Raw genomic sequence first — 57,671 nt, forward strand, 5'->3', positions numbered from 1 at the left:
ACTACATCGCCAGATCGCTCCTGGAGACCGGCGGGTTCAGGCCGCGACTACACCCTGGATCCTGAAGAGCCACATATCCCCCACAATTTTGCGTCAGGCGGCCCGGAGATTGACCTTGCCGAGCCGAAAACACCGGAACTGGTGTGAGCATCGCGATCTCTTTCTTGCCGGCGATCTCCATCAGGACCCGTTTGTCGTGGTCCCGCACGTCCTGAGCTTGGGCTCGCAGCACGTCAGCGAGCGGGGTGCCCCGTTCGATGGCGACGACGATGCCGTCCACGAACCTGCCCAGCGCCACGACGTCGGTGCGCGCCGAGAAGTCCTGCAGCGCCGTCGTCAATCCGGACCCGGCGCGCGTCTGGGCGAGCACCGCTCGGAATTCCCCGACCAACTCGCCCTCCGCGACCCGGCACACCCGTTCGAGCGCGCCCACGGTGCTTTCCCCGGCGCCTACCGCGAGCGCCATGAGCTCTGCCACGGCGGGGAACTCGGCGAGCATGCGCTTCTCCCGGCGCTGGATACTGCGGCTCAAGAGGTAGTTACACAGCTATACTCGGGTGCACACCGGGGTCGCGCGCCGAACTGGGCGGGCACGGCGTGGCCGCCGACCCGGTGGGCGACGTCCTCGCCCAGCTTCAGCACAGGGCCGACGGGTTGAACGGGCGCGACTGATCGGCCCGTCGCAGGTCGACTTACCCAAATTTTTCCATTGCGTTCGCTATCCTCGGCACATGCCCGACCATGTGACACGCCAAGCCGAGAACGCGCCGGATGATTCGAGTGCACCAAGCGCACCGAAGCAAATATGGTTCGCCGCCGCATCAGGCGTCTGTGCCGCCGTAATCATTTCTCTCATCGGGGCACTGTCAGCATTCCAGCCGGGTGACTTTTGGGGAATCAAGGCTGAGCATTGGGTGGCCTTCTGGGGCTCGGTTCTCGGGGCGGTACTTTCGGCCGCCGTGGCGGTCATTATCTTGTGGCGTCAAACTCGTGCTCAAGCTCTACAGGCGGCCGACGACCGCAGGGAGCAAGCCGAAATAGCACGCTTGGACCGAGAGCATCAGGCGGAGGTCGCTCGGCAGTCCCGCGAAATTGATGCCGTATCGCAGCTTCACGGAGCCATTCAGAACTTCCTGGATGCCCAGAACGATTTCTTTGAGAATGGCACGTGGTGGGACGGCAAGACCCACGAGACGCGACCTACTGCGCTAATGACGCAAGTGGAAATCAGTGCTCATAAGTGGAGTTTGAGCACAGGAGTGGACGCGAAGATTTCTAGTTCAGTGGCTAACGCTCTTGTGCAGTGCTGCCTTGGCTATGTCTACAGGGATGATTATGGCAATAAGATGTGCTTTCATGACTACCAATTACATCTTATTGGGTCTATCGGCGAAGTAATGAGGGCATCAAATTCCGCCGTGGACGAGAAATTGAATGTTTTCAACAGGATTCACACGTATTATCGGCGGGAGCTGGAACCTCGTCATCAGGAAAGGATTCGCACTTTTCAGTCGGTGCGCGATGGTGCCGGGCCGGACCAAAAACCTCGGGATCAGGCAATGTACGTCAAGTTCTGGCCCCACCGGTCAGAACAGCGCTCTAGTCAGTGATAGCTCCGTCCCTGCCCCACCTGTTGGGGGCGGCGAGGGCGCCTACCCGGCCATGCCCCACAACGCCATGATCCCGGCGACGAGACTGTCCACGGTGACGCCCTGGGCGACGCTGACCGCACCGCTCTTGAACTTTTCGAGCCAACCCATCGTCTGCTCGCCGACCTGGCCGCCGTCGGCCTCGACGACCTCGACGAGCTCGGCGGCATCATCATGGGAGAGCCCGAAGCGCTCCTGAAGCTGGCCCAGCCGCGTGCTGGCGTTCTGGGCATGGTTGGCGACCTGCTGGTGCACGCCCTGGCCCTGCCCAATGGTGTTCTGATTGCCGTAGATGTTCGTCGTGAACTCCATGGCGACCCTCCTGACGTCCTCGTTGTCCACGGTGATGCCTGCGACCTCTCCTGCTTCGGGGGCGACGTCCTGCAATTCCGCCGCAAGGGTGAGCGCCGAGCTCTTCACGGCGTCGAGCGCACCGCGGATCATCGTGGCATCGATCGTCGCTTTCGCAGAGAAGAGCGTGTGGTAGACCACGTGGCCGACCTTACCTTCCTCGGCAAGTCGGTTGTAGCGCTCGACAGCTAAGGGAGGCCAGGGGAACCCGATTTGCTGGCCTGAGCTTAGCCCGCTTTCCAGGCTCGCGATGGGATGCCTGAACGTCTTCCAGTAGAGATACCTGTTGATCTCGTCGCTGAACACGTCACGGTCAAGCTGGTGGTTGTTGACTTGCGAACCATAGGGACCGGTGAAGTTTCCAGTCACGTGCGCCATGAAGGGCCCCCGGTAGGAGGGCACCAAGGCGTCGTCCGCATAGCCGTGCAGTTCCGCGTTCGCCCACTGCATCGTCGGCTCGTGATGGATGCGACGCCCGAGGTACCAGACCTTGCGCAGCAGGTCGCCGACAGCGACCCCCGAGCTGGTCGAGTCGGCGATGATCTGTTCGAGAAGGGTTCCAGGCACTTACTCAGCCTATCGACGGGCGGGGACACGCTAGCCCACCGACATTGCCCTTAGCGTGTGACGCCTTACGACGTATTCGGAGAGCCCGGCATTCAGCGCGATAAGCATGTCCAGGCTCTCGGCCTCGCGCACCTCCCCCACGACCAACCGGTCCGGGCGCATGCGCAGCGCCTCCTTCACGAGCCGGCGCAGCGGGATCTCGCCCGTGCCCTCGAGGTTCGCTTGGCGGCACTGCATGCCGACGACGTCGCGCAGCGCCACCTTCAGCTCGAAGACCTCCTCGACCGTGATCACCCTCTCCCGCGGGCCGATCGCCGCGCACAAGCAGTTGAGCAGGGTGGTCTTCCCGGCCTGGGTGGCCCCCGACACCAGGATGTTCAACCCGGCATCCACCGCCGCATGCAGGAACTGCGCGGCCTGGGTGGTAAGCGAGCCCAACCCCACCAGATCCTCCAGACGGCGGGCCCGTGCCACGAACTTGCGGATGTTCACCGCCCAATGCGCCCGGGTGACGTCCGGGATCACCACGTGCAACCGGGAACCGTCCGGCAGGGAGGCGTCCACGAACGGGGAACTCAGATCCAGGCGGCGCCCCGAGAACTTGAGCATGCGCTCCACGAGGGTGCGCACGTGTGACTCGCTCAGCACGAGACTCGTCAGCTCGGATTCGCCGTCGCGGGCGATGTAGATCTCGGTCGGGCCGTTGATCCAGATCTCCTCGACCTCGGGATCATCCAGGAACGGCTGCAACGGACCGTACCCGGCCACCAGGTCCAGCACCGTCTTACGGGCAGCCTCAAGGTCCTGCACCCGCGGCAACCCCGCACGCGCCGAACGCACGTCGTACTCCGCCACCACAGCGGCCACGATCTGACGGGTGGGCTCCACCTCATGCAACGGATCCAACCCGCTGCGCCGGATCTGCTCACGCACATCCGCCTCGATCAACCCGATCGCGTCCTCGGCGACCCCTACGGCCATGACTCCCCCTGGGATTCCCCCGAACCCGTTACCGGCTGGTCAACTCTGCAGGGAACGCTAGGGGAAATCGCAGCTGATCGACACGACACGGCACTCGGTCTGTGGATAATCCCGCTGACGTGCACCGATGAACTCGGCCATGGGCGTCATGTTTCGACCCACTATGCAACTGCATCGAGTGTGATCGGCATCACGACCAATGGGGCAGGACTCGCTAGTCCGGCCGAGCTGGTCGCCGCGACGTGACTGAGAGACTTGGTCCTTTGCAGCACGAGCTCCGTGCGGGGCCAACGGCGCAAGTTGAGAATGAGCGTGCGATCCGCCCGCCTTAAGGTGACGCCACCGATGGAAGGAGGGAGGAGTGGCCAAGCACCTGTTTCTGCCTAAGACCCACCCCCTCTCTCGCTTTTCTCGACGAAACAGGCTCGATCTCCCGGGACAGATTCTTCGCTGTCGGCCTTCTCCTTCACCCCGAGCCTCCCCGGGTTCTGCGCAGCATGCAGAAGTACCGAGACCGAACCCATGACTACGGCAAGTTCCACCTCACGGATCTCACCCAGGGCGCCCTCAATACTTACAAGGGCTTCGTGGACACCGTCTTGGCCAACAGAGACTTCCGTTTCTTCTGTTGCGTCACTGCTCGAGATCCTGCCGACCCGGTGGCACGGTTCGCAGATCCGTGGACGGCCTACCTGAAGTTGTTCGAACGGTTACTCATAGGGGCGATCCGATCGGGATAAATAACGTCTCACAGCGGGACTCGCCGGTTCCCGGTCGCCCAAGGCCCTACTCGCAGACCCTGTCGCCAAACGATGTGGTGTGCCCGATTTCCTGACCGAGAGGAAGACTGCGTGCCTCGGCTTGAGGATGTATGACCATGCCTCTCAGCCCGGCGTCGCTGGGCCCGATTCCGGAAAGTAAAACGACTATGTACCGGGTGTGGGCCTCTGGCCTATAGCCCGGTATTTTCTTGCTGTGCGGAACCCGGCCCAGCGGCGTTGTGCCCGGACGAGTACCCCGACGATGGCGCCTCCACCGGCCGACCCAGCGGCGAGGTGCGGCGGAAGGCGCGCACCGAGCGGCGCTCGCCGTGGGCGGCGTCGGGCTCCCAGGGCTTCTCGGTCTCCGAGATGGCGATGTGCCGGGCGATGCGGGTGAGCTTGACCTCCTCCGCACGGCGGTGCTGCGCTGTGGTGTACTGCGTGACCATGAACAGCACCACGAGCGCGTAGAGCACCAGGTCCGTACCACGGCCGATGCCCAGGAACCGCGCGACGCTCGTGACGAGGTCCGGGACCAGGATCGAGATGGCCGCGAAGACGAAGAACGCGACGGCCGCGAGCCGGCGGATCGCCTGGTGCTTGGCGTTGGCCCCGCCGCGCACGAGCGTGAGCGCACCGTACGCCACGGCGAGGATGAGGACGATCTGGACCACGATGGTCATGTGGGGGCTCCCGCTACTTCACGAACAGTTCGGTCAGGATGTTCACACCGTTGAGCAGAGACTGGCCCTTGCCCTTGGAATACTCCGTGTAGATGATCTCCACCGGGTGCTCGACCCACCGGGGCTGGATCTGCGCGAACTGGTTGACGATCTCGGAGGCGTGGGCCATGCGGTTCTGCTTGAGGTGGATCTTGCCCAGGGTCCCCCGGTCGATGGCCCGCAATCCGTTGTGGGCGTCGGAGAGGTCCATCCCGCTCGTGAACTTGGACACGAACGCCGCGGTGCGCAATACGAGGCGTTTTAGCGGTGAGACCTGCGTGCGGTCGTCCAGGAACCGGGAGCCCAGGACCACCTCGGCCTCACCGGAGCGGATGCGCTGAACCATGTCGTACGCGTCGATCACCCGGTGCTGGCCGTCCGAGTCGAACGTGACCACGCAGTCCATCTCGGGGTCCTGCAGCGCGTACTCGAAACCCGTCTGCAGGGCGGCACCCTGACCGAGGTTGATGGGGTGCTGGACCACCACGGCGCCGGCCTCGCGGCAGATCCGTGCGGAGTCGTCACGGGAGCCGTCGTCCACGCACACCACGTGCGGGAACGTCCGGCGGAGGTTCTCCAGGACCTCCCCCACCACCTGGGCCTCGTTGTACACGGGCATCACAATCCACGCTCGACTCACCCGACCATTGTTCCATAGCGCGACCGAGCCACCGGCGTGCCGGCGCCGTCCCAGCAGGGCGTCTGCGGGGAGCGTCGCTGGCGTCTCCGACTTCCCCGGCGGGCGGGCACCGCCCGATTGCACCCTGTGGGGTGTGCACGAGCCCCCGCCAGCCCCGTCCACTAAACTTCCCACGTACCCCGCCCCGTTGACATCTGGAGTCATGGATCCCTTGAGCTGGCCAGAAGCACTTCCCCCGTACGCTCTCGTAGCACTCCTCGTGATCTTCCCCGGCACGCTGCTCAGCGTGGCCCTGGGGTTGCGGGGGCTCGCCCGATGGGCGTCGGTGGTGCCGCTGTCCGTGGCCGGCTTCTCCGTCTCCGCCGTCATCTTCGGTTTCGCGGGCGTGCCGTGGAACCCACTCACGGCGTCCGCGGCGTTCGTGGTCGCGGCCGTTATCCTGTGGCTCGTGCTGTGGCCCTCACGACGCCGCCGCACCGGTCCGTGGGCCGGGACCGTCCCGCTGCGGGAACGGATCACTAGCCCCGCCGTGGCCGTGATGTGCGGTGCGGTGCTGGGGATCGGGATTGTGGTGCAGCGACTGCACCTGATCATGCAGCGCCCCGATGCCATCTCTCAGACCTACGACGCGAACTTCCACTACAACGCGGTGCGCTACATCGAGGACACCGGATCCGCGTCCTCCCTGACCCTGGGTGGGTTGGGCGTCGTGGAACCGAGCTTCTACCCGGCGGCGTGGCACAACACAGTGGCGTTCGTGGCCCAGGTCGCCGACCTGCCCGTGGCGCTCACGGCGAATGCCATGACCATGATCGTGTGCGGCATGGTGTGGGTGCTGGGGAGCCTGTACTTCACCACCCGGCTGCTGGGTTCGCGTCCCGCCGTGGCGGTGGCCACGGGGCTGATGGCATCCAGTTTCCCCGCGTTCCCGTACCTGCTGAGCTTCTACGGCAACCTGTACCCCAACACGCTCTCCATCGCCATGCTGCCCCTGTGGCTGGGTCTGCTCGCGGATGCCCTGGGGTTGTCCCGGGAGCCCTACCTGCGCTCGAAACTCGCCCTGTGGCTGACCCTGCTCGCGGTCACCGGCGCCATGGGTCTCGCCCACCCCTCCACCGTGGTGGTGGGTCTCGCGCTGCTGTGGATCATGCTCGTGACCGCGTGGTGGCGCACGGTGCGCCGGACCCGCCCGTGGTGGATCAAGGTCCTCGGGGCCGTGGGTCTCCTGGCGATGCCCGCGGTTCTGCAGCAGATCTGGTTCGCCGCGCGCGCCTCCCAGACCGCGTCCTCGTGGCGGCCCCACGTCACCGAGGCGCAGGCCCTGGGTGAGGCCCTCGCGACCGTGCACCCGGACGCCCCCCACCTGCCGTGGGTCCTGGTCCTGCTGGTCCTCGTGGGCGCGGGGAGCCTGCTGCGCCACACCTCCCGCTGGGTGGTGGGAGCATGGTTGTTCCTCGTGTGGCTGTACGTCCTGGTGGCCGCCTCGCGGGACTACTCCTTCCGCTACGACTGGACCGGTGTCTGGTACAACGACTCCCACCGGATCCTGGCGTTGATCCCCGTGGTCGCGGTGCCGCTCGCCACCGCGGGTGCCGTGGCGATCCTGCGCTGGATCGTCTCCCACGTGCGCCAGGCCCTCGGTCGGGCCGCGCGCAGCCGCCGGGCCTCCTCCGCTGTGCGGGACACCGCCGCCCGGATCAGGCCCGTGGTGCGTTCCCGCTGCGCGGCCGTGGTGGGCGGGGTGCTCGCCGTGGTCGTCGGGTGGATGCTGATCCAGACGCAACCCATGACCGACATCGTGGAGTACGGCAAGACGGAGTACGCGAGCGGGGTCGACTACCAGTTGCTGACCCCGGAGGAGCTGCAGCTACTGAACGAGCTGCCCGAGTACGTTCCCCCGGGAGCCACGGTGTACGGCAATCCCCTGACCGGGACCTCCCAGGCCTACTCGGTCGCGGACGTGGACGTGCTGATCCCGCACAACGGCCTGATCGCGGACAAGGACGTCTCCACGATCGTCCACCACCTGGACGAGCTCACGACCGATCCCGCGGTGTGCCCCGCGCTGCGCCGCCACCACGTCCAGTTCGTCCTGGACTTCGGCACGCAACAGGTCAACCCGTTCGCGTACTTCGACACGAGCGGCTACTCCGAGCTCACACCCGAGAACGGGTTCGAGTTGATCGCCCAGACCGGTCCCGAGGCCAAGCTGTACGAGATCACCGGTTGCGGCTGAGCGGCCCTCCGGCACACGACGACGCCGCCGCGAGACAGGAAATCTCGCGGCGGCGGCGTCGTCCGAAGGTCGGGAAGCGGGGGCGGGCTCAGCCGGTCAGGGGCCCGTCCAGGTCCGGGTCGTACTGGGGCACGAACTCTTCGCCACGCTCGGCGGCCTCGCGTGCCTGCCACTCGCGTTTGCGGCGCTTGTCCTCGAGGGCGCGCGCGAGGCCTTCCGCGTGCTCGCGGCGCACCTCCTCCTCGGGCTGGTTGCGCATGTGGGCGACGGCGCCGTAGACGTTGCCGTCGAAGACCTTGTTGCCGTGGTCCATCACGATGCCGCGCTCGCAGATGTCCATCACGAGGTTGAGGTCGTGGCTGACCACCACGAGGGTCTTGCCCCGTCGCACGAGGTCCTTGATCCGGCCGATGCATTTCTTCTGGAACGGCTCGTCCCCCACGGAGAGGATCTCGTCCACCAGGAAGACCTCGGGGTCCGTGTGGATGGCCACGGAGAACGCGAGGCGCAAGTACATGCCGGAGCTGTAGAACTTGACCTCGGTGTCGATGAACTCGGCGATCTCGGAAAAGGCCACGATGTCGTCGAACTTGGCGTCGATCTCCGCCTTGTCCATCCCCAGGATGGCGCCGTTGAGGTAGACGTTGTCGCGGCCCGTGAGATCCGGGTGGAACCCCGCGCCCACCTCGATGAGCCCCGCCACGCGCTCCCGCGTGAGCACCTCCCCCGAGTCCGGGTTCATGACCCCGGAGATCATCTTCAGGGTCGTGGACTTGCCCGAACCGTTGAAGCCCAGCAGGGCCACGGTCTCACCGTCGTAGACATCGAACGAGACGTCGTTGAGTGCCGTGAACTTGGCCGTGAGGTCCCCCTTGCGGCCCTTCACGAGCCACACGAAGGCCTCCTTCATGGAGCGGGTGTGGCGCAGCACGAACTCCTTGGTCATGTGCCTGACCCGGATGGCGACGTCCGCCTCGGTGCGCCCGGGGGTGTGCGGGGTGACTGAACTAGACATGATTCACAGCTCCTGCGCGAAGTTGCCCTCTTGGGACCGGAAGAGCCGGTCCGCGATCACGAAGAGGATCAGGCTGGTGACGATGGCCAACGGGGTCCAGCCCGTCATCAGGTGGGGCGGGACGTGCCAGATCTGCGGGTTATCCGTGGTGGGGAACCAGAACCCGTAGTGGAACAGTTCCACGGCCACCGTGAGGGGGTTGACCATGTAGACGTAATACACCCAGTCCCACAGCTTCTCCCGCACCATGGTCCACATGTAGAGCACGGGCGAGGCCCACGTGGAGACCATGACGATCAGGTCCACGATGTTCTCCGCATCCCGGAAGAACACGTTGAACGTGGTGAACAACATGCCCAGGGCCAGGGAGAACAGGGCGATGATCAGCGTCCCCACGACCACGGCCAGCAATTGTTTGAGGTCCGGGCGCCACCCGGTCACGAGACACGCGAGCAGCAGGATGGCCAATTGCGGGACGAAGTGGATGAACGCGACCAGCAGGTTGGACACCGGGAACAACTGCCGTGGCAGGTAGATCTTCTTGAGCAGACCGCCGTTGGCCACCACCGAACGCGATGCGTTGCCGAAGACCTCACCGAACAGGTTCATCACCACGATCCCGGAGAACAGGTAGACCGCGAAGTTCTCGATCCCCCGGTTCAGGTCCAGGAACACGCCCATGGCGATGTAGAACACCAGGAACTGCACGCCCGGCTTGAGGTAGGACCATAACAGACCCAGCACCGTGCCGCGGTACCTGATCTGGATCTCCTTGTCCACGATCAGCTTGAGCAGGAACCTGTTGGCGAACACGTCCCGCAGGCCACGGTCCTGCCCCGGAGGCCGCAACTGCGTCGCGGGGGCTTGCATTTCCATCTGCCGTCCTTTCCTCGCACGGGCCGTTGTGCGCCGTGACCGGATACACGCCGACGCCGCACGCGGAAGTCTGCGTGCGGCGTCGTGCAGGGGCCAAATTACTGCGCGGGGCCGTTCTCCGCAAAAGTCCGCGCCCACGCGTCCACCGAGGTGATCTCCGGGAGGGCGGCGCGGTACTGCTCGCTCAGCGCGTCCCAACGGGAGAGCAACTCGGCGTGGAGCTTGACGCTCTCCACCATGAGCTCACGGACCTGAGCGGGATCCCGGCGGTACCAGGACGCCCCGGTGCCGTCCGCGTTGGAGACGATCGCCGAGTCCAGGGACGCCAGGTAGGACCAGTGGCTGTCCATGTGCGCCACGCTGGCCTCCGGGTACTCCTTGGCCATGTCCCGCACGGGGCGCAGCGTCTGCTTGAGCACGGTGCGCACCGCCCACGGGATCAGCTGCGCCTTGGTCGGAGACTTGGGAGCCCCCATGGTGCGCGGGGGCTTCTTGCGCCGGACCGGCGGCAGAGTGGCCGGGTCCTTGACCACGCGCGCGTCCGAGTACTCATCCTTCATGGCGCGGATCTCGGGCATGCGGGTGGGCAGCATGGCGTGCAGCCCGTCCGGGCCGTCCAGGACGTCCTGGATCGCGAGCAACACGGACTTGGCCGGGTAGTACTGCATGGACACCACGTGCTTGGTATCCGTGGTCAGGGACTCGCGCAGCATCCGCCCGCCCTTGGCGAACGGCGAGTGCAGCAGGGCCGCGATCAAGCGGTTGCGCTCGTGGAAGTACGCCTGCCAGTCCACGGCGTCGTCCTTGTCCGCCCACGACACATGCCACACGGCCGCACCCGGCAGGGAGATGGTCGGGTAGCCGGCGGCCTTGGCGCGCAGCGAGTACTCGGAGTCGTCCCACTTGATGAACACGGGTAGGGACAGCCCGATGTCCTCGAGGACCACGCGGGGGATCAAACACATCCACCAGCCGTTGTAGTCGGCGTCCCAGCGCCGGTGCAGCTGGGGGCGCGAACGCAGACCGCGCTCGGCGAAGTCCACGCCACCCAGGCCGTCGATGGGACCCCACAAGAACCGGTAGGGATTCACGACCTCCGCGTACGCGTTGAGTAGGGGCTTGTTGTACATGTCGAACATGTGCCCGCCCACGATGGACGGGGTGTGGCACATGTCCGCGAACGCGGTGGCCCGCAGCACGCCCTCGGACTCGAGCAGGATGTCGTCGTCCAGGATCAGGACGTAGTCGGACTTCTCCACGCCGTTCGGGGTGTCCCGGCCGCGCACGATCTCGTACATGTTCCGGGCGAAACCACCGGAACCGCCCATGTTCCCCTGCCGGATCATCCGCAGCTTCCCGCGCATGGCCTTCTCGGCCTGCGGGAAGTCGGGTTCGTCCTGGACCAGCTTGTTGCCCTGGTCCACGATGATCAGCTCGTCGAGGACCTCGTCCAGACCGTCCGCCTCGGCAATGGTCTTGATCGTGTTGACGCAGTAGTCCGGGCGGTTGAACGTGGTCACGCCCAGGGTCACCCGACCCACCGGGCGGCCCTGGGACGGCACGAGCCAGGACGCCGCGTCCAGGACCATGCCCTCCTCGTCCGCGATCAGGTCGAACCAGTACCAGCCGCCGTCACCGAACGGGGCCAGCGTGAGCTCGAACTCGCACGTGGTGCTCCCGCTGACCCGGCGGTCCTCAACACGCTGCGCGACCCCGCGAGCGTTCGTGCGGTACACGATGAGCGATCCGGCACCCGTAGTGCGCACACGCAGCACCACGGACTCGGCCACGGTCCAGCGGCGCCAGTAGGACGCTGGGAACGCGTTGAAGTAGGAGCCGAACGAGACGCGTCGCCCGGCCCGGATCCGCACCGAACGGCGCGAGAGGATGTCGTCCGGGTGCTGGTTGGCGGTGTCGGCGCCGGCCGAGGACGGGCCGTCCCGGTTGATGGGACCGTCGATGTACAGCGGCAGGGCGTCCAGGTCCTTGTTCGCGGGGAACACGACCCGGGCCACCTCCCGCAGGTCCTCCGCCGTGCTGGGCTCCGTGTTGATCTTGGCCAGGTACTCCTGGTCGTCCGTGGTCTGCGGTTCGGGCTGGTTGGCCTGTTCCACGCGTTCGCTGCTCACTCGTCCACTCCTCCGCTGCTCAGGGGCGCACCGGAGGTGAAATGCGGTGCGATCTTGTTGTCCACCATGGACAGTGCCGAGCCGATGGCCATGTGCATGTCCAGGTACTTGTAGGTGCCTAGGCGGCCGCCGAACAACACCGACGATTCCTCCTTGGCCAGATCCCGGTACGCGAGCAGCTTCTCGCGGTCCGCCTGCGTGTTCACGGGGTAGTAGGGCTCGTCACCCTTCTCGGCGAAGCGCGAGAACTCCCGCATGATCACGGTCGCGTCCTTGGTGTAGTCACGCTCCGGGTGGAAGTGGCGGAACTCGTGGATGCGCGTGAACGGGACGTCCTCGTCCGGGTAGTTCATCACCGAGGTGCCCTGGAAGTCCTCGATGTCCAGGACCTCCTCCTCCAGATCGATCGTGCGCCACGAGAGGTCGCCCTGGGCGTAGTCGAAGTACCGGTCCACCGGGCCCGTGTAGACCACGGGGACCTGGCCCACCACGTTCGACTTGGAGAACTCCTGGGAGTCGTCGAAGAAGTCGGTGTCCAGGCGCACGTCGATGTTCGGATGGTCCGCCATGCGCTCGAGCCACGCGGTGTACCCGTCCACGGGCAGGCCCTCGTGGGTGTCGTTGAAGTAGCGGTTGTCGTACGTGTAGCGCACGGGCAGCCGGGAGATGATGGACGCGGGCAGGTCCTTCGGATCGGTCTGCCACTGCTTGCCGGTGTAGTGCTTGATGAACGCCTCGTACAGCGGGCGCCCGATCAGCTGGATGCCCTTGTCGTTGAGGTTCTGCGGATCCGTGCCCGCCAGTTCACCGGCCTGCTCGCGGATCAGATCGCGTGCTTCCCCCGGGGAGTACGCCGCGCGGAAGAACTGGTTGATCGTGCCCAGGTTGATGGGCATGGGGAATACCTCCCCCTTGTGCCGGGTGTACACCCGGTGCACGTAGTTCGTGAACGCGGTGAAGCGGTTCACGTACTCCCACACGCGCTCGTTCGAGGTGTGGAACAGGTGGGCCCCGTAGCGGTGCACCTCGATCCCGGTCCGCTCCTCGTTCTCGCTGTAGGCGTTGCCGCCCAGGTGGGAACGCCGGTCGATCATGGTGACCTTCAGACCCATTTCTCGCGCCGCTCGTTCCGCCACGGTCAAACCGAACAGACCCGAGCCCACGACCACCAGATCAGTGTTCATGTGTTTCTCCTAGCATCTTCCGCGATTCATGCACGGACATCGTCTGGCCTAAAAATACCGGACACCACCCCGTGCGCCCTGTGTGACCCGCACAGCGCCGCGCCTCGTGAGCGCCGTCACACGGCGGCGTCGTGCGCGGGGTGCGACGCCGCTCGGCCGCTTCGGCGACGGCGCCGCAGCTCGGAGGACGGCGGGGTTCACGCACCGCGGCGCCGGGATGACAGCGAGGCGCGCGCTCCGCGTTCAGCGGGCGTCCCGGGTGAAGCCGCTGAGCACCCACGCGGCGGCGGCTCGCCCCGACGCCGCGAGCGACGCGTTCTCGCGGGCCCACGTCCGACGGCGCTCACGCGCGCCCTCGCGCTCACCCGAGCGGGCGTCGTCGAGCGCGCGTTCCATGGCGTCCGCGACCGCCTCGGGGGTGAACTCCACGGGCGTTCCCAACCGGTTCTCGGACACGAGGCGGGCACCCGCGCCCACCCCGGCGTAGATGGACGGTGTGCCGCACGCGGCGGCCGCGTAGAGCTTGGTGGGCTTGGAGAAGTCGTACCCGGTGTGCGGGATGACGGAGGCGAGGGCGGCCACGGCACCCCGCAGGAACGCCGCGGTGCGCGCCGGGGGCTGCACGCCGTGGAACACGACGTTGTCCGGGGCCAGCCGCGCGGCGACCCCCTGGACGCGGGTGAGGTCCGACCCGCGCCCCAGGACGTGCAGGGTCACCCCGGGGTGGCGCGGCAGGATCCGGGCGAGCGCCTCGATGAAGATGTCCATACCCTGCCATTCGGACACGGACCCCGCGTACACGAAATACGGTCCGTCCCACGGTTCGGCGGGGCCGTCCGCGGTGAAGGTGTCGGTGTCGATCCCGTTCTCGGCGAGGAACATCTTGTCCCGCCCGACCCCGGTCACGCGGCGCAGTTCCTCGCCCATCGACTCGGACACCGTGATCACACCGCCGGCGCGCCGGGCGGACACGGTCTCCGCAACGCGCATCAGCTGCGTCACCACCGAGGGGACGTCCATGTTCAGGGTCGCGGAGGTCCACACGTCCGGGTTGTACCAGATGTACGGACGACGCCGCAGTGCACTCGACAGCCACACCGCGAGTCCCGTGGTGGGGGGTGGTTCGCTCACCACGATGTCCGCGTTCATGGTGAGGAGGCGGGCGAAGGCCTGGACGTCGAAACTCAGGTACTGGGCCACGCCGCGGACGTAGTCCTCGCTGTCCCGCAGAACGGGGACCCGCACGATGCGGTACGGCTCGTCCACGGTGGCCGCAGCCATGGCGCGGGGCGGGTTCGTGGTCAGGACCGTGACGTCGGCCCCCTCTGCGGCGAAGCCCCTGGCCAGGGCGGCCAGACGGAAGGACGCGGCCGCCGGTTCGGGGAGGAAGATTCGGCTGACGATGACAACCTTGCGGGGTCTCATGGCCTTTACTGTCTCATGATTCACGCCCCACTCCGGACCGCGTCCACGGCGCGTGCATGGGCGTTCGGTGGGAAGATCGGCCCGCGGTGAGCCCACTGCACGGGCGAGCCCTTGTACTCCCCCGCGCCGCGCGGATCCACACGGCGGCACGTGTCCTCGCCGCGGGCGGTCACCAGCGGGTGAAGTGCTGTCATGCAGTTGAGTCTCCGGATCACGTGGGCCGGTTCCGGCGTGGTCCACACCGCGCACCTCACCGCCGCATCAGGTGCGCGCGGGGCGGACCTGCACGCCGAACTCGCCCGACTCCTGGGGACGCCGTGCACCGCCATGGTCTCGGGCGTCGATCTCGCGGCCGCGCGCGTGGGCACCCCGCCCCTGACGGATGGTGCCACGGTGGTCCTGACCCCGGAGGCACGGAGTCACGACGACGCGGACGTGCCGGCCGGGCCCGATCGGGCCTCGACGCCGGGTCCCCCATCCCCGGTCGTGCCGCTCGCGGATTCACAGGAGACCGCGTATCTCGTGGCCGTGGAGGGCGTCGGGGTGGGAACGCGCCTCCCGCTGGCCCGCGGAACGCATCAGCTCGCCCTCACGCCCCACGAGCCACGATCACTCCCCGCGTCGCAGCTACGGAAAGACCCCGCCCACCCGACCCTGATCATGGATGACGTGGGCCTGCGGGTGCTCCCGGGAGGCGCAGCACTGCGGCACGGCGACCGGGTCCGCGTGCGGGCGGACGGTCGCGCGTGCACCCTGCGGGTCTCGTTCCCCCCGGCGCACACCGAGGACCTGGCCTGGCCGGATCCGGCGGTGCCCCCGGCAGGATTCACCGCCCAAGAGGCGGATCCGGCCCACCCCTTGCGTGTGGACTCCCCCGCGGTCGGGAAGTCCCGGATCGCCCTGATCGCGGGTCTGCTCCCCCTCCTGGCCGGGATCGGTATCGCGGTGGTCACCCACTGGTGGTTCTTCCTGGTCTTCAGTGCCCTTGGTGCGGTCACGTCCGCGGTGGGTTGGTTCGGCGAGCGCGGCGCTCGGCGCGATCATCGACGTCGCCTGGCCGCGGCACTCCAACGGGACCTGCGCCGCTGTGAGAAGGCGGCGCCGTCGGCCGCGGAGATCGTGGCGCGCGGCCGGGCGGTGCGCAGCCCGTCCCGGAGTGACGGCGGCGGACCCCGCCCGGCCACCGCACTGTCCCATAACGCCACAACGCCCGGACGGATCGGCGCCCCTGCTGAGCGGACACGTCGGTGGGTCCGGCTGGGTCACGCGGCACGGTCCGCGCACATCGTCGGTGACCGCGCGACGGCGCCCCGCGCGGCATTCCACTCCCACGCTCCCGTGTTACTGGATCTGGCGGGGATCGGCAGCCTGACCCTGGTTCTCGACCGGGAACGCGCGGAGGGTGTTCTCCATGCCCTGGCCGTGCAGTTGTTCACAGGGCACGCGGCGCTCGCCGCATTGCGCGTGTCCCCGGGCATCACGTGGCGCCCGCCCGTGGCCCACGATCTGCTCGCAGCACCCCGCGAGAATCCCACGGCCTCTTCACCGGACCGGGACGTCGCGCTGGAGGTCGTGACACCGGCGTGGGCCGCCACCGCGCCGGCCACGCCCGGGACGCTTCGCATCATCGTGACGGCAGACCCGGAGGGTGCCCCCGGGGACACCGTCGTCACCGCGGGACCGGACGGCCTGCGGCTCAGCAGCCGAGTGGTCCATGCCGTTCCGGGGCTTGCGGAGACCGGGCGCGGGACGCACCTCGCGTTCACGCCGGACACCGTGACCTTCGACACCGCAGAGGCGGCGATCCGCGCGTGGCGACGAGCCGCGGGAGGCGCTCACGGTGGGCCACTGCCTCGCCGCGTCGGCTCGCACGAGCTGGTGGCCGCGCACCTCGGTCCGACCTCCACCTCGCTCGTCGGCACGTGCCGTGGCGGGTCCGCCGCTCGTCCCCAGCCCGCGACGTCGAACGCAGCGCTGGCCGCGGTGTTCGGCGTGTCATCCGCGGGGCCGGAGGTCGTCCGGCTCGACGACGAGAACCCGCACCTGCTCGTCGCGGGCACCACCGGATGCGGGAAGTCGGAAGTGCTGCGCACCCTCGTCACGGCGCTCGCACACGCATTCCCACCCGAGCGCCTGGAATTCGTGTTCATCGATTTCAAGGGCGGGGCGGCCCTGGCCCCACTGACGGGGCTACCGCACGTCACGACCCTGCTCACGGACCTGGGACCCGACGAGGTCCGCCGCGCCCTGGCCTTCCTACGCTCCGAGGTGCAGCGCCGCGAGCGGGTCCTGTGCTCCCTCGGGCTCAATGATATGGCGCAGCTGCTGTGCGCCGCGAGCGGTGCACTTCCCCTACGGCAGCTCGTGGTCGTGGTGGACGAGGCCAGGATGCTCACGGATGCCTTCCCGGATGCGGGGCAACAGCTCGCGGTGATTGCCGCGGTGGGCCGTTCCCTCGGTGTGCACCTCGTGCTCGCGACCCAGCGTCCCCAGGGTGCACTGAGCGCGGACGTGCGCGCCAACATCACCCAGGCACTGTGTCTGCGGGTGCGCAGTGATCAGGAGTCGATGGACGTACTTGGAACCGCGGCGGCGGCCCGCATCGCCCCGGGCATCCCGGGCCGCGGGTTCCTGGACCGCGGGGACGGCCCGCCCGTGGAGGTGCAGGCGGCGGTCCTGACCCGCATGATCCCACCGCGGCCCGAGCCCCTGGTGCTTCGTTTCGATCCCGGACCCCTTCCGAGCCCGCCCGCCGCGGGAACCGGGCACGTTCGCCTCACCGCGTCCTCGGAGCGGGAAGCCGGGGTCACCGCCGCGGTGCGCGACGTCTCCCGCGCCTGGCACGGGTATCCGCCGCCCACCTCCGCTGATATGGCACCGTCTCGCGTTCCCGCCGACGCCGCTGTCCCACCGCCCCTGCCCCGCCACGTGCCCGCGGTGCGCACCGACGGCGAGGTGGATCTGGGTGCCGCGGAGAATCCGGCGGCCCACTGGTGCGGGCGGGTGTCGTGGCACCCGTGGCAGGACGGGCCACTGTTGCTGATCGGACGCCCCGAGGCCACGCGCAAGGGATTGCGCGACGTGCTGCGGCGCTGCGCCCACATCCGGATCCCGACCGCCATGGACCAGGCACACACGGGGGTGGCGGTGTACGTCCTCACCGCCTCGGGCCAGGCCGTGGAGGGGCTCACCACGGCGGACGGTCGGCCCCTGCACCCCGCCGTCCGCGGCTGCGCCCGTGCGGACCAGCCCGGGGACGTGGCCCACCTGGTGCGACAACTCCATGGGGGGCTCGAGCACGCGTCCACCGTTCCCAGGGATCCCCCGTCACGCGCCGTCCTCGCCGTGGACGACTGGGATCGCTGTTGCCAGGTCCTGCGTGCGAGCACGTGGGCGTACCTGGAGGACGAGCTGGTGTCCCTCATGGCCACGGGTGCGTCCCGAGGGTTGTCCTGCGTGGTCGCGGGGGATCGCGCACTGGTTGCGGGACGCGCGTCCCACCTCGGCTCCAACCGCTTGTACTTCCCACAAGGACAGAGCAACGACGCCCTCGTGCAGTGGCCCCGCCTGCCCCCGTTCACGCCGCATCCCGAGCGAGCCGCCCTCGCGGGCCCGATGGCCGCCCGCTGCACGCCGTGGGGCGCGGAGGATTCTTCGGGGCACCTCGCGGTCGTCCAGCTCGCCGGGGGGCTCGGACCCGACGCGCCCGCGGTCGCCCACAGTGCCCCGCCCGGGCCCACCGTGCCCACGGACCTCCGGGATGTCCGGCTCGTCCCGCCACGGCCCGATGAACCTGCGGGTGCACTCGCCGCCGCGTCCCAGGATTCCCCGGACGCGTGGCGCACCGACGGCCCGACGCACCAGACGGCGAACCCGTGGCCCACGTCCTTCCCCTTGCCCACCGTGTGGCATGTCCCCGATCGGTCCGTGGCCGGCTTGGTGCTGGGTGTCACGCGGGACGGGCAATGCGCCGTTCACCCGTGGGGTCCCGGTTCGACCCTGATCGTCGCCGGCCCGGCGCGGTCGGGGCGATCCACGTTCCTCGACGCCGCCCGTTCCGGGTTGACCGCACGCGCATCCGGAGACGGCGGGCCTGGACATCTCGTATTCGCCGGCTCACCCAGCACCGCAGCCGAGGCCGAGGAGCTCCTGCACGCCGCCAGGTCAGCTGATCGGTCGGCCACGATCGTGATCGACGACGCCGACCACCTCACCTCCGATGTCCTGCGGGCACTGGCCACCGCGTGGTCCGCGCATGCTGCCCCGGTCGAGTCCCACCAGGCGGCGGGCAGCTCAGCCACCGCCTCGGCCCAGCCCGGGGTACGGATGATCGTGGGCGTGCGCCTCACGGATGCGCTCGCGGGGACCTTTCCCCCGCTACTCGCGTGGCGCCAGCACGCGGACACGCTCCTGGTGCGACCACGGCGGGTGTTCGACGGTGACGTGTTCGGCGTGTCCCTCACGGGCCTTGCGCTGGGCGGGCCGCCCGGCCGCGCGGTCTGGGTGCACCGCGGCCTCGCGGAACCGGTGCAGCTGCCCGCGCCCGCGCAGTCGGTCACAAGGTGAGAGGTACGACGACGCTCGGCCCCGTTCGGCGGGCCACGCCCCGCAACCGTCCGGTCACCCGGAGGCCGTTGCGGTGGACGCCATCACTGCCGGCTCGCGCGAGCATCGGTGCCTGAAGTCCCGGCGTGCTCCGCGCGAGGTCAGCGAGGTCAGCGAGCGACGTCGTGGTGGGTGCGATGCATCCAGGCGACGGTGCGCGGTGCGAACAAGCACAGGACGGTGACCACCGCGATCGCCGCGACCACGATCCCCCAGAAGCCCATGGTGAGCTGCAGGAAGGACAGTCCGACGATCAACAAGAACGCCTGGGACACCAGGACCGCGGCGCGCGGCCAGCGTAAACCTCGCCAGGTCCCGCGGGCCGCCGCGCCGAGCCACAACGCACCCGCGGCGAGCACGACGGTCGCGAAGATGATCCCCGCGATGGGTAGGACATGCACGGAGAACAGGGAGACGACCAGGCCCACGGCAACCGCGAGCAATGCCGCGCCCTCCAACGCCACCAGCACGGTGATCACGGATGCGGTCCAGGGCCGGGAGCTCGCGGCTCCGGGGGCGGTACGACGATCCGGGGCGGCCATGCGGAAAACCTTTCGGCGGGAACGGGAGCACTCCCACTGTAGTGACCGCATCGGCCCGCGGTCGGTGACGGATGCCGGGAACCTGCCCCGTCCGCTGATGCCGGAGACCGATGCCACCTGTCGGTGCCGACGGCTCATTCGGGAGACCGGTCCTAACACTCGGTCCCGGCCACCGATGCCGGCCGTCGGCCGCGCGGGCAGCGGCCCGAGCAACCGGTCCCACGGGTCCGTCTTATCAGTGGGTCCCAGCCGCCGGTACAGGGGCCGGCCTCGCGCACGGACATCCGGCGGCAATCGTTGCGAGGGGCGCCTTGGGATGTGATATAGCGCTCACACCCTTGTTTACTGTGTGTTTACGTGGGAAAATAATGGGCAGAATCCCCAGGGCCCGACATTCACGGGCCTTTTCTGTGTGTCATTCCCCCCGGAAATCCGCGACGCGGCTCGCTGCCGCATTGCTTGGGATGCGCACGGGCCCGCACCCACGAACCCGAAAGGAGCCGTGCCGTCATGGATTGGCGTAGTCGCGCAGCTTGCCTCGAAAAGGATCCCGAACTGTTCTTCCCGGTGGGCAACACCGGCCCCGCCCTGTTGCAGATCGAGGAAGCCAAGGCCGTGTGCCGCACGTGCGAGGTCATGGACACGTGCCTGCAGTGGGCCCTCGAATCCGGTCAGGACGCCGGTGTGTGGGGCGGTATGAGCGAGGACGAACGGCGTGCGTTGAAGCGCCGCGCCGCCCGTGCCCGCCGCGCCTCCTGAGTCCGTTCCCCACGGCGGCCCGTGACCTGCTCCCACAAGCGGGTCACGGGCCGCCGTCGTCCGCGGCCGGCTGGGCGTGTCAGGAGCGCCCGGACGTGGCCCGCGGGAACCGGGCGGTGATGATCACGCTCGTCCCACCCCCGTCAGCGGGTTGCCACCGGATGCCGCCCTGCAGCTCACCGGCCACGAGCGTGCGCACGATCTGCATCCCGAGTCCCTCGCCCTCCGCGGGTGGGCGGTAGGCGTCCACACCGGATTCCTCGATCACGGCGTCCCCCATGCCGCGCCCGTCGTCGTTGATAGCGATCTCGACGACTCGGTACCTCTCTCCCGCGTCCGTGACCTCGTCCTGCCGGTGCGTCACCGCGAGCTCCACGGTGCCGTCCCGGTCCTTGAGCCCATGCTCCACGGCGTTGGCCACGATCTCGTTGACCACGAGGGCCACGGACGTCGCACTCTTGGACGGCAACCGCCCGAACCGGCCGCTGACCCGGGTGCGCACGTGCTGGCCCGCGGAGGCGGTCTCCACCGCGAGTTTGACCTGGTGGCGGATGAGGTCGTCGAAGTCCACGTCCTCCGAGATCTCGTGGGACAGGGACTCGTGCACGCGCGCGATCGCACTCACGCGCCGCATGGCCTGCTGCAGGCCGTTGCGTCCCTCGTCGGAATGCATGCGCCGGGACTGCAGGCGCAGGAGGGCGGAGACCGTCTGCAGGTTGTTCTTGACCCGGTGGTGGATCTCCCGGATCGTCGCGTCCTTGGACACGAGCTGCAGGTCGCGGCGTCGCAGTTCCGTGACGTCCCGGCACAGCAACAGCGCCCCGGTGCGTTCCGGACCCTCCCGCAGCGGAATCGCACGCAGCGTGGCGGAGGCCTTGCCGGTGGCCAGTTCCGCGCGCCACGGCATGGTCCCCGCGAGCACGGGCGCCAGGGTCTCGTCCACGCCCGGGGCGGTCAGGGGCAACTGGCGTGCCACGTGCAACAGGTTCTGCCCCGTGATGTCCCCCGCCAGACCCAGCCGCCGGAACGTGGACAGACCGTTGGGGGAACAGAACTCGACGGTCCCCTCGGCGTTGAGCCGCATCATGCCGTCACCCACGCGCGGGGCGCCCCGGCGGGAATCGGTGCGCACCGCGAAATCCGGCCACGTCCCCTGGTTCGCCATGCGCAGCAGGGCCGAAGCCAGCTCGTGGTACACGAGTTCCATGCGGGACGGCAAGCGGTCGTGCTGGGGGTCCGCGGTGAGACTGAGGACGGCGATCGTGCGGTTGTTGCGCACGAGCGGCACGAGGGTGACCGACCGCGACGCGAGGCTCGACCACTCGGACGGACCGGCCCGTTCGATCCGCCGGTCCACCCACGCCCTGCGCAGTGTGAACGCAGCCTCGCCACCCACGACCTCCCCCACCATGTCTTTCTGGTAAGCGGTGGGTCCCGTGGTGGGCCGGGCGTGCGCCAACACGAGGAACTCGCTGCCCTCACCCGGGATCGGATCCCCCGTGGGGCTCTCGGCGGCGGGGATCACGTCCGCGGGGAAGCACAACAGCAGGTCCCCGAAGCCCAGGTCCGCGACCATCTGCCAGTCCCCCACGAGCAGGTGCAGCCACTCGGCGTCCCCGGCGTCGAAGTCCGGGACAGATCGCAACGGATCCGTGAAGGCCATGGAACGCTCGCTTTCCGATGCTCAACCGCGGCGCAACCACGCGCCCATCCGACGCCCCAGCCTAGTCCCCGCCGGGCCCGCTCCCGCACCCACGGGTTCTGCCGCGCCCTCGTGTGCATCGGGCTCACGCATCCGCCGTACGAGCTCCGCGAGCGCACTCATCTCGTGGCGTAGCGTGCTGCGTGGCGCTGTCTCCGAGAGCACAGCACCGGCGAGCAGGGCGTCGTCGCACGCCTTGGCGTCCCAGGAGAGGGTGTGGGCCACGGAGTGCCCGGGCGAGAAGCGCTCCCAGGCCTCCCGCACGGGCTCGGCCGCGGAGCGACCGGTGGCGGCGGCGCGCAGTTTGTTCATGACGACGACGATCCGCGCGTCCGGTGCCGCGTCCAACAGGTCCGGCAGAGCCTTGACGAGCCGCGGTACGCCGAGGGTGTCCGCTGCGCCGAGTGCTATTACCACGTCCGCGGCCGCGACCGCGGTCAGCGTCCCGGCATTGCGCCGCGGGGCCATGAAGTCGGAACTGATCTCCTCGTCGGACTCGAGGCCGGAGGCGGTGTCCACGACCACGGCGTCGTAGTCCTTCCGGGCACGGTCGAGCACGAGGTCCAGGGCGGAACCCCGGATCTCGGGCCAGCGGTCGTAGCGGGTGATCCCGGTCAGGACGTCCAGCGAGGCGCCCGCGACGGACACCGTGCTCGCGCAGCGTCGCAATCCCTCCCGGTCCAGCCGCGCCTGATCGGCGAGCCGGCACGCCTGCGCCAGCCCCGCGGCTTCGTCCAGCATCCCGAGGCTCGCCGCGACCGAGGCGGCGTAGGTGTCCGCGTCTACGAGCAGCACACGCCGCCCGAGCAGGGCAAGTTCGGCGGCGAGATTGAGCGAGGTGACCGTGCGGCCGGGCGCTCCCATCGGTCCCCACACGGCGATCACCCGGCAGGCTTCGACATGGTCGAGGGCGTCTGAGTCATCGAGGTCGTGCGCCGTCGCGGGATCGCCGGATGACCCACCGGGTACGGCAGCCCCCGAGCCGGGTCCGGCGGCGTCGGGGCCGATGTGCCCTTCCCCATGGGTGCTGTCCGGGGAGGATGCGGACTTCGCGACTGCTCGGCCCGCGGCTCGCCCGGCTGCTCCTTCGCGCGACGTCGGCCCGTCCGCGGGTGCATCAGTCGCCGCCGCGCTGTTCGATACCGCTGCCTTCGATGCCATTCCCTTTGACGACGTTCCTCCCGACGCCGCTTCACGCTCGGGTGCCGGGCATTCGCCCGGCGCCGCAGCGCCGTCCTCCCGCACCGACGACGGCGAGCGTGCGGGACCGAGCATCGCGCGGGTGATGATCCGGGCCAGCTCCTCCCCGGTGGCGTCCGGGGGCACGCTGCCGACACCCAGACGCTGCACGCGGGACTCGTCGTGTCCCTCGACCACCAGGACCCGCAGGTCGTCGGTCTCGAGTTGATCGAGCAGGCTCGCGGTGAGCTCCTCGGCGCCCTCCGCGACGAGCGCCACGTGGGCCATGCGGGTGTGGGCGCATGCGAGCAGCTCGGCGAGGTCCAGACAGCGCCGCACCACCGTGACGTCCCCGTGCAACCGTTCGAGCCGGTCCACGAGCGGCCACGTGCTCGTCCCGAGCGTCACCACCGAGATACTCACGAGCCGGAACCCGCCGTGTTGAGCACCAGGGTCACCTTGGCGTCGTTGCCGAGTGCGTCCACGAGCGGACCCACCTGGGCCTGCGTGACGAGCACGTAGACCGTGGCCGAGGCGTTACCGCCAAGCGCCGTGTCCTTGGTGTCCACGCGCGCGATCTCCGCGCCCGTGACGAGTTTCTCGGGCGCCCCGTACCCGCGCCCCGTGGGTTTGGGCTCGGCCACCCACACGTCCACGCGGGACCCCGCCTCCGCCTGGGCCGGCATGGGGGTGGTCAGGGCGACCCCCACGGGTGTGCGGTCGAGCTCGTCCGCGGTGCCCACCGCCGCAGCCGGCACGAGTTGCCCGCGCGCCACGCGCTGGGTCACCACCGCGTTCTCCCGCAGTTGCCCGTCCGGGACGTACTGCGCGGAGGAATCCTGCAGGTGTGCGTCCACCGTGCCCAGGTCCTCCCGCGTGATCCGTTGCCCCACGGAGAGGTCGTTGGCCGCGACGTAGTACGGCTGGGTACGGTTGGCCGTGGCGACCAGCAGGATTACCCCCAGCACGGAGAGCAGGACCAACAGCAGCCCCACGAGCAGCCGCGGATCCCGCCAGGACGGTTTGCGGAATCGTGCGGCCGTGGACCGTCCCGAGCGCTCGAGCGCCGCGGTGCTCCCCATGCTGACATCCTTTCGTGATGCGCCGGCCCCCGCCGGCTGCACCCGAGTGTGCCGCGTCGCACACCGCCCTGGGAAGTGTGACGAACAACCTGTGGACGGAGGTGGCCACGTGTTCATTCCGCCCAGGACCTGTTGATAACCCGCCGCCTACCCCCTCACGTGGGACAATGACGAGCGAACCCCGATGAAACAGCATGCAACGGCACCTAAGAAAGTGATGGACCGGAATGTCCCAGCAGCGATTCCTCACACTCGCGGACGTCGCCGAGATCCTCTCGATCTCCGTCCCGCAAGCGCGTGCCATGGTGCGTTCGGGGGAGCTTCCCGCGATCCAGGTGGGCGGCCGGGGGCAGTGGCGCGTGGAGACGGTCAAGCTGGAGGAGTACATCCAACAGGGCTACGAGCGCACCGAGCAAGCGGTGCGTGAGGGCACCCTGCACTGACACACCCTTGGGACGCCGGGCGACTCACCCCGCATCGAGGGACGAGACCAGCGCCACGGCATGGAACCCCACCGTGCGCACCGCGGTGACCGAGCTGCGTCGGCGGAACTGGTCCTGCGGGTGCACCGCGACGTCGAAGAAGTCCTGACCCACGGCGTCCACCGTGCCCTCGATCTCCCCGTGACGGGATTCGTCCTGCAGCACGACCCGCACGTGCACGCGCGCGGTGCTGAGGGCGCGCAGGACGTGGCCCATGCCGAGCCTGCGGATGGTCGAACGTTCCGGGAGCACTTCGAAGCGACGCGGTAGTCCCTCCCACCACACCACGCTGTGCAGTGGGACCAGGTGCTGGAGGTGCCGCTCGCGCACCACGACCCAGCCGGAGCCCACGTCCGCGAGCTCTCCCTCCAGGGTGTCACCGCGCGCTGGGCGCAACCGCACGGGACCGCCGCGGTGTGCCGCGAGCCGCTCGAGCAGCGTGAGCCGTGACAGCTCCGCCCGCGCGGTCTCCACGGCCTCCTGCTCCACGAGCCGCACCCTGGCCTGCTCGAGTTGGGCCTCCATGTCCTCGAAGAGGTCGTCCCAGCGCATCCGCCACCGTCCTTGGGTCTCGTGGTCCTGAGGTCACGCTACGGCGTGCAGGGGCCGGCTCCGCGTCGGATGTCATGCCGACATGAATGCAATTGCAACGATGATTGACAGCCGAGTGAGACCGCTGAATGATCTAAAAATGTCAAACGACATCAAACAGCACTATTCGGAGGCAAAGATGTCTGCGATCCATCGATCGGCACCTTCCACCGGCACCCGCTTGGCCGTCGCGTGGCTCGGCGTCCCCGTGCTGGCCGGGGCGCTGGGGGTTCTGGGCCTCGGATATGCGCAGACTCTGCGCGCCACAGGATCCGGTCAAGACCCCGACCTGTTGGTCGCGGTGATCGCGGCGGGTGCGTGCCTCGCCGTGGCCGGGTGGTGGGTCGGTGGACTGGTGATGCTCGCCCTCGCCCGGGCGGCCCGGCGACTGCGCTGGCACGGCCTGGAGCGGTGGGCCACGCGCCTCACGCCCGCCCTGGTTGCGCGCACCGCGGTCGCCCTCGTGGGCGTGCAGCTCGTGGTCGTGGCGCCCGCCCACGCCGACGACGCCGCCCTCGACCCCTTCTGGGCCCCGGCCACCGCCGGTACCGAGCAGCTCGCGGAGCCCTCAGCCCCCGCGCCGGAATCCGTTCAGGAAGCTGTTCCCGACACCGCACCCGGAGCGCAGACGCGCGGCCCGGAAGCGACCCCCGAATCCACGGCCGCTCCTGTACGGGCCCCGAAGGCCCCGACCTCGATGCTCGAGCCGGCCAACCCGCCCGCTGGGCAGCGCGTCTCCAACGGCGTCCTCACCGTGATGGCCGGGGACACCCTGTGGGACCTCACCGAACAATTGCTGGGGCCGGGGGCCACGGACGCCACCGTGTGCCACAACCTCCCGGCGTGGCTCGAGCTGAACGCCGTGGCGCACCAGGGGGATCTGATCCGCCCCGGGGACCAGTTACGCGTTCCGCCCCACCTGCTCGATGCGGCGGGCACACCGCACGAGGAGCGCTGCACCGGATAGGTCTGCCCGAGGCAGGTCCGCCCTGGGATCCATTACTCCAAACACGGCCACTTCAGGACCCGCCCGCGACCCACGCGGGCCCCGGAACACCGTCGGGAACTCGCCTCGCGGCGGGGTCACAACCTCTCTCCATCGTCCCTGGGCCGTCCGGCCCACCCTTCGTCACCGAGGAGCACACCATGAGCATCGCCGTCCCCGAATCAGCACCCCGCACTCCCGCGGGCGGTTACACGTGGCGCCAGGACCGCACGGTGGCGGCCCTCACGGGCAAGAACGAGATGGAGCGGGTCGGCGCGATCGCCCGCAGCATCGGGCAGGCCGCGGTGGAGATCCTCGCGGGCACCCGCCCGGCGAGCCAACTGTCCCGGTGGACGGAGCCTGAGGTCGTGGAACGCTTCACCCAGCGCGCGGCCATGCTCAAGCTCGTGCAGGAACAATGCCCGGACCGGCGCGCCGTGTTCGAGGTGCACCGCGCCGCCCGGATCCGGCGGATCCGGGTGTGCAGCCCAGCCCCCGGGTGCTACGAGGCATCCCTCGTGGTGGAGGAATCCACCCGGGCGCGCGCCGTGGCGTTACGGATCGAGCGGATCGCGCGGCAGTGGCGGGTCACCCATCTGGAGGTCGGGTGATCTCGCCGAGTCCAGTCGGGCCTCAGCGCCGCTTGCCCCGCTTCGCCTTGCCGCCGGCCTTGGCGGACTTCCCCCGACGCTGGGCGTGGTTGGCCCCCTCGCCAGCGGAGGTGGCACCGTTGGCATCCGAGGCCCCGTTCGTCGTCGCCGGCTCGGTGTCCGCCGCAGGCTCGTCGTCGTCGGAGGACACCAGGGGCTCGGGCTCCACGGCCGCGCTCGGCGTGCCGTCCTCGTCCGGGGCGGTGTACTGCAGGAACGCGGGACGCTGGGGCGTCGTGAGCTCCACGGCACCACCGTCCGCGCCGGTGCGCTGCTTGCGGACCTCCAGGTTGAACAGCGTCACCACGGTCTGCTCGCGGATGGCGGCCATCATCTCCTGGAACATGGCGTGGCCCTCGCGCTGGTACTCCACGAGCGGATCGCGCTGGGCCATGGCGCGCAGCCCGATCCCCTCCTTGAGGTAGTCCATCTCGTAGAGGTGCTCGGGCCAGCGCTGACCGATCACCGAGAGCAGGACCCGGCGCTCGAGGTTGCGCATGGCCTCGGAACCGAGTTCGTCCTCGCGTTCCTTGTAGGTGACCGCGGCGTCCGAGAGGATCTGCTCCTGGAGGAAGTCCGAGGTCAACCGCGGGCGGCCGCCCGCTTCCTCGAGGACCTCATCGCGGGTCAGGGAGACGGGGTAGATGGCCCGCAGCGCGGTCCACAGCGCGTCCAGGTCCCAGTCCTCAGGGTGACCCGTCCCGGTGTGCTCCGTGATCACCGATGTGATGACCTCGTCCGTGAACTGCCGGATCTGATCTTCGATGTCGTCGCCCATGAGGATCCGCTTGCGATCCCGGTAGATCACGGCGCGCTGGCGGTTCAGGACGTCGTCGTACTTGAGCACGTTCTTGCGCTGCTCGGCGTTGCGCCCCTCCACCTGGTTCTGCGCGTTGGCGATACCGGAGGTGATCAAACGACCCGTCACGGGGACGTCGTCCGGGGCGATCGCCATGAGGCGCTGCGCCGCACCGGGGTTGAACAGGCGCATGAGGTCGTCCGACAGGGACAGGTAGAACCGAGATTCCCCCGGGTCCCCCTGACGACCGGACCGCCCGCGCAACTGGTTGTCGATCCGGCGGGACTCGTGGCGCTCCGTGCCCAGGACGTAGAGCCCCCCGGATTCGAGGACCTCCTCGTGTTCCGTCTTGGTCGAGGCCTCGCATTCCGCAAGGACGTCGGGCCACCGCGCCTCGTACTTCTCGGCATCGCGTTCGGGGTCCAGGCCGAGTTCGGCCATTTTCTCCACGGCGTTGAACTCGGCGTTGCCACCCAGCATGATGTCGGTGCCTCGACCGGCCATGTTGGTGGCCACGGTGACCGCGCCCTTGCGGCCGGCTTGGGCCACGATCGCGGCCTCACGCGCGTGGTTCTTGGCGTTGAGCACCTCGTGGCGCACACCGCGCTTGGCCAGCAGACGGGAGAGGTACTCCGACTTCTCCACGGACGCAGTGCCCACGAGGACTGGCTGGCCCTTCTCGTGGCGATCCTCGATGTCCCGCACCACGGCGGCGTACTTGGTGGCCTCGTTCTTGTAGACCACGTCCCGCTTGTCCTCGCGGGCGATGCCGCGGTGCGGCGGGATGGCCACGACGCCAATCTCGTACGTGTTCATGAACTCGGCCGCCTCGGTCTGGGCCGTACCCGTCATGCCCGAGAGCTTGTCGTACAGACGGAAGTAGTTCTGCAGTGTGATGGTGGCCATCGTCTGGTTCTCGGGCTTGATCTCCACGCCCTCTTTGGCCTCGATGGCCTGGTGGACGCCCTCGTTGTAGCGCCGCCCGGACAGCACTCGGCCGGTGTGCTCGTCCACGATCTTCACCTCGCCACCCGCGACGATGTAGTCCTTGTTCGCGCGGAACAGTTCCTTGGCCTTGATCGCGTTGTTGAGGAACCCGATCAGCGGGGTGTTCTGGGACTCGTAAAGGTTGTCGATGCCGAGCCAGTCCTCGATCTTCTCGATCCCCGGTTCGAGCACGCCCACGGTGCGTTTCTTCTCGTCGACCTCGTAGTCGGTCTCCGGGTCGAGCTTCTGCACGACGGTCGCGAACTCGCGGTACCACCGGTTGGCCTCCCCGGAGGCCGGTCCGGAGATGATGAGCGGGGTCCGCGCCTCGTCGATGAGAATGGAGTCCACTTCGTCCACGATCGCGAAGTTGTGCCCGCGCTGGACGAGCTCCTCCTTGGACCAGGCCATGTTGTCCCGGAGGTAGTCGAAGCCGAACTCGTTGTTCGTGCCGTAGGTGATGTCCGCGGCGTACTGCTCACGCCGGGTCGCAGGGTCCTGACCGCTCAGGATCACGCCGGTCTCCAACCCCAGGAAACGGTAGACACGGCCCATGAGGTTGGCTTGGTACTCGGCGAGGTAGTCGTTGACCGTGACCACGTGCACGCCCTTGCCCGCGAGCGCGTTGAGGTAGGCCGGCGCCGTGGCCACCAGGGTCTTGCCCTCACCGGTCTTCATCTCCGCGATGTAACCCAGGTGCAGAGCGGCACCGCCCATGATCTGGACGTCGAAGTGGCGCTGACCCAGGGTGCGGGACGCCGCTTCCCGCACGGCCGCGAACGCCTCGGGAAGAAGCCGGTCCAGGGATTCGCCGCCCTCGATGCGCTCCCGGAACGAGTCGGTCTCGGCGCGCAGCTCGGCGTCGGAGAGTTCCTTGTAACTGTCCTCGAGGCTGTTGACGGCGTCGGCGTAAGTCCTCAGCCGCTTCAGGACCCGCTTGTCCCCAGTGCGAAGAACCTTTTCCAGGAATGACGCCACGTGTGTTCGCTCCTCCGAGATCAATGGTGGGCACCGGCAGGACAGTGGGTGCACCGCCGAACAGTGTACGTGAGCCAGGCTGGACGCCGGCCGCGTGCCACCGCGCCGGACACCGGGTGGCCCCCGGACGGGTAGCCGCCGAATCCCCGATGCCCACTCGGCAGGCGCGGGACGGGCAACGACCAGGTTCCCGCTACCCGCTCGCCGGACACGGGACGGGCCCGCGACGTGGTCGCGGGCCCGTCCTCGGTGCGGTGCTGCGAATACTCAGGAGGCCGCGGAGTTCGCGGTGTCTGGCTGGTAGGCCCGCGCCTTCTCCTCCCCGGAGCGTCCGTCATTGCTGAGACTGATCACCCCGTATTCCCACCCCTTACGGCGGTACACGGCGGAGGGTTCCTGGGTCTCCTTGTCCACGAACAGGAAGAAGTCGTGACCCACGAGCTCCATCCGGTCCACGGCCTCGTCCACGGTGATCTCGTGGGCGGGGAAGCGCTTGCGCCGGATCTCCACGGGGGTAGGGGGGTCGCTCAGAGGGTACTCGGTGCTGAAGGCCTCGTCCTCGGCCGCCGCGAGTTCTTCCTGGCTGGCATACGTGGGAGTCGGTCCCGAAGGGTCCACGGGCAGCGATCCCGTGGCCTCGTGCACGGCGATGGGCCTCTGGTGCCCGGTGCGGTGGACCTTACGGCGGTCACGCGCCCGACGCAACCGCTCCACGAGCTTGGCGTAGGCCTCGTCGAACGCCGCGAACTTGTCGTCGTTGCGCGATTCGGCGCGCACCAGGGGCCCGCGCCCTACGACGGTGATCTCCACCCGCATGCCCTGGTGGCCGGAGGCGGCGTGTTCCTTGGTGACCTTGACCTCGATGGATTGGACCTTGTCGCCGAGCTGCTGGAAGCGCTCGCTCTTCTCCTCGACGTATTCCTTGAATCGGTCCGGCAGGATGACGTTGCGGCCTAGGATGTTCAGTTCCATGAGACCCTCCACATCTTGGGGATGACGCGGGATGTGCTGCTCTCCCACACGGGACACCTTCAATGCCTCCCGTGATCTAACGCTAGAGGAAACAACGGGGAAATTCATGGATGACGACGTCCGATGATCCTGCGTTCTCCCCCGGTGAACGCCCTACGCGCACCCCCGCGAGGGTCACGACCGCGGGCACCCTGGCCCCGGCCGCGGTCAGGGCGCGGACGGCCTCAGCGGCCGTGGCGCCCGTGGTGATCACGTCGTCCACGACCACGCACGTGAGTCCCGACATGTCCCGGGCGCGCAGGCTCCCGCGTAGCGCCCGGGCGCGCTGGATCCTCCCGCGGCCCTTCTGGGTGCCGCTCCCGGCCACCGCGCGGTGCGTGAGGGCGGGTGCGATGTGCGACCGCGGGGGCAGGGCCGCGCCGCGCAGCAGGGTGGCGACCGGATCGAACCATCGACGACGCCGCGCGCGGGCGCTCGTGGGCACCGGCACCCAGTACAGGGTGGGCCTGTCGTCGCCGAGCTCGCGCGCCACGGTCGCCAGGGCTGCCGAGAGCACGGCGGAGAGTACGGGAGCGAGATCGGTGCGGCCGCCGTTCTTGAAGGACAGCACGCACGAGGCGAGTTCGTGCTCGTACTCCCCCGCGACGACGACCCGCACACCGGACGCGGCGAGCGCCGCCGGGGGTGTCACCGGGTGCGGCCGGGCCGTGGCGCGGCGCAGCACGATCCGACACGCACGGCACAGTACGGTGCCCGGGGCGGCACACACCGCGCACGACACCGGTAACACCAGGTCCAGGGCCTGCGTGCACCACCCGCTGACGACCGCGGCCCGACGGTCCCACCGCGCGAGAACCGACGGGCGACGCCACGGTGCGCCGACGGTGCCACTGCCCGGAGCGACGTCGTACAGCGCGGAACGAGGCACCGCCGAGGAACGGTACGGAACGACGGGGCGGGAGCGGGTCATGGCACCAGTTCACGGTGCGCGGACGGTGTCCGTCCCCGGTACGGCAGACATGTGCAGCGCGCAGCGCACGGCGCACCCACTCAGGAACGGGTGCTCACCCCGCGAACGCGGTGTCCGTGACCTCTTCGCTCTGCAGCGCCCAGGAACTGCCCGTGAGCATGTAGAGCCGCCCGTCCGAGGCGCCGTACACCGCGGCGGACCCGTTGCCCCCGGCCAGAGAGGTCACCCCGGTCAGGGCAGGCAGCTCGTCCACCTTGCCCGCGATCGTGTACCGGCGGGGCTGCGCATTGGTGTCCTGGTCCAGGGCACTGGACACGAACTCGTCCGGGCCGATCCACTGGGCGGTGTCCACGTCCACGTCCGTGGCCACGGCATTGCCCTTCGCGAGTTCGGTGGGTCTGCCGGAGGCGTCCCGCACCACGCCCGCGATCCACACGGTGGAACGCGTCGCGGCGGCGTCGGTCGTGACCACGAGCGCCCGGCTGCCCTCGCGGGAGATCCGCAGGGACGCCACGTGCTGGTCGTCGAGCCACGAGGCGGACACGGTGTCACCCTGCCCCTCCGAGGACGCCCGCACGACCCGGACGGTCCCGGAGCGGTCCGCGCCCCACACCCACCCCAGGTTGTCGAAACTCGGCCGGGTGGGCTTGTACCCGGACCACCGCTGCCGGGGTTGCTGTCCGGGGGACACGGTGTAGACCGTGGAACCGGCGCTGTCCACAAACCCGAAGGCCCCGGCCTCCACGCCCATTCCCGGTTTGCTGAGCGTGACGCCCTCTGGCAGCGTGAGGTCCGGGATCAGCTCGGTCTGGCCGCCCTGGTAGAACGCGAGCTTGTTGTCGGAGACCCCGATTTGCCTGTTGGGGACGGTCACGGCCTGGATCGGGTCGTTGTCGCTGCCGCCGGAGGTGTCCACCGGGGCGTCGTTGATCCGCAGTTCGACGTCGTCCACGTTCGGGATGGTGCGCAGGGTGGCCCGCAGCTGTTGTTCCATCCGGCGTGCCTGGTTCACCTCCGCGGGGTCGAAGCTCGCGAGCGTGAGGTCCACCGCCGCGGTCCCCCCGGACACCGGCACGGCCGAACGGGACAGCGCGGTACCCTGCGGGATCGCACTGGTCACGGCATTGCCCAGATACGCGGCGGGCCCGCGCATGAGCGCGCGCACCGCCGCCGTGGAGGTCGTGGAGCGGGTCGCGAACCACCGCGGATCCGGAACGAGGTACTTGCTGTCCTGAGCCGAGTAGAAGTAGAGGTTGGTGGGCGAAAAGATCTTCTCGAAGTCCGCTTGCGGGACCACCACGCCGTCGGGCGCCCGGGAGATCCGCCACTGCCCGTCCACCGAGGTGAGCACGAAATCCAGGACGCGCGTGCTGCCCGAGGGCTGCTTGGCGAGCACGCCGCTGGCACTGAGCTCCCCGCTGACCTCCATGCTCGTGCGGAATTCGCCGTCGTTGAGCCGCGGCACCGTGGTGGGCTCCCCCGAGTGGATGAGCACGCGGGTATCCGGCTTCCAGGTCGCGGCGAGCTGCGGTGTGAGGTACTGGCGGGCCACGGAGTAGTCGTCCTGCGCGCCCACCCCGGCGGCCAGGAACCCCTCCACAATCTCCTGGGCCGTGGCCCCCACCCGGGGCCCCTGGGGATTGAAGGGCATCGCGGACTGCTGGGTCTGCTCCGTAGGCTCGATCACCTTGTGCACGGGCCCGGACCGCGGCATGGCACCGCACGCGGAGAGGGTCAGGCCCAGAACCATCGCGCACGCCAGGCCCGTGTACCGCGCCCGACGCCGCGTGGTCCCGAACACGACGTCGCTCACCCGGCGCGTGTCCCCGACGGCCCGGATGGCATCCGCCCGATCACGGGTCCGATCGTGGTCTACGGGATTCATGACTCCTCCGTCCGATCACGGTGTCGCGAGGCGCTCGAGCCCGTGCGCTCTTGTGCCGAGGCGTTCGCATCCGTCGTCGCGGCTGGCTCCCCGGCGGCCACGTCGGCGTCTGGGAAGTCCATGAGCAGCTGGCCCGTGTCCCGGTCCTCGCTCGGGCGCACGGCCGGGGCAGTGAGCTGCAACGAACCGGTGTCGGTGACCCGAGCGGTGGATTCGCTGTGCTGTTCCACGGGTGGCATGGGCAGCGGATTGGGCTGCTCTGGATCCAGCACCTGGTTCCGCAGCAGGGGCAGGGTGAGCCGGAAGCACGCGCCATTGTCGGGTTCGGCCCACACCGTGAGCGCGCCCCCGTGCAACCGCGTGTCCTCCGTGGCGATCGCGAGCCCCAGGCCCGTACCGCCCACCGTGCGAGCGCGCGCGGGATCCCCGCGCCAGAACCGGTTGAAGACCTTGGTCGTCTGCTCCTCGGTCATCCCGATGCCGTGGTCGCGCACCGCCACGGACACACAGTTCTCGTTGGCGCCCACGTAGATGTCCACGGGCTTGCTCTCCCCGTGCTCGAGCGCGTTGGTCACGAGATTGCGCAGGATCCGGTCGATCCGCCGCTGGTCCATCTGCACCACGCAGCGGGTCAGGGTGGACCGCACCGTGAGCTCCGAACCGCTTTCGAGCACGAGCGGCGCGCACGCCTCCACGACGTCGTAGATGACGGTGAAGATGTCCGTGGACGCTATGTCCAGGCGGGCAGCGCCGGCGTCGAACCGTGAGATCTCGAGCAGGTCCGAGAGCAACGAGTCGAAGCGGTCCACCTGGTTGTGCAGCAGCTCGGCGGAGCGCCGGTTGACGGGATCGAAGTCCTCGCGTGCATTGTAGAGCACCTCCGCGGCCATCTTCACAGTGGTCAAGGGCGTGCGCAGCTCGTGGGAGACGTCCGAGACGAATGTCTGCTGCATGGACGAGAGTTGTTCGAGCTGGCTGATCTGCCCCTGGATGGAATCCGCCATGCGGTTGAACGAACGGCTCAACCGGGCGGCCTCGTTGCTGCCGTGGACCTCCATGCGCACGTCCAGATCACCCTCGGACAACCGCTGCGACACGCGCGCCGTACTCGAGACCGGGCGCACCACTTCCCGGGTCACGTACCACACGATGGTTCCCACGAGCAGCAACAGCGCGACCATGGACAGCAACAGCACCGCGTGGATCGAGTCCAGGGTGGCCTGCGGGTCCGAGAAATCGTAGACGAAGTACAACCCGTAGCGAGAGTTCTGGTTGAGCTGGACTACGTCCCCGATCACGATGACCGGTTTCTCCGGCTCGTTCTCCGCCATGCGGACCGAGGCCGGTTGCCAGTACGTGCCGTCCCCATTGGCCACGCGCCGTTGCAGTTGTTGGGGCACGGTGGCGGAGGTCATCCACGCGCTCTCGGTCTGCACGCCCACGAACAACTGCCCCGCGCCCTGGTCCAGGGGGATCAGGATCCAGCGGTGGTCGGTGGTGCTCGTGTCCTGGCTCAGCCCGCCCAGCGTGGAGTTGATCAGCGCCTGGACCTCGGTGCGGTCGGAGGCGTCCGAGGCGTCGAAGCTCGCCTGGGCGGTGCGGATGTCGCTGCGGGCCTCCTCGAGCACCTGGTCCAGGCGGTCGGTGAACAACCGGTCCGCGATCTGGTGTGACAGAAAGCTACCCGTGGCGAGGAACGCCACGGACGTGAGCGTGAGCGCCACGGCGATCGCGCGAAACTGCAGGGACTGCCGCCAGCGGCGGATGAGCGTGCGCCGACCCAGCCGGATCCTGCGGAAGCGTTTGGGTCGACGCCGCTCGGCGGGGCTGTGCGCCACGGGTCGCGCCGGGGCGGACGTCATTTATGCGCGTGTCCCCCGGCTTTGTAGCCGATCCCGCGCACCGTGAGGACCACCTCCGGGTTCTCCGGATCGCGTTCCACCTTGGAGCGCAACCGCTGCACGTGCACGTTGACCAGGCGGTTGTCCGCGGCGTGGGGGTAGCCCCACACGTCACGCAGCAGCTCGTCCCGGCTGAACACCTGGTGCGGCGAGCGCGCCAGGGTCGCAAGCAGGTCGAACTCCAGCGGGGTCAGGAAAATCTCCTGCCCGGCCCGGGTCACGCTGTGCCCGGTCACGTCGATCACGATGTCCCCGAGCGTGATCTCTTGGGTGGCCCCGCGGTCCATAGGGCGCAGACGCGCCTTGACGCGGGCCACGAGCTCGGCGGGTTTGAAGGGCTTGGGGACGTAGTCGTCCGCGCCGGCCTCGAGCCCGCGCACCACGTCCGCGGTGTCGGACTTGGCGGTGAGCATCACGATCGGGATGTCCGACTCGGCGCGGATCTGCTGGCACACCTGGATCCCGTCCATGCCGGGGAGCATGAGGTCCAGGAGGATGAGGTCCGGTTCGGAGGCGCGGAACACGTCCCGGGCGCGGGCGCCGTCGTAGCAGTAGACGGGCTCGAAGTCCTCGGACGCGAGGATGATGCTGATCATTTCGGACAACGCGGCGTCGTCGTCCACCACCAGGATTCTTGCTTTCATGGCCCGCTTTCGCGCTCGTCCCTGACACCCGGAGCGGCCGGGATCGGCGTCCGTGTACGCCCTCGATTCTACGGCCTGGCCGGGCTCAACCCTCGTTGCACGCCTCGGTGAGCGCGCCGCCCAGGTGCGTCACCCGCTGCAGGGCGTCCGGCAGGTCCGGCGGGGTGAGCTCGCTGATCCGCGCCGATGGCGCCAGCACGGTTCCCAGCAACGCCGCCGGATCCATGCCCAGCTCACGCCACGGGCCCAGCACGCGCCGCACGAGCTTGGACACGGGGGTGCGCCCGGTCACAGGGACGGTGTCGAAACACAACCGCACCCCCGCCTCGTGCAGGGCCGCGAGGGGCTCCCACTGCTCGGTGGGCCCGTCCGGCAGACCAAGCACGGCGGCGTCCGCGCCGACCCGCGGGGTCCAGTCGATCCCCACGGCGCCCGCGTCCAGGACCACGGTCTCCGCCCCCGTCGCACGGCACGCGGCCACGGCGTCCGAGAGCGTGGCGCGCAGTTCCTGGCGCGGCAGCGCACGCAGGGTGCGGTAGCCGCTCGCGGTCGGGATGCGCCCGGTCACCACGCGTTCCAGCTCGGGTTCCTCGAGCACCAGCACGACACCGCGCCCGTCCGTGTTGCGCCGCAGCACGGCCACGAGGTCTGCGACGCCCAAGCACCACGACTGCGCGAGATCACGGCGAGCGCCGGGGTCCGACTGCAGCTTCTCCCCGTTGTGCACGTGGACGGTCGCCGCGAGGGAGACCGGGCCGAGCAGCGAGAAGGCGATCGGTCCGGTGTCCGCGCCGGATTCGGCGCCCAGGACGTCCGCGACCATGTTGAGGTCGCTCTCCAGTTGCCGGCGTGCACGGCGGGAGTCGTCGCCGGGGACACCGCTGATCCGCCACCCGTGGGGCTGCCGGTCCGCGTAGAGGGAATCGAGCACGGCGCACGTGCGGGCCGCGAGCTCGGCGTGCGGACCCCGCTCCGGCAGCAGCGGCACGGTGGCCAGGTGCGGTGCGCCCAGCTCGCCGCGCAGCACGGTGAACGTCTCGAGGAGGTCCGTGCCCCGCAGGGAACGGGTGAGGGTCGCGGTGACTGCTTCGCTCATGCGTCGGTGCTGCGCTGGTGGTTTTCGGAAATGGCCTCGTGGTGGCGGATGACCTCGCTGATGATGAAGTTCAGGAACTTCTCCGCGAACTCGGGATCCAGGTGTGCGGCCTCCGCAAGTCGGCGCAACCGTTGGATTTGCGTCTTCTCGCGTTCGGGGTCCGAGGGCGGGAGGTCGTTCTCCGCCTTGAGCTTGCCCACCTGTTGGGTCGCCTTGAAGCGTTCGGCGAGCAGGTGCACGAGTGCGGCGTCGATGTTGTCGATCGTGCCGCGAATGGCTTCCAAGCGCGTCAACGCGCTGTCCGCGGGACGGTCGGTGCCCGGTGAATCGGCTCCCGATGAGTCGACGGGCGCGTGGTCGGCGGGGTCGGTGACTGCACTCATGCGTCCACTGTAATAGTGGCGCGCCCGGCGCCCGGTCGTGTGGCGGTCATGCCGCCCCCACGTGGGGCTCAGGACGCGGCCGCGGCCGCGCGATCGGCGAAGGCGGCGTCGATGGTGGCCTGGCCCAGCACACGGGTGCCCTGGTAGAGCACCATGGTCTGCCCGGGGGCCACACCGCGCTGGGGCTCGTCGAGGCGCACGCACAACCGCTGCTGCCCGTCCTGCCGGGTGAGCCACGCGCGCGCCGGCGCGGGATCGCCGTGGGCGCGCACCTGGACCGTCACAGGGAACTCATCGGAGCGACCGTCCACGTTTTCGGCCATCGCCGCGACCTCGCGGGGCGGGAGCCCGGCCCACGACGGGCGGATGCCCTCCATGACGTCGATCGACAGCAGGGCCTCCGGCCCCACGACCACCTCGTTGGTCTTGGGCCGGATCTCCAGGACGAAGCGGGGCTTGCCGTCCGGGGCGGGTCGGCCGATGTGCAGACCCCGGCGCTGACCCACCGTGTAGGCGTGCGCGCCGCGGTGCTCACCGAGTTCGGTGCCCTGGGTGTCCACGATCCTCCCGGGGGCGAGCTCCATGTGGTCCTCGAGCCACCCGCGGGTGTCCCCGTCCGGGATGAAGCAGATGTCGTGCGAATCGGGCTTCTTGGCCACGGACAGCCCGCGCTCCTCAGCCTCGGCGCGCACCTGCGCCTTGGACGGGGTCTCGGCCAGGGGGAAGATCGCGTGCTCGAGCTGCTCGGCGGTGAGCACGCCCAGCACGTAGGACTGGTCCTTGGCCCAATCGGCCGCGCGGTGCAGTTCCTTGTGCCCGTCCGCATCCGTCACGACCTTGGCGTAGTGACCCGTGCACACGGCGTCGAACCCCAGGGCGAGCGCTTTCTCGAGCAGGGCCGCGAACTTGATCTTCTCGTTGCAGCGCATGCACGGGTTGGGGGTACGCCCCGCAGCGTACTCGGCCACGAAGTCGTCCACGACGTCCGCCTGGAACCGTTCGGAGAAGTCCCACACGTAGTACGGGATCCCGAGCTTCTCAGCCGCGCGCCATGCATCCCGGGAGTCCTCGATCGTGCAACACCCCCGCGCGCCCGTGCGCAGCGTGCCCGGGGTGCGGGACAGCGCCAGGTGCACGCCCGTGACGTCGTGCCCCGCGTCCACGGCGCGCGCCGCGGCCACCGCCGAGTCCACACCGCCGCTCATCGCTGCCAGAACACGCACGTCAATTCCTCCAGGTCCGTCGAGGGTCGAAAAAAATTGTTGGTCGAGCCGGTTTAACAACCAGCGCGCCGCCGGGGCTATTCCCGACGGCGCCGCAGTTCCCGACGACCCCGTTCCCGGCCACTCCGCGGTTCCTGACGGCGCTGCTCAGGACGCGAAGCCCGGGACGTGCCCGGACAGCCCCGCGGTGTGGGCGCGGTCGTAGACCTCCGCCACGGCAGCCAGCACCGCGGTGACGTCGTCCGGCGTGCTCGAGTGTCCCAGGGAGAAGCGCTGGGCACCGCGCGCGGTCTCCTCGGGCACCCCCATGGCCAGCAACACGTGGGATGCGCGCGGGACGCCCGCGTTGCACGCCGAGCCCGTGGACAGCGCGACCCCCGCGGCGTCGAAGAGGAAGAGCATGGAATCGCCCTCGCACCCGGGGAACGTGAAGTGCGCGTTGCCCGGCAGCCGCGTGGGGTGCGCCCACTCGTCCTCGGGTGCGCCGGGCTCGGGCCCGCGCAGCACGGCCTGCGGGACCCGTTCGCGGATCCCCGCCACGAGGGTGTCGCGCAATCGTGCACGACGCACGAACTCGGCGTGCGCATCACGCTGGGCGGCGTGCACTGCGGCACCGAACGCGGCCGCCCCCGCGGCGTTGACCGTGCCGGAACGCACGCTGCGCTCCTGGCCCCCGCCGAAACTCGTGGCGGCCAACGTCACCGTGCGGGGGGCGTACAGCGCGCCCACACCCATCGGACCGCCGAGCTTGTGTGCGGACACCGCAAGAGTACTGATCCCGGGCAAGTGCGCGTCCACGGGCACCGCGCAGAACGCCTGCACGGCGTCCACGTGGAAGGACACCCCCGCCCGGTCGCACAGGGCCGCGAGCTCCGCGATCGGTTGCACCGTGCCGACCTCGTTGTTGGCCCACATCACGGTCACCAGGGCCAGCTCGTCTCCGCGACGGTCGAGCAACTCCCGCAGGTCGTCGGGGTCCACCCGGCCGTCGGCATCGACCTCGAGCCACGCGAGCTCGGCGCCCTCGTGCGCGGCGAGCCACTCGGCCGCCTCGGATACCGCGTGGTGTTCCACGGTGGACAGCGCGATCACGGTGCGACGCGAATCCGCGTCCCGGGCCGCCCGGAACAGCCCGAGCACGGCCATGTTGTCCGCTTCCGTCCCGCCGGATGTGAGGATGATCTCCACCGGTTCCGCGTTCAACGCGGCGGCCACGCTGTCCCGCCCGGTCTCCAGGGCCATGCGCGCAGAGCGCCCACCCGAGTGCAGGGACGCGGGGTTGCCGCCGCGTTGGGCCTGCGCCACGTAGGCCTCGACGGCCTCGGGCAGCATGTCGGTCGTGGCGGCGTGATCCATGTAGACGCGCGGTGTGGGCATGGGTCCAATTCTAGGCGCGCCCACCGCGGCCCTCCCTCGGCCGCGCACCGCCGGTGCGACCTCCCCCAGCGCACCGCCGGTGAGACCCCCGGCTGCGTCGATACAACGCCCCGCGCCCCGCCGGTGCCGTGCCGCACGGACGCGCCTACACTCGCAGCCATGCTGCATTTCGTCTTCCACACCCCCGAGATCCCCGGCAACACGGGAAACGCCATCCGCCTCGCGGCCTGTACGGGCGCGCGCCTGCACCTCGTGGAGCCCCTGGGCTTCACGTTCGGGGACGCCCACCTGCGCCGGGCGGGATTGGACTACCACGATCTCGCGGTCATGGACGTGCACCCCAGCGTGGAAGCACTGTGGGACACGCTCGGGGACGCCCGGGTCCTCGCGTTCACGTCCCACTCGAGCACCCGCCACACGGACGTGACCTACCAGGACGGGGACGTTCTGCTCTTCGGCCGCGAGTCCACGGGGCTGCCCACCGATGTCCTCGAGGACGAGCACGTCACCGAACACGTCCGGATCCCCATGCTGCCCGGGCGCCGCTCCCTCAACCTCGCCAACTCCGCGTCCATCGCACTCTACGAGGCCTGGCGGCAGTTGGGCTTCCCCGACGGCGTGTGATCCCGCCACGACGACGGCGCTCGCCGGGTACCGTGCGTATGCACACCCTGCGAGCGCCGTCGTGAACGCCGTCGGCGCGGCCGGAGCCGCGGGCGCCTACTTGCCCGATTGCTCGGCGGCGTTGCCCACCCTGACCTTGGCCGTGTGCTCGTCCCCGCCGCGCCGGTAGGTGACCTCCGCCTCCGTCCCGGCCGCGAGTTCCCGCACGCCGGCGGTGAGGGCGTCCGCGTCCGTGATGCGCTTGCCGTTGAACTGCGTGATCACGTCGTTCGCGCGCAACCCGGTGTCCGCGGCCGGGGAGCCGTCCTGCACGCTGCGCACGAGGGCACCCGAGGAGAACTGCTCCGAGTTGCTCCCGGACGGCGTGTAGGCGGAGACGGACGCGCCCAGGTAGCCGTGCGTGGCCTTGCCGTCCTTGATGATCTCGTCCGCGACCCGCTTGGCCGTGTTGGACGGGATCGAGAATCCCACCCCGATGTTCCCCGAACTGGAGGAGTCGTTCGAGGAAGACCCCGCCGCCGAGGCGATCGCCACGTTGATGCCGATCACCTGACCGCTCGAGTTCACGAGCGCGCCGCCCGAGTTGCCGGGGTTGATCGCCGCGTCCGTCTGCAAGACGTTGAGGTAGACGCTCGACTTCGCGGACTGCGAGCCCGACTGCCCGTTGTCCGGGAAGTTGAAGAAGAAGTCCTGCCCGCCGCCCTGCTGGGAGTCCTCTGGGGTCTCCTGCGCCGCTGAGGAGGCGACGGCGATCGTCCGGTTGAGCGTGGAGACGATGCCGTCCGTGACGGTCCCGCTCAGTCCGAGCGGTGAGCCGATCGCGATCGCGGTGTCCCCCACGTTGAGCTTGCTCGAATCCCCGAATTCCGCGGGCGTAAGACCGCTCGGGTCCACCTTGATCACCGCGAGGTCCGATTCGGGGTCCGTGCCCACGAGGCTGGCCTTGCGCACGGAACCGTCCGAGGTCTGGACCTCCAGGTTGGCATCCGAGCTCGCGCCGTCCAGCGTGACCACGTGGGTGTTGGTGAGGATGTGTCCTTGATCGTCCAAGATCACACCGGACCCCGTCCCCGCACGGCCCCCGGCGGACGCGGAGATCGTCACCACGGACGGGGAGGCCTTGTGGGTGGCCCCCGTGATCTGGTTGACCGATTCCGTGTTGTTCACGATCACCGGGGAGCTGTTGCCCGCCGCGGACACGCCGTTGTTCTCGGCGAGGGCGCCGGTCCCCACCGCGGTCCCCGCACCGATCAGCCCTGCGAGCACCATCCCGGCGACCAGGGCACCTGCCGAGAACTTGCGCTTGGGCGTCGTGGCGGTCGCAGCACCACCGGCCGGTTGCGACGCCGCGGTGTAGCCGTCCTGACCACCGGAATAGGTGCCGTACTGGTAACCCCCGGTGGCGCCGGGGTGTTCGCCCGCGGGCGGGATGGGTTGGGTGTCCTGCGCGTGCCACGGCGAACCCTGGTCGGCGCCCTCCGTCCCGGAGCCGTACTGGCCGTACCGGGGCACGGGACGCTGGGGATCGCCGCCCGCACGGGGGTCATAGGAATCGGCCATGTTCTCTCCTTCAGGACTGTGACAGGACGTCGAGGGATCGTGTGTCTGGATGCGGATACCGGGACCCGCCCGGCGGCTTCCGGTGGCCCAGTATGCCCGGGCGTACTGAGCCGCGGCTGTGAGAACTGGCCGATTCCTGCACGTTGTCTGGCGATCTCCGGGACGCTCGCTGATCTCGTGACCGCATTGTCCGTTCAGCGTAGTCTGTGACTCGGACGACCATCATGTCCCGGGGACGATCCCCGGGCGGGCGTCCGCCGGGCTGAGATCGATTGGAACGAGGGTCATGAATCCACACACCGTTTGGCGCCGCGCTGTTTCCGCGACCGTACTCTCGGGAGTGTGCTTGTTCGCGGCGCCCGCCGCCCTGGCCGAGCCCCCTCAGCAGGTGGACCCCGGCACACGGATCGTGGATTCGGCCAACGTCCTGGGCAACACGTCGCAGTTGCAGGACGAGATCAACAGGGTCGCCAGCGAACACAACATCACGCTCTACGTGGTGTACGTGGACCGGTTCACGAACCCCACCGATCCCGGTCAGTGGGTCCAGGACTTCGCCCGGAACAATGGTTTCGGGACCAACGACGCCGTGCTCACCGTGGCCACCGAGACCCGCCAGGCGCGGTTCGTGGCCAACTCGGCGGGTCCCCTGTCCCGCTCGGACACCCAGGAGATCTACAACGAGAACATCGTCCCGGCCCTGCGCAACGGCAACTGGGACGCCGCCGCCCAGGGGGCCGTGAAGGGGATCGACTCGAAACTCGGCGGGGTGAGCCTGAACGGGGCCGGCGGTGTGGTCGGCGGGGTCGTGGTGCTCGGCGGGCTCGCGGCCGCGGGCGTGGGCGTCGCGTCGCTCATGCGCGGGCGGCGTCGTCGCGCGAATGCACCCCAGGCCCCGGAACCACACAACGGCAGCAGCGCGCCGCAGCGACAGCTCGTGCCCCTGCCCGAGCTGCACAAGCGCGCGGGTTCGGCGCTCGTGGAGGCGGACAACGCGATCCAGCACTCCGAGCAGGAACTCACCTTCGCGCAGCTGCAGTACGGCCGCGAGCAGACCCAGCCGTTCGAGCACGCACTCGCGCGGGCCAAGGAGCATATGCGCGCGTCCTTCGAGCTGCAGCAGAAGCTCGAGGACCACATCCCGGACACCGAGGCGGACCAGCGCGCGTGGCTCGGGGAAATCATCGAGCGCTCCAACCAGGCGCGCGGCTCCCTTGCGGAACAGGAACAGAACTTCTCGCAGTTGCGTCAACTCGAGACCCGCGCCCCCGAGGCGCTCGAGGACGTGCGCCACGCCGTGGCCGGTGTCCAGCCGCGCCTGCAGGACGCCGAGTCCTTGCTCGTCTCGCTGCACGCAACGTACGACGATGCCGCTCTGGCCCCCGTGCGGGACAACGGCGAGCAGGCACGCGAACGCCTCGAGTTCGCCGAATCCGCGATCGCCCAGGCCCAACAGCACCTGGACGCGGGACAGGTTTCCCAGGCCGTGCTCAACATCCGAGCCGCCGAGGAAGCGCAGGGCCAGGCCGAGGGTCTGATCACCTCGGTGGAGAACGCCCGCCGGGAACTGGCCAAGGCCGAGGAGTCCCTCAAGGACGCCGTGAGCATCGCCCAACGGGACGTCGCCGAGGCCGAGGGACTGGTCCAGCAGGGCTCCCGTCCCGAGCTCGCGGGTGCCGCCGCCGGGGTGCGCTCCGTGCTGCAGACCGTGACCCAGAACATGCGTTCCGGGCGCTACGACCCCATGGGCTCCGCCCGCCGGCTCGCGCAGGCCAAGGCCGAGCTCGACAAGGGCCTGGACGACGTCCGTAGCGCGAACGACCGCGCCCGCTCCGCGCGCGAGACCCTGTCCCACGCGCTCGTGAGCGCGCAGGCGAGCCTGACCACCGCGTCCGACTACGTGTGGGCGCGCCGCGGCGGTGTAGGCGCCCGCGCGCGCACGGAACTCGCGGAGGCCGAACGCCACCTGGAGATCGCGCAGCAACTGCAGAACTCTGATCCCGAGCGGGCACTCAACGAGGCCAACCAATCCATCCGCCTCGCGGACTCCGCACAGCGCTCCGCACAGACGGACGTGGACGAGTTCTACAACTCCCCCATGGGCTACGGCGGCATGGGTTACGGCCGGCGCAGTAACGGCCTCGGTGGTGCCATGCTCGGCGGGATCCTGCTGGGCGGGATCCTCAACGGCGGCATCGGCGGGGGCCACTACGGCGGCGGAGGCGGTGACTTCGGCGGCGGTTTCGGCGGCGGGGGCGGCGATTTCGGTGGCTTCGACGGCGGTGTGGGCGGGAACTTCTGACCCCCTCCGGGTGAGCGACGCACCCGCCGCCCCGTGACAGATTTCAGTTTTGTCCGAGATACGAGAAGAGGAGAACACCATGTCCAAACAGTCCATTTTCGGGCGGATCGCTCAGCTGGCCAAGGCGAACATCAACGCGATGATCGATTCCGCGGAGGACCCCCAGAAGATGCTGGATCAGATGGTCCGCGACTACACCGAGAACATCCGCGAGGCGGAGTCCGCCGTGGCCCAGACCATCGGTAACCTCCGCTTGCTCGAGAAGGACCACGCCGAGGACGTCCAGGAGGCCGCCCAGTGGGGTAACAAGGCACTGGCCGCGTCCAACAAGGCGGAGGAGTTCCGTTCGTCCGGCAAGGAGAGCGAGGCCCAGAAGTTCGACAACCTCGCCAAGGTCGCGCTGCAACGTCAGATCCAGTCCGAGAGCGAGGCCCGCGGGGTCGAACCCCAGATCGCGTCCCAGACCGAGGTCGTGGAGAAGCTCAAGGACGGGCTCAACACCATGCGCGGCAAGCTCCAGGAGCTCTCCGCCAAGCGTGACGAGCTGGCCGCTCGTCAGAAGACCGTCCAGGCCCAGGCCCAGGTGCAGGACTCCCTCAAGGCGTTCGACGTCATGGACCCCACGAGCGAGGTCTCCCGGTTCGAGGACAAGGTCCGCCGCGAGGAGGCTCGCGTGGCCGGCCAGCAAGAGCTCGCCGATTCCTCCCTGGACCGCCAGTTCGAGGCGCTCGAGGACATGGGTCAGCAAACCGAGATCGAGGCGCGGCTCGCGGCGCTCAAGGCCGGCAGCGCCACCACGGACGGCGAGAAGATTGTGTCCTCCGAGGAAGTCTGAGTCACTTCCGGGACTGCCGGTGCGGTGGCCGCAGCATTCAGGGCCTCATCCCGCGGCTGAGCAGACACCCCCGGCGTGAGCCGACGTGGAGCAAACGCGGCATCGCCTGCTGCGTTTGCTCCACTACTTGTCGCGAAGTAGCCCCGGACATGTGTCCGGACATGCCAGAAGCCCGGTTTCCTGGGAAACCGGGCTTCTTCGTGGTTGCGGGGGCAAGATTTGAACTTGCGACCTCTGGGTTATGAGCCCAGCGAGCTACCGAACTGCTCCACCCCGCGGCGATGTCCTCAACTATACGGAGGGTGAACGGATCGTGCAAATCGGGTGTCCCCCGGCGCGGATCCGCACGGGACAGCGCCCCGATGGCGAGGGGCGGGGAGGACAGGGGCGGCGACAAGGGGGACGGTGATGGCGAAGGGCGGTGACCGGGAAAACCCGATCACCGCCCTTCGGGCGTCTCCCCTGGATTACGGGGTGGCACCGTCCTGACGCATGGCCTCGTCGATGGCCTGCTTCAGCCGGTCCTGGGCCTCGCCGTACTGCGTCCAGTCACCGTCCCGGCGTGCCCGATCCGCTTCCTGCATGGCCTGGTTGGCGTTGTCCAGAGCCTGCTGCAGGGACGTGGAGCGCGGCGACGGGGTCCCGGAGGGCTGCGGCGAGGGGCTGGCCGACGCGCCGTCGTCCACCGCGCCGGTGCGCCCGTCGCCGCCCTGGGCGGCCTCCGCGGCCCGGTCGTTCACGCCGGCCCCGGTGTCCGTGGTGGCACCGGAGTTACCGCTGAAAACCTCATCCAGAGCGCCGTCGAGCGTGGGCGCGAATCCGACCTTCTCACCGAAGCCCACGAGGACGCGGCGCAGGGTGGGGTAGGCGGCATCGCCGGAGGACTGCACGTACACGGGCTGGACGTAGAGCATGCCCCCGCCCGCGGGCAGTGTCAGCAGGTTGCCGTTGATGACCTCGGACGCACCCTGACGCAGCAGGTTCAGCTCCTGGGACACATCCGTGTCCGAGTTGAACAGGTTCTGCGCCTGGCCCGGACCGGGCACCACCGAGGAGCGCGGCAGTTCGAGCAGCCTCAGCTTGCCGTAGTCCTCGCTCTTGACGCCGTCCTCACCCGTCCCGGCGTCCGCGTTGGCGGAGAGGTACCCGTACATCACGTTACGGGTGTTGCCGGACTCGTTTTGCTGCGGGATGAAGGACGAGGTGAGCGAGAAGTTCGCCTCGTCCTCACCCGGCATGCGCATGGAGAGGTAGTACGGCGGCTGCGGGACGTCCTGGTTCTGCTGGGTGGGGTCATTGGGCACGGACCACACGTCGTCGCTCGCGTAGAAGCTGTTCGCGTCCGTGACGTGGTAGCGGTTGAGCAGCTCACGCTGGACCTTGAACATGTCTTCGGGGTAGCGCACATGGGCCATGAGGTCCGCGGACATGTCCGAGTACGGCTTGAGCGTGTTCGGGAAGACCTTCTGCCACGACTTCAGGACGGGATCCTGGTCGTCCCACGCGTAGAGATCCACGGAACCGTCGTAGGCGTTGACCGTGGCCTTGACCGAGTTACGGATGTAGTTCACACGCTCGGGCGGCAACGCAGCGGCGGTGCCCTGCGCGGTCTGGGTGTCCTGGGTGGCGTCCTGGAGCACGGACGGCGTGGAGTACGGGTAGGACGCCGCCGTGGTGTAGGCGTCCACGATCCACACGACCTTGTTGTCCACGATCGCCGGGTACGGGTTGCCGTCCACCGTGAGGTAGGGGGCCACCTTCTCCACCCGCTCGCGCGGGTTGCGGTCGTAGAGGATCTGGGACTCCGGGCGCGCCGCGTCCGAGAGCAGCATGTCCGTGGACTGGAACTTGATGGAGTAGGACAGCTTGTTAAACCAGTTGCCCACGGTGGGGCCGCCGTTGCCGGCGAACGTGGTCTTGGCGTCCTGGGCGTCCCCGTCATTGGTCTGGGGGCGGTCCAGCTCGAGCGGCGGGTCCTCCGGGGAGCCACCCACGATCGAGTACTCGGGCGAGTTCTTCCCGAAGTAGATCCGCGGCTCGTAGTCGTTGGAGATCTCACCGCGGGACGGGATCCCGGCCTGCATGAATTGGGGCTTGCCGTCCGCCTGCACGCGGGAGCCGTACGCGGCCACCACGCCGTAGCCGTGGGTGTAGACCACCGACTGGTTGTACCAGCCCTGGATCTGGTCCGGGTTCAGTTCACGGGTCGCGATGACCGTGTCCTGGGTCTGCCCGTCGATCGTGTAGCGGTCCACGTTGAGCATGTCGGAGAACTGGTAGTACGGCCTGAACTGCTGCAGCTGGGCGAACGCGGAGGAGACCACGTTGGGGTCCAGCAGACGGATGTTGGAGGTGGTCTCCGTGTCCTGGCGCAGCGCACCCTGTTCGGTCTGGGTCGTGGCGTCGTACGGGGTGACCTCGGTGTTGTCCAGACCGTAGGCCTGCCGGGTCATGGTGATGTTGCGCTGGATGTACTCGTTCTCGAGCGCCTGCTCCGTGGGGGTCACCTGGAAGCGCTGGATGGCCCACGGGTAGAGCCCACCGGCCACCACGGCCACGACCACGAGCATCGCGGCACCGATCAGGGGCAGCTTCCAACGGCCGATGAACCCGGCCACCACGAACAGGATGGCTACCAGGACGGCGGCGATCGCCAGGATGCCCTTGGTGGGGATCACGGCGTTGACGTCGGTGTACAGCGCACCGGTCCACTTGCCCGAGTTGGAGGTCAGGGTCGCGTAGCGGTCCAGCCAGAAGTTCACGGCCTGCAGCGCGAGGAACGCGGCCACGATGGAGCCCAGGTGCACGCGGGCGGAACGGGTCGTGGCGATCCCGCGTTCATGGATGCGGATCCCGCCGTAGACGTAGTGCATGAGCAGCCCGGCCACACCGGCGAGCAGCAGGGCGGTGACCAGGAAGCCGATCAGCAGCCGCAGGAACGGGAGGGTGAACACGTAGAAGCCCAGGTCCAGGTCGAACTGGGGGTCGGTCTGCCCGAAGGGTTCCTGGTTGAGGAACAGCAGCACGGTCTGCCACTGGGACGTGATCGTGGAGGCGGCGAACAGCCCGAAGATCACCGGAACGGCCACCATGACGATCTTGCGCACGGGGTCCAGCGCCTGCTGGTACTTCTGCATGTTGTCGCTGACCTGGCCGGTGTCCCGGGGGCGGTTGCGGTACGCGAGCCACAGGCTCAGGAACATGAGCGTGGCCACGATCACGGCGGAGATGATGAACAGACCGATCATCGCGAGGTTACGGGTGACGAACACCCGCAGGTAGCCGAGCTGCTCGAACCAGAGGATGTTCGTGTAGACCTGGGTGAACCCCACGAACAGGGCGATGAGGACCACCACCGCGATCACCGTGGGCAACAGGGCCCCGTGTTTCTTGCGGCCCGCTGCGGACCCGCTGGATGGACGTGGGGATGTGGATCCGGCGGTCACTGAATACCTCTGAATTCCCTGGGCACGGATGATGATCTGTCAATGATCAGTGTCCACCCTATTGTGCTGGCCCCCGTCGCGGCATGCAATTTCACCGCCTCGGATGTCACCGGGTGCCGCAGGAAGGCAGCTCCACGACCGATCCGGACGCCGCTTTTTCGACCCCTTCCACAGCATCTCCCAGTGTCTTCACCTCGATCACCGTGAGACCATCCGGGATGTGCCCGGCCACCTCACCGCAATTGTCCGAGGGCGCCAGGAAGTACGTGGCACCGGACTCCGCTGCGCCCTGCAATTTCTGTCGGATCCCGCCGATGGGACCGACCTTCCCGTCCGCCGAGATCGTTCCGGTACCCGCGATGTGTTCGTCGCCCGCCATCGATCCGGGGGTCAGTTCCTCGATGATCCCCAGCGCGAACATCATCCCGGCGCTGGGTCCACCCACCTGGTCCAGTTGGAAGTCCACGTCCACGGGGAACTCGTATTTCGGTACGAGGTACACGCCGAGCTGCCACCGCTGCGAGTCCTCGTCCCGGGTCAGCTTCACGTGTTCGGTGACCGTCCTGCCGTCCCGGCGCACGACGACGTCCGCTCCCCGCTCCCCCGCGGCGTCGAGTTGCTCGCGCAACAGCTCGAGCGAGGTGACCTGCGTGCCGTTCACGGAGAGGATCCGGTCCCCGGCCCGCAGGACACCGCCCGCGGCGCCGCCGGGGATCACGGCGTGCACGGTCAGGGTGGTTGTGAAGGGCTTGCCCAGGTGGTTCAGCGCGGCCGCCACGGAGTCCTCCTGGGAGGTGACCATGGCCGCGGCGTTGGACTCGTCCACCTGCTGGCCCGTGGTGTCCGGCGGGTAAAGGGTGTCCTCCGGGATCACGGCATCGGAGGGATCCAACCAGCCCAGCAGCGCGTTGATGGAGTTGAGCCGCCCGGAGGGTCCGCCCGTGACGTACACGGTGGTCAGGTCCAACCGGCCGTCGCTCGGGTAGGTCGGGGCGCCCGTGATCTTGACGAGCTGCTTGTCGTCGTGGCTGCCCACGGTGTTGAACGTGGGTCCGGCGGATTCCACGACGTACGGCGCGGGCAGCACCACGCCCGCGAGCAGCAGCACCGTGGTCCCCGCGAGCGCGACCGACGGCAACGACCGGCGGCGGAGGAATCCGCGCCGCGCCCCCTTCTGCTCACCCGTCACGTCGCTTCCTCTCCACGGCCTCCAGGACCGTCCCAGCGTACTCGGCCCACCCTGGGAAGGTCCCGCGCACACCGTCTGGGGCGTACGTCGCACGCCCTCGTGGAAGGTTCGAAGACGCCGCACGGCCGGGGACGGCGGCGTCGCCCGCTCCCGGTGAACGGGCGCCCGGAGGGTACCTGAGCCATCAGCGAACTGGGGGCGCACGCGGTGGTTCGGGCCCGGGGCGGACGGCTAGGGTTTGAGCAGTCCTAGATCCTCCACGACGATTGGCGGTCCCATGCCTTCGAACCCTCCGTACGACGAGAACGGCGAGAACCCTAAGGACCCGTTCCAGGAGATGTTCGAGCGTCTGCTGGGCTCCGGGAACATGAAGCCCGGTGACATGCCGGCCGGTATGCCCATGGACCCGCAGGCCATGTCCATGATGTTCCAGCAGATCCAGTCCATGATGAGTTCGACCTCCTCGGGGGAGCCCATCAACTGGGAGCTCGCCAACCAGCACGCCCGTCAGGTGGCCGCGCAGAAGGGCGACGCGTCCGTCTCGGCGAAGCAGAAGGGCGCCGTGAACGACGCCATGAAGCTCGCGGACCTGTGGCTCACGGACAACACCGCGTTCGGCGAAGCCCCCGTGCTGCCGTCCGCGTGGGCGCGCGCCGAGTGGATCGAGGCCACGTGGGAGACCTGGAAGGAGATGACCACTCCGGTGGCCACCTCCGTGTCCAAGGCCATGTCCGACGCCCTGACCCAGCAGTTGCCCCCCGAGCTCTCCCAGGCCATGGGCGGGGCGGACCTGTCCGGGATGCTCTCCGGCGCGGGCTCCATGATGTTCGGGATGCAGCTGGGACAGGCCGTGGGTGCGCTCTCGTGCGAGGTGCTGTCCTCCACGGACGTGGGCATCCCCCTGGCCAAGGACCGCTGCGCGCTCGTGCCGTCCAACGTGGCCGAGTTCAGCGAGGGGCTGGACCTGCCGGCCTCGGACGTGATGCTGTACCTGGCCATCCGCGAGGCCGCCCACACGCGTTTGTTCCACGGTGTGCCGTGGTTGCGCCAGTACGTGCTGGACCTGATCACGGCGTTCGCGTCCGAGATCCACATCGACATGGACCGGATCGAGTCCATCGCCCAGGAACTCGACCCCTCCGACCCCTCGGGCATCCAGGACGCGCTGGCCTCCGGCGTGTTCAGCCCCGAGATGACCCCGCGCCAGGAGGCCACACTCGCCAAGCTCGAGACGGTCCTCGCGCTCGTGGAGGGTTGGGTCAACCGCGTCACCGTGGCCTCCACCGCCAACATCCCCTCCGCCGCCGCCCTCACCGAGATGATGGCCCGACGCCGCGCCGAGGGCGGGCCCGCCGAGCGCACCTTCGGTTCCCTCGTGGGTCTCGAACTGCGCCCCCGCCGATTGCGTGAGGCAGCGACCTTCTGGGGTTACGTGGAGGAACAGCGCGGGATCACCGAGCGCGACAGCCTCTGGGAGTCCCCCGAGCTGCTGCCCACCAACGAGGACCTCGACGATCCCCAGGGCTTCGAGGAGCGCCGCGGGCTGCTCACGGCCAGCGACGAGGAGATGGACGCCGCCCTGGAGAAGCTGCTGGCCGGCGGGTACGAGGACGGCCGGCAGGCCCCGGGGGGCGCGAGTTCCACCGGCCAGGCCTCTGCGGACGCGAAGCAGGGTGCGTCCGGGGAGACGTCGCCTGGACGCAAACCGGGTGAGAGCACGGGCACTGCCGGCGACGACGACCAGGACGATCCCGACACCACGCGGGACGAGGACTGATCGTGGGCGGCTGGGCCTCCGTGTAGTAGGCCCGTCGTACGGACTTCAGGGTTCGCGGCCGGGCCCGTGCGAACGGCCCGGGGCCACTCGCACCGAGACTCGTGCGGACCTCGTACCGGCCCGGCTCGCCGGACTGGCCCCTCGGGTGCCTCACTCCCGGCCCGTGACCTGCGCGGGGTTCCGCTCCGCCCACGCGACGCCGTCCAGGAACTGGGCGGCGTCGTGCGCCCTGGGGTGGCGCCGTGCCATCTCCCAGAACCGCTCGTTGTGGTGAGCCTCGAGCAGGTGCACGAGCTCGTGCAGCACCACGGTCTCCAGAACCCACTCGGGCGCGTCCGCGAGTCGCCGTGAGATCCGAATGGCACCCGTGGCGGGGGTCGCCGAGCCCCACAGTGTGTGCTGGCGGGCGGACCACGTGATGCTCGTGGGCCGGGCACGACCCTCCAGGTAGGTCCGGGACAGCCGCTGCGCCATCTCCTCCAGCGCCGTGTCGGAGTGCCGCGTGCGCGAGGCCGCCTCCGCCGCGCGCCGCTTGGCCACGACCCTGGGAACGAGAGTTGCACTCCAATGCGCGATCTGGGCACGGGTGGCCCGTTGCGGCACCGAGAGCACCACGGCGTCCCCGCTGAAGTGGGCGTTGACGGTCTTGGTGCGGCGGGCACTGCGCTTGACGACGATCTCCGGCATCTCCTCCGGTGGTTCGACGATTCTGGTTCGTGGTGGGGGCATGCCCCCAGTTCACCACCCCGCCCGGGCGGGGCACGAACCGGGACGCAGAAGGGGAGCACGGTGCCCGCGGCACCCGTCCTGTGGATTGCCCCGCGCCGGCCGCGGGAGCACCCCGCTTCGGCAACCCTGGTGCCATGACCCACCGTTGCCCAACCGCCCCCGAGGAACCCTGCGCTCCCCCGGCGCTCGACGAGCTGCGCGTTCTCGCGCTCGGGCTCGACCCCCTCACCGCCGCCGTGTGCCTCGCGCTCGCGGAGGCCGGGGTCTGCCTGCTCAACGTCCGGGATCCTGCACCCGTCGAGACCGCGGACGTCCGCCACGGCCCGTATCCCGCGGAGTTCCAGGGCCAGCCGCGTGAACTGGTGCTGAGGACCCTGCTGCGGCGCAGATCCCCGCGCTGCGCCCCGCTCAGCGCACCCGAGCTCTTCCCGTCGGCGGCAGTGCCCACCGCCGTGGTGCTCCACACGTGGTCCGTGCCCGGTGATCTCGTGGCGGACCTCGCCACGGCTCCCTCCCCGGACCTGGACCCGGCGCTGCCCACCCTGAGCGTGGTCCGCGACGGCGGGTCCGTGGTTGTCTGGCCCCTCACCGACTGGGCGCATCGCCCGTGCCGAGCCTGTGTGGCGAGTGCGGTCCGTGAAGCGCGACGCGCGTTCCGTGGGTCCCCATCCACGTCCGGCGAGCCTCTGCTTCCGCGTCAGGACGGGGCAGTGGCCGTGCTGACGCGCACGGTGGCCACCGGGGAGATCGCGGGTCGCCTGCTGTCCCACGTGCTGCGGGACGACGCCGCTCCGCGGGCGGCACCGTCTGACCCGCCACACGACGCTCCCCCGGACGTGCCACCTGCCGGCACCGAAACGGCGCCGTCCGGCCCACCGCCGGCCCGGCCCACCGCCGGAACGCAGTCACCTGACGGTCCGGAAGCGTGCCTCGTGCTGCGCCGGGGGCTGACGGTTCTGCCGTTGGCCCCGGATCCGAGGTGCCTGTGCTCCCTCGCGTTCACCGGGCTGTGAACCGTGCGTGCGGAGTGCGCCGTACCGCCCGTGCCCGCTCAGACGGAGTCGCGGTCCACCGTGAAGGCCCCCGCCGTGTCCGGGGGCGAGGGTGCGGGCTCGTCCCGCACCAGGGCGTTGATCACGGCCACGATGTGCCGGGCCGTGACCTCCGGGTCCAGCGCCACCATGGTCAGCGGAGGGTCGGCCAGCGCCGCCGCCGGGGAGTCGTTGACCCCCACGATCGCGAGGTCCGCGGGCGCTTTCCAGCCGAGCCGCCGCATCCCGCAGAGCACGGCGAGCGCGGCGGTGGTGTCGTGGGCGCACACCCCGGACGCCCCCGGGTGCCGTTCGCGCCACTGCAGCAGCACATCGGCCGCCCCGCGGGGATCCACAGGAAGGGGAAGAGCGCTCGGGCGAGGCAGGCCACGGGCCGCGCACTCGCGCTGCAGCACCTCGAAGCGCCACTGGGAGACGCCGTGCATGTGCTCCCCGCCCGTGACCGCATAGCCCAGGTGCGTATGGCCCGCGGCCACGAGCCGCTGCACCTGCACCCTGGCGATGTCCCGCTCACGGAGACCCGTGATCCACCGCCCCATGTCGTCCGAACCGGTCCAGGAGACGACGCCGCGCACGCCACTTCGACGCATGCGCTCGGCGTCGTCCTCCGCGAGGTCCCACGCGAGCACGGCGGCCGGCGTCACGGAGGACCAGACCCGGGCGGCGGGGCGGCGGGTCCACGCATGGATCACCATGGACAGCCCCACCTCGGAGAACAGCACCGAGAGCCGCTCCACGATCACCCCGATGTCCTCGGTGAGGGACCCCGCCGGCGGGAGGTATAGCAGCACGGAGGTGGAGCGGCCCCGGCCGAGCGCCCGCGCCTCCGCCGAGGGCGCGTAGGAGAGCTCCCGGGCGGCGTCGAGCACGCGGCGTCGGGTGCCCGCGGAGATGGACTGCGAGGGGGTGTCGTTGAGCACGAAGCTCACGGTGGTGCGGGAGACCCCGGCCAGCCGTGCCACGTCGGCGCTCGTGGCCCGCCGTGCGGGGGTGCGGTGCCGGTGCATGCTCGTGAGTTCTCCCTGGAGGTCGGTGGCCACATGGTAGCGAGTGGCCCACCGCCGCCGGGCCCTGATGGCCCACGAATGTGAGCTGTTACACTCGACAACCATCAAGCTAACACGCGTTAGTGTGCACCGGCACGGACCGCTGCCGACCCGGGCCCCTCCCGGCGCACGGCCTGCGTGCAGGGAACTGGAAGCGGCCACGTCGCCGCGAGGTTTCGGAGCCGGTACCCGTCGGGAACGCCGTCGGGCACCGGCTGCACCACCCGGATCCGACCGGTGCGCGAGACCGCAAGGAAGTTGGAGAACCACATGGACACTCAGGACGTCGACGTGATCATCATCGGTGCCGGGATCTCCGGCATCGGCGCCGCTCGGGAGCTCGCCGGCACCGGCCGCACCGTCCGCATCCTCGAGGCGCGCGAGGACATGGGCGGCACGTGGGACCTCTTCCGGTACCCGGGTATCCGCTCGGACTCGGACATGGCCACCTTCGGCTACCGCAGCCACCCCTGGACAGGAGAGCGCAGCCTGGCCACTGGGGACACCATCCTCGACTACGTCCACGCGGCGGCCGAGGAGGCCGACGTCACAAAGGACATCCGGTTCGGGCGGCGCGCTGAGCAGGCACGGTGGTCCTCCGAAACCCACACATGGACCGTCACGCACCGCGACGTCCACACGGGCGGGGCCGAGCAGCTCACCGGCCGGTGGCTGTTCATGGCCACGGGCTACTACCGCTACGACGAGGGCTTCACCCCCGACTGGCCCACGCTGTCCGAGTTCGAGGGGACCGTGGTTCACCCGCAGCACTGGCCGGAGGACCTGGACGTGGCGGGCCGTCGCGTGGTCGTGATCGGCAGCGGCGCCACCGCCGTGACCCTCGTGCCCGCGCTCACGGACCGCGGCGCTCACGTGAGCATGCTGCAGCGCTCCCCGTCCTACGTGGCCTCCGTGCCCGGCAGGGACGAGACTGGCATCAAGCTGCGCAAGTGGCTGCCGCCGCGCGTGGCCGGGGAGGCCAACCGCTGGCGCAACATCGTGCGCTCCATGGCCATCTACGAGTTCAGCCGACGCCGACCGCAGGCCATGCGGGACCTGCTGCACCGCGGGGCTGTGAAGCACCTGGGCCCCACCTTCCCGGTGGATGAGCACTTCACCCCCGAGTACGACCCGTGGGACCAGCGGCTGTGCGCGGCACCGGACGGCGACTTCTTCAAGGCTGTGCGCGGGGACCACGCCGAGGTGGTCACGGACACCATCGAACGCTTCACCGCGGACGGCATCCAGCTGCGCTCGGGCCGTCACCTCCCGGCGGACGTGATCGTCACCGCCACGGGGCTCAACGTGCAGTTTCTTGGGAACATGGATCTCGTGGTGGACGGGGAGACCGTGGATCCGGCCGCGCGCGTGAGCTACCGCGGCATGATGCTCGACGGCGTCCCCAACATGGCCTTCGCCATCGGGTACACGAACTCCTCGTGGACCCTGCGCGTGGACCTGATCACAGAGTACTTCCGGCGGCTGCTGGACCGCATGGACCGCGAGGGCGCCGTGGCCGTCACGCCCCGGTACTCCGGCCCCCGCACCGGGCTGCGCCCGCTCATCGACCTGGCCTCCGGCTACATCCAGCGTGGCGCGCACCTGCTGCCCCGCCAGGGCCGCGACGGGGCATGGAACGTGCGGCAGAACTACCTGCGGGACCGGGTGCTGTTCCGTCCGGGTGCCGAGAAGGACGAGCAACTCGAGTTCACGGTGCCCGCCCGCACCACCTCGGGGGTGGGCGCGTGAGCACGCAGATGTGGAACGGGCTGAGCTGGCGCGAGACCGGTGAGGGCGCCCCGGTGCTGCTGATCCACGGGATCGGACGCAGCCTGGCCGACTGGGACGAGCAGCACGAGCGTCTGGCCGCGCGGCACCGTGTGATCAGCGTGGACCTCCCCGGCTTCGGTGGCTCCGAGGTCCCCACCGAGGGCATGAGCCTCTCGAATCTCGCCGCCCGCGTGGCGGAGTTCGTGCGCGCCCAGGGCATTGCGCCGGCCCACGTGGCCGGCAACTCCCTGGGCGGGGCCGTGGCCATGCAGCTCACCGCCGACCACCCGGAACTCGTGCGCAGCCTGCTGCTCGTGGACTCCGCAGGATTCGGACGGGGCGTGAGCCCGGCCCTGCGGCTCGCGGCGCTGCCCGGGGTGGGCGAGCGTGCACTGGCACCGAGCCGCAAGGGTGCGCTGCGCTCCGAGCGGGCCATGTACCACGACCCCGCCCTGGCCACGCCCGAGCGCGTGGAACGCGGCTACGAGCTCGCGCAGCGCCCCGGCGGCTCCGAGGCCATGCTGCAGATGCTGCGCTCGATCGGCTCACTCGCGGGTGTGAAGCGGCCCTGGCGGCGCCGGCTGCTCCCTCGCGTGCGGGCCACCGGTGTTCCCGTGTTCATCATGTGGGGCGACAAGGACACCGTGCTGCCCTTCCGTCACCTCGCCCGCGGGGCGAAGGCCCTGGGGGCTCGCAGCCACCGGTTTCCCGACACCGGCCACGGGCCCATGATCGAGCGGCCCGACGAGTTCGCCCGCCTGGCCACCGAGTTCTGGGCGGGCGCGGAGCGCGGCTGACGACGCCGCACGGGCCGGTCCCGGTCCACGCTCACCCGCCGCGCTGCGACCACACAACGCGTCACCGGGTGGTGGTGCCGGTCCCGGCCGGGCCTCGGCCGCACCCGCTTAGCGGCCGCCGCGGCGTCGTGCCGGGGTGCGCGGCGCGGGGGGCAGCACGGCGTCGAGGAAACGGGACCGGGCCCGGTTGGGCCGACCGCCCGGGGTCCGGGACAG

General features: G+C 69.4%; 44 protein-coding genes, 1 tRNA gene and 2 pseudogenes (1 of these 47 running past the window's edge). 14 read left to right on the forward strand and 33 right to left on the reverse strand.

The genetic code is table 11. The features are described 5' to 3' along the window. Nucleotides 1-136 precede the first annotated feature (136 nt). Nucleotides 137-535: pseudogene (locus RF646_RS00005) on the reverse strand (type II secretion system F family protein); the annotation flags it as partial. 196 nt (nucleotides 536-731) lie between these two features. Here RF646_RS00005 and RF646_RS00010 point away from each other — a divergent pair. After that, nucleotides 732-1,610 carry a hypothetical protein gene (locus RF646_RS00010; RefSeq protein ID WP_368834866.1) on the forward strand — a complete coding sequence of 293 codons (879 nt, stop codon included), beginning with the start codon at nucleotides 732-734 and terminating at the stop codon, nucleotides 1,608-1,610. A 42-nt stretch (nucleotides 1,611-1,652) separates the two neighbouring features. On the opposite strand, the gene RF646_RS00015 is transcribed toward RF646_RS00010, so the two are convergent. The 4 genes and pseudogenes from RF646_RS00015 to RF646_RS00030 form a co-directional block, all read right to left on the reverse strand. Then, nucleotides 1,653-2,567, reverse strand: coding sequence for a hypothetical protein (locus tag RF646_RS00015; protein WP_368834867.1), 915 nt, complete (start codon nucleotides 2,565-2,567; stop codon nucleotides 1,653-1,655). A gap of 81 nt (nucleotides 2,568-2,648) precedes the next feature. Then, nucleotides 2,649-3,548: pseudogene (locus RF646_RS00020) on the reverse strand (CpaF family protein); the annotation flags it as partial. A gap of 952 nt (nucleotides 3,549-4,500) precedes the next feature. After that, nucleotides 4,501-4,992 (reverse strand): DUF2304 domain-containing protein, encoded by a 492-nt coding sequence (locus RF646_RS00025; protein WP_035965258.1) that lies wholly within the window; start codon nucleotides 4,990-4,992, stop codon nucleotides 4,501-4,503. 13 nt (nucleotides 4,993-5,005) lie between these two features. Then, entirely contained in the window at nucleotides 5,006-5,671 is a 666-nt protein-coding gene (locus tag RF646_RS00030) for a glycosyltransferase family 2 protein (protein ID WP_239318262.1), read from the reverse strand. Nucleotides 5,672-5,873: 202 nt separating this feature from the next. On the opposite strand from RF646_RS00030, the gene RF646_RS00035 reads away from it, so the two are divergent. After that, nucleotides 5,874-7,907, forward strand: coding sequence for a DUF6541 family protein (locus RF646_RS00035; protein ID WP_368834868.1), 2,034 nt, complete (start codon nucleotides 5,874-5,876; stop codon nucleotides 7,905-7,907). 88 nt (nucleotides 7,908-7,995) lie between these two features. Here the strand turns inward: RF646_RS00035 and RF646_RS00040 are convergent, their stop codons facing one another. The 6 genes from RF646_RS00040 to RF646_RS00065 form a co-directional block, all read right to left on the reverse strand. Next, nucleotides 7,996-8,922: an ABC transporter ATP-binding protein gene (locus RF646_RS00040; RefSeq protein WP_368834869.1), complete on the reverse strand. Its 927-nt coding sequence runs from the start codon at nucleotides 8,920-8,922 to the stop codon at nucleotides 7,996-7,998. Nucleotides 8,923-8,925: 3 nt separating this feature from the next. Beyond that, nucleotides 8,926-9,798: an ABC transporter permease gene (locus RF646_RS00045; protein WP_085107590.1), complete on the reverse strand. Its 873-nt coding sequence runs from the start codon at nucleotides 9,796-9,798 to the stop codon at nucleotides 8,926-8,928. A 98-nt stretch (nucleotides 9,799-9,896) separates the two neighbouring features. Next, nucleotides 9,897-11,927, reverse strand: coding sequence for a glycosyltransferase (locus RF646_RS00050; protein WP_368834870.1), 2,031 nt, complete (start codon nucleotides 11,925-11,927; stop codon nucleotides 9,897-9,899). Then, complete coding sequence (glf, locus tag RF646_RS00055; RefSeq protein ID WP_035965266.1) at nucleotides 11,924-13,111, reverse strand: UDP-galactopyranose mutase; 1,188 nt, start codon at nucleotides 13,109-13,111, stop codon at nucleotides 11,924-11,926. Before glf ends, RF646_RS00050 begins: the two co-directional genes overlap by 4 nt. 243 nt (nucleotides 13,112-13,354) lie before the next feature. Then, nucleotides 13,355-14,536: a glycosyltransferase family 4 protein gene (locus RF646_RS00060; RefSeq protein WP_368834871.1), complete on the reverse strand. Its 1,182-nt coding sequence runs from the start codon at nucleotides 14,534-14,536 to the stop codon at nucleotides 13,355-13,357. Nucleotides 14,537-14,556: 20 nt separating this feature from the next. Continuing rightward, entirely contained in the window at nucleotides 14,557-14,730 is a 174-nt protein-coding gene (locus RF646_RS00065; RefSeq protein WP_368834872.1) for a hypothetical protein, read from the reverse strand. Here RF646_RS00065 and RF646_RS00070 point away from each other — a divergent pair. After that, nucleotides 14,729-19,102, forward strand: a complete 4,374-nt coding sequence (locus RF646_RS00070) for an FtsK/SpoIIIE domain-containing protein (protein WP_368834873.1) — start codon at nucleotides 14,729-14,731, stop codon at nucleotides 19,100-19,102. The two genes, RF646_RS00065 and RF646_RS00070, sit on opposite strands and share 2 nt — an antisense overlap. 149 nt (nucleotides 19,103-19,251) lie before the next feature. Here RF646_RS00070 and RF646_RS00075 read toward each other — a convergent pair whose 3' ends face one another. Beyond that, a complete protein-coding gene (locus RF646_RS00075; protein ID WP_368834874.1) occupies nucleotides 19,252-19,683 on the reverse strand; it encodes a hypothetical protein in 432 nt (143 codons plus the stop codon). A 510-nt stretch (nucleotides 19,684-20,193) separates the two neighbouring features. Here RF646_RS00075 and RF646_RS00080 point away from each other — a divergent pair. After that, entirely contained in the window at nucleotides 20,194-20,442 is a 249-nt protein-coding gene (locus RF646_RS00080) for a WhiB family transcriptional regulator (protein ID WP_019309413.1), read from the forward strand. 79 nt (nucleotides 20,443-20,521) lie between these two features. Here RF646_RS00080 and RF646_RS00085 read toward each other — a convergent pair whose 3' ends face one another. Genes RF646_RS00085 through RF646_RS00095 form a run of 3 tightly spaced genes read right to left on the reverse strand, consistent with a single transcriptional unit; the run spans nucleotide 20,522 to nucleotide 24,405 of the window. Next, entirely contained in the window at nucleotides 20,522-22,105 is a 1,584-nt protein-coding gene (locus RF646_RS00085) for a sensor histidine kinase (RefSeq protein WP_131332636.1), read from the reverse strand. A 21-nt stretch (nucleotides 22,106-22,126) separates the two neighbouring features. After that, complete coding sequence (locus tag RF646_RS00090; protein ID WP_368834875.1) at nucleotides 22,127-23,746, reverse strand: CpaE family protein; 1,620 nt, start codon at nucleotides 23,744-23,746, stop codon at nucleotides 22,127-22,129. Then, a complete protein-coding gene (locus RF646_RS00095; RefSeq protein WP_312797251.1) occupies nucleotides 23,743-24,405 on the reverse strand; it encodes an SAF domain-containing protein in 663 nt (220 codons plus the stop codon). Before RF646_RS00095 ends, RF646_RS00090 begins: the two co-directional genes overlap by 4 nt. A gap of 227 nt (nucleotides 24,406-24,632) precedes the next feature. Between RF646_RS00095 and RF646_RS00100 the strand changes: the two genes are divergently transcribed. Further along, nucleotides 24,633-24,848: a helix-turn-helix domain-containing protein gene (locus RF646_RS00100; protein ID WP_085107605.1), complete on the forward strand. Its 216-nt coding sequence runs from the start codon at nucleotides 24,633-24,635 to the stop codon at nucleotides 24,846-24,848. A 24-nt stretch (nucleotides 24,849-24,872) separates the two neighbouring features. Here the strand turns inward: RF646_RS00100 and RF646_RS00105 are convergent, their stop codons facing one another. Then, nucleotides 24,873-25,439 carry a hypothetical protein gene (locus RF646_RS00105; RefSeq protein ID WP_085107607.1) on the reverse strand — a complete coding sequence of 189 codons (567 nt, stop codon included), beginning with the start codon at nucleotides 25,437-25,439 and terminating at the stop codon, nucleotides 24,873-24,875. Nucleotides 25,440-25,578: 139 nt separating this feature from the next. Here RF646_RS00105 and RF646_RS00110 point away from each other — a divergent pair, with 139 nt between their 5' ends. Both RF646_RS00110 and RF646_RS00115 read left to right on the forward strand, forming a co-directional pair. Next, nucleotides 25,579-26,445, forward strand: a complete 867-nt coding sequence (locus RF646_RS00110; RefSeq protein ID WP_368834876.1) for a LysM peptidoglycan-binding domain-containing protein — start codon at nucleotides 25,579-25,581, stop codon at nucleotides 26,443-26,445. 179 nt (nucleotides 26,446-26,624) lie between these two features. Continuing rightward, nucleotides 26,625-27,074 carry an Rv3235 family protein gene (locus RF646_RS00115; protein ID WP_368834877.1) on the forward strand — a complete coding sequence of 150 codons (450 nt, stop codon included), beginning with the start codon at nucleotides 26,625-26,627 and terminating at the stop codon, nucleotides 27,072-27,074. Between the two features lie 22 nt (nucleotides 27,075-27,096). On the opposite strand, the gene secA is transcribed toward RF646_RS00115, so the two are convergent. The 10 genes from secA to RF646_RS00165 all read right to left on the reverse strand — a co-directional run bounded on the left by secA (nucleotide 27,097) and on the right by RF646_RS00165 (nucleotide 40,328). Next, nucleotides 27,097-29,877 (reverse strand): preprotein translocase subunit SecA, encoded by a 2,781-nt coding sequence (secA, locus tag RF646_RS00120; protein ID WP_144998000.1) that lies wholly within the window; start codon nucleotides 29,875-29,877, stop codon nucleotides 27,097-27,099. Between the two features lie 267 nt (nucleotides 29,878-30,144). Beyond that, entirely contained in the window at nucleotides 30,145-30,849 is a 705-nt protein-coding gene (gene raiA, locus RF646_RS00125) for a ribosome-associated translation inhibitor RaiA (protein WP_368834878.1), read from the reverse strand. 82 nt (nucleotides 30,850-30,931) lie between these two features. Beyond that, complete coding sequence (locus RF646_RS00130; RefSeq protein WP_368834879.1) at nucleotides 30,932-31,819, reverse strand: ComF family protein; 888 nt, start codon at nucleotides 31,817-31,819, stop codon at nucleotides 30,932-30,934. Between the two features lie 94 nt (nucleotides 31,820-31,913). Further along, complete coding sequence (locus RF646_RS00135) at nucleotides 31,914-33,704, reverse strand: LpqB family beta-propeller domain-containing protein (protein WP_368834880.1); 1,791 nt, start codon at nucleotides 33,702-33,704, stop codon at nucleotides 31,914-31,916. Beyond that, nucleotides 33,701-35,566 carry an MtrAB system histidine kinase MtrB gene (gene mtrB, locus RF646_RS00140; RefSeq protein WP_368834881.1) on the reverse strand — a complete coding sequence of 622 codons (1,866 nt, stop codon included), beginning with the start codon at nucleotides 35,564-35,566 and terminating at the stop codon, nucleotides 33,701-33,703. The genes RF646_RS00135 and mtrB overlap by 4 nt, the downstream gene beginning before the upstream one ends. Further along, the gene (mtrA, locus tag RF646_RS00145; protein WP_085107621.1) at nucleotides 35,563-36,249 is read right to left on the reverse strand and encodes an MtrAB system response regulator MtrA; all 687 of its coding nucleotides are present in this window, start codon (nucleotides 36,247-36,249) and stop codon (nucleotides 35,563-35,565) included. The genes mtrB and mtrA overlap by 4 nt, the downstream gene beginning before the upstream one ends. An 85-nt stretch (nucleotides 36,250-36,334) precedes the next feature. Further along, the gene (locus RF646_RS00150; protein WP_368834882.1) at nucleotides 36,335-37,345 is read right to left on the reverse strand and encodes a hypothetical protein; all 1,011 of its coding nucleotides are present in this window, start codon (nucleotides 37,343-37,345) and stop codon (nucleotides 36,335-36,337) included. Continuing rightward, a complete protein-coding gene (locus RF646_RS00155) occupies nucleotides 37,342-37,728 on the reverse strand; it encodes a chorismate mutase (protein WP_098053968.1) in 387 nt (128 codons plus the stop codon). Before RF646_RS00155 ends, RF646_RS00150 begins: the two co-directional genes overlap by 4 nt. 68 nt (nucleotides 37,729-37,796) lie before the next feature. Further along, nucleotides 37,797-38,951 carry a tRNA 2-thiouridine(34) synthase MnmA gene (gene mnmA / locus RF646_RS00160; protein ID WP_144997996.1) on the reverse strand — a complete coding sequence of 385 codons (1,155 nt, stop codon included), beginning with the start codon at nucleotides 38,949-38,951 and terminating at the stop codon, nucleotides 37,797-37,799. 147 nt (nucleotides 38,952-39,098) lie between these two features. Next, nucleotides 39,099-40,328 (reverse strand): cysteine desulfurase family protein, encoded by a 1,230-nt coding sequence (locus RF646_RS00165; RefSeq protein WP_144930641.1) that lies wholly within the window; start codon nucleotides 40,326-40,328, stop codon nucleotides 39,099-39,101. A 159-nt stretch (nucleotides 40,329-40,487) separates the two neighbouring features. On the opposite strand from RF646_RS00165, the gene RF646_RS00170 reads away from it, so the two are divergent. Then, nucleotides 40,488-40,952: a tRNA (cytidine(34)-2'-O)-methyltransferase gene (locus RF646_RS00170; RefSeq protein ID WP_368834883.1), complete on the forward strand. Its 465-nt coding sequence runs from the start codon at nucleotides 40,488-40,490 to the stop codon at nucleotides 40,950-40,952. 96 nt (nucleotides 40,953-41,048) lie between these two features. Here the strand turns inward: RF646_RS00170 and RF646_RS00175 are convergent, their stop codons facing one another. After that, entirely contained in the window at nucleotides 41,049-42,512 is a 1,464-nt protein-coding gene (locus tag RF646_RS00175; protein ID WP_368834884.1) for a S1C family serine protease, read from the reverse strand. Between the two features lie 340 nt (nucleotides 42,513-42,852). Between RF646_RS00175 and RF646_RS00180 the strand changes: the two genes are divergently transcribed. Then, nucleotides 42,853-44,814 carry a TPM domain-containing protein gene (locus tag RF646_RS00180; protein WP_368835171.1) on the forward strand — a complete coding sequence of 654 codons (1,962 nt, stop codon included), beginning with the start codon at nucleotides 42,853-42,855 and terminating at the stop codon, nucleotides 44,812-44,814. A 79-nt stretch (nucleotides 44,815-44,893) separates the two neighbouring features. After that, nucleotides 44,894-45,649 carry a PspA/IM30 family protein gene (locus RF646_RS00185; RefSeq protein WP_368834885.1) on the forward strand — a complete coding sequence of 252 codons (756 nt, stop codon included), beginning with the start codon at nucleotides 44,894-44,896 and terminating at the stop codon, nucleotides 45,647-45,649. A gap of 201 nt (nucleotides 45,650-45,850) precedes the next feature. On the opposite strand, the gene RF646_RS00190 is transcribed toward RF646_RS00185, so the two are convergent. From RF646_RS00190 to RF646_RS00200, 3 genes are all read right to left on the reverse strand, one after another. Beyond that, nucleotides 45,851-45,927 (reverse strand) — tRNA-Met (locus RF646_RS00190). Nucleotides 45,928-46,116: 189 nt separating this feature from the next. Next, a complete protein-coding gene (locus tag RF646_RS00195; protein ID WP_368834886.1) occupies nucleotides 46,117-49,095 on the reverse strand; it encodes a UPF0182 family protein in 2,979 nt (992 codons plus the stop codon). A 106-nt stretch (nucleotides 49,096-49,201) separates the two neighbouring features. Then, on the reverse strand, nucleotides 49,202-50,284 hold the full coding sequence (locus RF646_RS00200; protein WP_368834887.1) for a PDZ domain-containing protein: 1,083 nt from the start codon (nucleotides 50,282-50,284) through the stop codon (nucleotides 49,202-49,204). Between the two features lie 277 nt (nucleotides 50,285-50,561). On the opposite strand from RF646_RS00200, the gene RF646_RS00205 reads away from it, so the two are divergent. Then, entirely contained in the window at nucleotides 50,562-52,061 is a 1,500-nt protein-coding gene (locus RF646_RS00205; protein WP_368834888.1) for a zinc-dependent metalloprotease, read from the forward strand. A gap of 150 nt (nucleotides 52,062-52,211) precedes the next feature. Here the strand turns inward: RF646_RS00205 and RF646_RS00210 are convergent, their stop codons facing one another. Then, on the reverse strand, nucleotides 52,212-52,748 hold the full coding sequence (locus RF646_RS00210; protein ID WP_368834889.1) for a M48 family metallopeptidase: 537 nt from the start codon (nucleotides 52,746-52,748) through the stop codon (nucleotides 52,212-52,214). Between the two features lie 176 nt (nucleotides 52,749-52,924). Between RF646_RS00210 and RF646_RS00215 the strand changes: the two genes are divergently transcribed. Continuing rightward, nucleotides 52,925-53,803, forward strand: coding sequence for a hypothetical protein (locus tag RF646_RS00215; RefSeq protein WP_085107653.1), 879 nt, complete (start codon nucleotides 52,925-52,927; stop codon nucleotides 53,801-53,803). 38 nt (nucleotides 53,804-53,841) lie between these two features. Here the strand turns inward: RF646_RS00215 and RF646_RS00220 are convergent, their stop codons facing one another. Then, nucleotides 53,842-54,882, reverse strand: a complete 1,041-nt coding sequence (locus RF646_RS00220; RefSeq protein ID WP_368834890.1) for a LacI family DNA-binding transcriptional regulator — start codon at nucleotides 54,880-54,882, stop codon at nucleotides 53,842-53,844. 276 nt (nucleotides 54,883-55,158) lie between these two features. On the opposite strand from RF646_RS00220, the gene RF646_RS00225 reads away from it, so the two are divergent. Together RF646_RS00225 and RF646_RS00230 are read left to right on the forward strand one after the other, a co-directional pair. Then, nucleotides 55,159-56,637, forward strand: a complete 1,479-nt coding sequence (locus RF646_RS00225) for a flavin-containing monooxygenase (RefSeq protein WP_368834891.1) — start codon at nucleotides 55,159-55,161, stop codon at nucleotides 56,635-56,637. Continuing rightward, on the forward strand, nucleotides 56,634-57,455 hold the full coding sequence (locus tag RF646_RS00230) for an alpha/beta fold hydrolase (protein WP_368834892.1): 822 nt from the start codon (nucleotides 56,634-56,636) through the stop codon (nucleotides 57,453-57,455). Before RF646_RS00225 ends, RF646_RS00230 begins: the two co-directional genes overlap by 4 nt. 108 nt (nucleotides 57,456-57,563) lie before the next feature. On the opposite strand, the gene RF646_RS00235 is transcribed toward RF646_RS00230, so the two are convergent. Beyond that, nucleotides 57,564-57,671, reverse strand: the final stretch of a protein-coding gene (locus RF646_RS00235) for an ATP-dependent helicase (RefSeq protein WP_368834893.1). 1,683 nt of this gene lie beyond the right edge of the window; 108 of the gene's 1,791 nt are visible here — the last part of the coding sequence; the start codon falls outside the window, past its right edge; the stop codon is at nucleotides 57,564-57,566.

Origin of the sequence: Kocuria sp. CPCC 205261 (genome assembly GCF_040981025.1) — a bacterium.
GTDB lineage: Bacteria > Actinomycetota > Actinomycetes > Actinomycetales > Micrococcaceae > Kocuria > Kocuria marina.

Bases quoted from the DNA above. Each gene is read 5' to 3' on its own strand.
- RF646_RS00010 (WP_368834866.1), top strand. From the start codon at position 732: ATGCCCGACCATGTGACACGCCAAGCCGAGAACGCGCCGGATGATTCG.
- RF646_RS00025 (WP_035965258.1), bottom strand. From the start codon at position 4,992: ATGACCATCGTGGTCCAGATCGTCCTCATCCTCGCCGTGGCGTACGGT.
- RF646_RS00035 (WP_368834868.1), top strand. From the start codon at position 5,874: ATGGATCCCTTGAGCTGGCCAGAAGCACTTCCCCCGTACGCTCTCGTA.
- RF646_RS00040 (WP_368834869.1), bottom strand. From the start codon at position 8,922: ATGTCTAGTTCAGTCACCCCGCACACCCCCGGGCGCACCGAGGCGGAC.
- RF646_RS00045 (WP_085107590.1), bottom strand. From the start codon at position 9,798: ATGGAAATGCAAGCCCCCGCGACGCAGTTGCGGCCTCCGGGGCAGGAC.
- glf (WP_035965266.1), bottom strand. From the start codon at position 13,111: ATGAACACTGATCTGGTGGTCGTGGGCTCGGGTCTGTTCGGTTTGACC.
- RF646_RS00060 (WP_368834871.1), bottom strand. From the start codon at position 14,536: ATGAGACCCCGCAAGGTTGTCATCGTCAGCCGAATCTTCCTCCCCGAA.
- RF646_RS00070 (WP_368834873.1), top strand. From the start codon at position 14,729: ATGCAGTTGAGTCTCCGGATCACGTGGGCCGGTTCCGGCGTGGTCCAC.
- RF646_RS00065 (WP_368834872.1), bottom strand. From the start codon at position 14,730: ATGACAGCACTTCACCCGCTGGTGACCGCCCGCGGCGAGGACACGTGC.
- RF646_RS00075 (WP_368834874.1), bottom strand. From the start codon at position 19,683: ATGGCCGCCCCGGATCGTCGTACCGCCCCCGGAGCCGCGAGCTCCCGG.
- RF646_RS00080 (WP_019309413.1), top strand. From the start codon at position 20,194: ATGGATTGGCGTAGTCGCGCAGCTTGCCTCGAAAAGGATCCCGAACTG.
- RF646_RS00085 (WP_131332636.1), bottom strand. From the start codon at position 22,105: ATGGCCTTCACGGATCCGTTGCGATCTGTCCCGGACTTCGACGCCGGG.
- RF646_RS00095 (WP_312797251.1), bottom strand. From the start codon at position 24,405: ATGGGGAGCACCGCGGCGCTCGAGCGCTCGGGACGGTCCACGGCCGCA.
- RF646_RS00100 (WP_085107605.1), top strand. From the start codon at position 24,633: ATGTCCCAGCAGCGATTCCTCACACTCGCGGACGTCGCCGAGATCCTC.
- RF646_RS00105 (WP_085107607.1), bottom strand. From the start codon at position 25,439: ATGCGCTGGGACGACCTCTTCGAGGACATGGAGGCCCAACTCGAGCAG.
- RF646_RS00110 (WP_368834876.1), top strand. From the start codon at position 25,579: ATGTCAAACGACATCAAACAGCACTATTCGGAGGCAAAGATGTCTGCG.
- RF646_RS00115 (WP_368834877.1), top strand. From the start codon at position 26,625: ATGAGCATCGCCGTCCCCGAATCAGCACCCCGCACTCCCGCGGGCGGT.
- raiA (WP_368834878.1), bottom strand. From the start codon at position 30,849: ATGGAACTGAACATCCTAGGCCGCAACGTCATCCTGCCGGACCGATTC.
- RF646_RS00130 (WP_368834879.1), bottom strand. From the start codon at position 31,819: ATGACCCGCTCCCGCCCCGTCGTTCCGTACCGTTCCTCGGCGGTGCCT.
- RF646_RS00135 (WP_368834880.1), bottom strand. From the start codon at position 33,704: ATGAATCCCGTAGACCACGATCGGACCCGTGATCGGGCGGATGCCATC.
- mtrB (WP_368834881.1), bottom strand. From the start codon at position 35,566: ATGACGTCCGCCCCGGCGCGACCCGTGGCGCACAGCCCCGCCGAGCGG.
- mtrA (WP_085107621.1), bottom strand. From the start codon at position 36,249: ATGAAAGCAAGAATCCTGGTGGTGGACGACGACGCCGCGTTGTCCGAA.
- RF646_RS00150 (WP_368834882.1), bottom strand. From the start codon at position 37,345: ATGAGCGAAGCAGTCACCGCGACCCTCACCCGTTCCCTGCGGGGCACG.
- RF646_RS00155 (WP_098053968.1), bottom strand. From the start codon at position 37,728: ATGAGTGCAGTCACCGACCCCGCCGACCACGCGCCCGTCGACTCATCG.
- RF646_RS00165 (WP_144930641.1), bottom strand. From the start codon at position 40,328: ATGCCCACACCGCGCGTCTACATGGATCACGCCGCCACGACCGACATG.
- RF646_RS00170 (WP_368834883.1), top strand. From the start codon at position 40,488: ATGCTGCATTTCGTCTTCCACACCCCCGAGATCCCCGGCAACACGGGA.
- RF646_RS00175 (WP_368834884.1), bottom strand. From the start codon at position 42,512: ATGGCCGATTCCTATGACCCCCGTGCGGGCGGCGATCCCCAGCGTCCC.
- RF646_RS00185 (WP_368834885.1), top strand. From the start codon at position 44,894: ATGTCCAAACAGTCCATTTTCGGGCGGATCGCTCAGCTGGCCAAGGCG.
- RF646_RS00205 (WP_368834888.1), top strand. From the start codon at position 50,562: ATGCCTTCGAACCCTCCGTACGACGAGAACGGCGAGAACCCTAAGGAC.
- RF646_RS00210 (WP_368834889.1), bottom strand. From the start codon at position 52,748: ATGCCGGAGATCGTCGTCAAGCGCAGTGCCCGCCGCACCAAGACCGTC.
- RF646_RS00215 (WP_085107653.1), top strand. From the start codon at position 52,925: ATGACCCACCGTTGCCCAACCGCCCCCGAGGAACCCTGCGCTCCCCCG.
- RF646_RS00225 (WP_368834891.1), top strand. From the start codon at position 55,159: ATGGACACTCAGGACGTCGACGTGATCATCATCGGTGCCGGGATCTCC.